General features: G+C 44.1%; 58 protein-coding genes and 1 tRNA gene (1 of these 59 running past the window's edge). 49 read left to right on the top strand and 10 right to left on the bottom strand.

Annotated elements, in window-relative coordinates; genetic code table 11:
* The 21 genes from OCV20_RS09230 to OCV20_RS09130 all read left to right on the top strand — a co-directional run.
* A protein-coding gene (locus OCV20_RS09230) for an adenosylcobinamide-GDP ribazoletransferase (protein WP_086774954.1) crosses the window boundary here: on the top strand, nt 1–163 show its end. Its footprint begins 644 nt before the window's first position; only the last 163 of its 807 coding nucleotides appear in the window; the start codon falls outside the window, past its left edge; it ends in the stop codon at nt 161–163.
* A 9-nt stretch (nt 164–172) separates the two neighbouring features.
* On the top strand, nt 173–793 hold the full coding sequence (gene cobU, locus OCV20_RS09225; RefSeq protein ID WP_050645282.1) for a bifunctional adenosylcobinamide kinase/adenosylcobinamide-phosphate guanylyltransferase: 621 nt from the start codon (nt 173–175) through the stop codon (nt 791–793).
* A gap of 9 nt (nt 794–802) precedes the next feature.
* A complete protein-coding gene (gene cobC, locus OCV20_RS09220) occupies nt 803–1420 on the top strand; it encodes an alpha-ribazole phosphatase family protein (protein WP_086774955.1) in 618 nt (205 codons plus the stop codon).
* A gap of 138 nt (nt 1421–1558) precedes the next feature.
* Nucleotides 1559–3355 (top strand): M3 family oligoendopeptidase, encoded by a 1797-nt coding sequence (locus tag OCV20_RS09215; protein WP_086774956.1) that lies wholly within the window; start codon nt 1559–1561, stop codon nt 3353–3355.
* Between the two features lie 268 nt (nt 3356–3623).
* Complete coding sequence (locus OCV20_RS09210; RefSeq protein ID WP_017092609.1) at nt 3624–4652, top strand: succinylglutamate desuccinylase; 1029 nt, start codon at nt 3624–3626, stop codon at nt 4650–4652.
* Between the two features lie 133 nt (nt 4653–4785).
* On the top strand, nt 4786–5781 hold the full coding sequence (gene btuC / locus OCV20_RS09205) for a vitamin B12 ABC transporter permease BtuC (RefSeq protein ID WP_017096955.1): 996 nt from the start codon (nt 4786–4788) through the stop codon (nt 5779–5781).
* Nucleotides 5768–6526: a vitamin B12 ABC transporter ATP-binding protein BtuD gene (gene btuD, locus OCV20_RS09200; RefSeq protein ID WP_086774957.1), complete on the top strand. Its 759-nt coding sequence runs from the start codon at nt 5768–5770 to the stop codon at nt 6524–6526. Before btuC ends, btuD begins: the two co-directional genes overlap by 14 nt.
* Before the next feature lie 913 nt (nt 6527–7439).
* Entirely contained in the window at nt 7440–9026 is a 1587-nt protein-coding gene (gene nikA, locus OCV20_RS09195; protein WP_086774958.1) for a nickel ABC transporter substrate-binding protein, read from the top strand.
* A gap of 111 nt (nt 9027–9137) precedes the next feature.
* The gene (gene opp1B, locus OCV20_RS09190) at nt 9138–10082 is read left to right on the top strand and encodes a nickel/cobalt ABC transporter permease (protein WP_081228599.1); all 945 of its coding nucleotides are present in this window, start codon (nt 9138–9140) and stop codon (nt 10080–10082) included.
* A complete protein-coding gene (opp1C, locus tag OCV20_RS09185) occupies nt 10079–10903 on the top strand; it encodes a nickel/cobalt ABC transporter permease (RefSeq protein ID WP_081228598.1) in 825 nt (274 codons plus the stop codon). Before opp1B ends, opp1C begins: the two co-directional genes overlap by 4 nt.
* Nucleotides 10903–11706, top strand: coding sequence for an ABC transporter ATP-binding protein (locus OCV20_RS09180; protein ID WP_261881400.1), 804 nt, complete (start codon nt 10903–10905; stop codon nt 11704–11706). The genes opp1C and OCV20_RS09180 overlap by 1 nt, the downstream gene beginning before the upstream one ends.
* A complete protein-coding gene (locus OCV20_RS09175) occupies nt 11706–12488 on the top strand; it encodes an ABC transporter ATP-binding protein (RefSeq protein ID WP_086774960.1) in 783 nt (260 codons plus the stop codon). The genes OCV20_RS09180 and OCV20_RS09175 overlap by 1 nt, the downstream gene beginning before the upstream one ends.
* 236 nt (nt 12489–12724) lie before the next feature.
* Entirely contained in the window at nt 12725–13084 is a 360-nt protein-coding gene (locus OCV20_RS09170; RefSeq protein WP_086774961.1) for a DUF6559 family protein, read from the top strand.
* 384 nt (nt 13085–13468) lie between these two features.
* Nucleotides 13469–14389, top strand: a complete 921-nt coding sequence (locus tag OCV20_RS09165; RefSeq protein WP_086773621.1) for an IS5 family transposase — start codon at nt 13469–13471, stop codon at nt 14387–14389.
* A 150-nt stretch (nt 14390–14539) separates the two neighbouring features.
* Nucleotides 14540–16000: a lytic polysaccharide monooxygenase gene (locus OCV20_RS09160; RefSeq protein ID WP_462366747.1), complete on the top strand. Its 1461-nt coding sequence runs from the start codon at nt 14540–14542 to the stop codon at nt 15998–16000.
* Nucleotides 16001–16195: 195 nt separating this feature from the next.
* Nucleotides 16196–16753: an MAPEG family protein gene (locus OCV20_RS09155; protein WP_086775356.1), complete on the top strand. Its 558-nt coding sequence runs from the start codon at nt 16196–16198 to the stop codon at nt 16751–16753.
* Nucleotides 16754–16875: 122 nt separating this feature from the next.
* Nucleotides 16876–18306, top strand: coding sequence for an aminotransferase-like domain-containing protein (locus tag OCV20_RS09150; RefSeq protein ID WP_162290821.1), 1431 nt, complete (start codon nt 16876–16878; stop codon nt 18304–18306).
* A 142-nt stretch (nt 18307–18448) separates the two neighbouring features.
* Nucleotides 18449–20035: a cytochrome ubiquinol oxidase subunit I gene (locus tag OCV20_RS09145; RefSeq protein ID WP_086775357.1), complete on the top strand. Its 1587-nt coding sequence runs from the start codon at nt 18449–18451 to the stop codon at nt 20033–20035.
* Between the two features lie 12 nt (nt 20036–20047).
* Nucleotides 20048–21184, top strand: a complete 1137-nt coding sequence (gene cydB / locus OCV20_RS09140; RefSeq protein ID WP_086775358.1) for a cytochrome d ubiquinol oxidase subunit II — start codon at nt 20048–20050, stop codon at nt 21182–21184.
* A gap of 10 nt (nt 21185–21194) precedes the next feature.
* Nucleotides 21195–21296: a cytochrome bd-I oxidase subunit CydX gene (gene cydX / locus OCV20_RS09135; RefSeq protein ID WP_086775359.1), complete on the top strand. Its 102-nt coding sequence runs from the start codon at nt 21195–21197 to the stop codon at nt 21294–21296.
* Nucleotides 21297–21620: 324 nt separating this feature from the next.
* The gene (locus tag OCV20_RS09130; protein ID WP_050052538.1) at nt 21621–22109 is read left to right on the top strand and encodes a GNAT family N-acetyltransferase; all 489 of its coding nucleotides are present in this window, start codon (nt 21621–21623) and stop codon (nt 22107–22109) included.
* A gap of 145 nt (nt 22110–22254) precedes the next feature.
* On the opposite strand, the gene OCV20_RS09125 is transcribed toward OCV20_RS09130, so the two are convergent.
* On the bottom strand, nt 22255–22830 hold the full coding sequence (locus tag OCV20_RS09125) for a nucleoside triphosphate pyrophosphohydrolase family protein (protein WP_086775360.1): 576 nt from the start codon (nt 22828–22830) through the stop codon (nt 22255–22257).
* Between the two features lie 213 nt (nt 22831–23043).
* On the opposite strand from OCV20_RS09125, the gene OCV20_RS09120 reads away from it, so the two are divergent.
* The gene (locus OCV20_RS09120) at nt 23044–24114 is read left to right on the top strand and encodes a sensor domain-containing diguanylate cyclase (protein ID WP_086775361.1); all 1071 of its coding nucleotides are present in this window, start codon (nt 23044–23046) and stop codon (nt 24112–24114) included.
* A gap of 29 nt (nt 24115–24143) precedes the next feature.
* Here OCV20_RS09120 and OCV20_RS09115 read toward each other — a convergent pair whose 3' ends face one another.
* Together OCV20_RS09115 and OCV20_RS09110 are read right to left on the bottom strand one after the other, a co-directional pair.
* On the bottom strand, nt 24144–24710 hold the full coding sequence (locus tag OCV20_RS09115) for a DUF1415 domain-containing protein (protein ID WP_017096948.1): 567 nt from the start codon (nt 24708–24710) through the stop codon (nt 24144–24146).
* A gap of 85 nt (nt 24711–24795) precedes the next feature.
* Nucleotides 24796–25995 carry an MFS transporter gene (locus OCV20_RS09110; RefSeq protein WP_086775362.1) on the bottom strand — a complete coding sequence of 400 codons (1200 nt, stop codon included), beginning with the start codon at nt 25993–25995 and terminating at the stop codon, nt 24796–24798.
* Between the two features lie 110 nt (nt 25996–26105).
* On the opposite strand from OCV20_RS09110, the gene OCV20_RS09105 reads away from it, so the two are divergent.
* Nucleotides 26106–26978 carry a LysR family transcriptional regulator gene (locus tag OCV20_RS09105; RefSeq protein WP_086775363.1) on the top strand — a complete coding sequence of 291 codons (873 nt, stop codon included), beginning with the start codon at nt 26106–26108 and terminating at the stop codon, nt 26976–26978.
* Between the two features lie 89 nt (nt 26979–27067).
* On the opposite strand, the gene OCV20_RS09100 is transcribed toward OCV20_RS09105, so the two are convergent.
* Nucleotides 27068–27304 (bottom strand): glutaredoxin family protein, encoded by a 237-nt coding sequence (locus OCV20_RS09100; protein ID WP_016786183.1) that lies wholly within the window; start codon nt 27302–27304, stop codon nt 27068–27070.
* A 137-nt stretch (nt 27305–27441) separates the two neighbouring features.
* Between OCV20_RS09100 and OCV20_RS09095 the strand changes: the two genes are divergently transcribed.
* Together OCV20_RS09095 and rlmF are read left to right on the top strand one after the other, a co-directional pair.
* Nucleotides 27442–27939 (top strand): YgjP-like metallopeptidase domain-containing protein, encoded by a 498-nt coding sequence (locus OCV20_RS09095; RefSeq protein ID WP_086775364.1) that lies wholly within the window; start codon nt 27442–27444, stop codon nt 27937–27939.
* 4 nt (nt 27940–27943) lie between these two features.
* Nucleotides 27944–29266 (top strand): 23S rRNA (adenine(1618)-N(6))-methyltransferase RlmF, encoded by a 1323-nt coding sequence (gene rlmF / locus OCV20_RS09090; RefSeq protein WP_086775365.1) that lies wholly within the window; start codon nt 27944–27946, stop codon nt 29264–29266.
* Nucleotides 29267–29356: 90 nt separating this feature from the next.
* On the opposite strand, the gene pilW is transcribed toward rlmF, so the two are convergent.
* Both pilW and metA read right to left on the bottom strand, forming a co-directional pair.
* Entirely contained in the window at nt 29357–30124 is a 768-nt protein-coding gene (gene pilW / locus OCV20_RS09085) for a type IV pilus biogenesis/stability protein PilW (RefSeq protein ID WP_086775366.1), read from the bottom strand.
* Between the two features lie 168 nt (nt 30125–30292).
* A complete protein-coding gene (gene metA, locus OCV20_RS09080; RefSeq protein WP_017059174.1) occupies nt 30293–31234 on the bottom strand; it encodes a homoserine O-acetyltransferase MetA in 942 nt (313 codons plus the stop codon).
* A gap of 275 nt (nt 31235–31509) precedes the next feature.
* Between metA and OCV20_RS09075 the strand changes: the two genes are divergently transcribed.
* From OCV20_RS09075 to OCV20_RS09060, 4 genes are all read left to right on the top strand, one after another.
* Complete coding sequence (locus OCV20_RS09075; RefSeq protein ID WP_086775367.1) at nt 31510–31878, top strand: ATP-binding protein; 369 nt, start codon at nt 31510–31512, stop codon at nt 31876–31878.
* A 78-nt stretch (nt 31879–31956) separates the two neighbouring features.
* Nucleotides 31957–32379, top strand: coding sequence for a DUF3859 domain-containing protein (locus OCV20_RS09070; RefSeq protein ID WP_086775368.1), 423 nt, complete (start codon nt 31957–31959; stop codon nt 32377–32379).
* Nucleotides 32380–32480: 101 nt separating this feature from the next.
* A complete protein-coding gene (locus OCV20_RS09065) occupies nt 32481–32990 on the top strand; it encodes a helix-turn-helix domain-containing protein (protein WP_086774936.1) in 510 nt (169 codons plus the stop codon).
* Complete coding sequence (locus OCV20_RS09060; RefSeq protein ID WP_108721729.1) at nt 32987–33829, top strand: IS3 family transposase; 843 nt, start codon at nt 32987–32989, stop codon at nt 33827–33829. The genes OCV20_RS09065 and OCV20_RS09060 overlap by 4 nt, the downstream gene beginning before the upstream one ends.
* A gap of 88 nt (nt 33830–33917) precedes the next feature.
* On the opposite strand, the gene OCV20_RS09055 is transcribed toward OCV20_RS09060, so the two are convergent.
* Complete coding sequence (locus OCV20_RS09055) at nt 33918–35024, bottom strand: M20/M25/M40 family metallo-hydrolase (RefSeq protein ID WP_017059177.1); 1107 nt, start codon at nt 35022–35024, stop codon at nt 33918–33920.
* 261 nt (nt 35025–35285) lie between these two features.
* Between OCV20_RS09055 and OCV20_RS09050 the strand changes: the two genes are divergently transcribed.
* Complete coding sequence (locus OCV20_RS09050; RefSeq protein WP_086775978.1) at nt 35286–37244, top strand: tetratricopeptide repeat-containing diguanylate cyclase; 1959 nt, start codon at nt 35286–35288, stop codon at nt 37242–37244.
* Nucleotides 37245–37379: 135 nt separating this feature from the next.
* On the opposite strand, the gene OCV20_RS09045 is transcribed toward OCV20_RS09050, so the two are convergent.
* Nucleotides 37380–37565: a hypothetical protein gene (locus tag OCV20_RS09045; protein WP_086775979.1), complete on the bottom strand. Its 186-nt coding sequence runs from the start codon at nt 37563–37565 to the stop codon at nt 37380–37382.
* A 273-nt stretch (nt 37566–37838) separates the two neighbouring features.
* On the opposite strand from OCV20_RS09045, the gene OCV20_RS09040 reads away from it, so the two are divergent.
* The 3 genes from OCV20_RS09040 (at nt 37839) to OCV20_RS09030 (ending at nt 40466) form a co-directional block, all read left to right on the top strand.
* Entirely contained in the window at nt 37839–38507 is a 669-nt protein-coding gene (locus OCV20_RS09040; protein ID WP_017630504.1) for a DUF2726 domain-containing protein, read from the top strand.
* Nucleotides 38508–38772: 265 nt separating this feature from the next.
* Nucleotides 38773–38849 (top strand) — tRNA-Val (locus OCV20_RS09035).
* A 696-nt stretch (nt 38850–39545) separates the two neighbouring features.
* On the top strand, nt 39546–40466 hold the full coding sequence (locus OCV20_RS09030; protein ID WP_086773621.1) for an IS5 family transposase: 921 nt from the start codon (nt 39546–39548) through the stop codon (nt 40464–40466).
* An 83-nt stretch (nt 40467–40549) separates the two neighbouring features.
* Here the strand turns inward: OCV20_RS09030 and OCV20_RS09025 are convergent, their stop codons facing one another.
* On the bottom strand, nt 40550–41443 hold the full coding sequence (locus OCV20_RS09025; RefSeq protein ID WP_048617232.1) for a LysR family transcriptional regulator: 894 nt from the start codon (nt 41441–41443) through the stop codon (nt 40550–40552).
* A gap of 416 nt (nt 41444–41859) precedes the next feature.
* On the opposite strand from OCV20_RS09025, the gene OCV20_RS09020 reads away from it, so the two are divergent.
* From OCV20_RS09020 to OCV20_RS08950, 15 genes are all read left to right on the top strand, one after another.
* Nucleotides 41860–42066: a Flp family type IVb pilin gene (locus OCV20_RS09020; protein WP_019826707.1), complete on the top strand. Its 207-nt coding sequence runs from the start codon at nt 41860–41862 to the stop codon at nt 42064–42066.
* A gap of 148 nt (nt 42067–42214) precedes the next feature.
* Entirely contained in the window at nt 42215–42640 is a 426-nt protein-coding gene (locus tag OCV20_RS09015; RefSeq protein WP_086775468.1) for a prepilin peptidase, read from the top strand.
* A 21-nt stretch (nt 42641–42661) separates the two neighbouring features.
* Nucleotides 42662–43486 carry a Flp pilus assembly protein CpaB gene (gene cpaB / locus OCV20_RS09010; protein ID WP_086775466.1) on the top strand — a complete coding sequence of 275 codons (825 nt, stop codon included), beginning with the start codon at nt 42662–42664 and terminating at the stop codon, nt 43484–43486.
* Nucleotides 43486–44856 carry a type II and III secretion system protein family protein gene (locus tag OCV20_RS09005; RefSeq protein WP_086775465.1) on the top strand — a complete coding sequence of 457 codons (1371 nt, stop codon included), beginning with the start codon at nt 43486–43488 and terminating at the stop codon, nt 44854–44856. Before cpaB ends, OCV20_RS09005 begins: the two co-directional genes overlap by 1 nt.
* Nucleotides 44853–45332, top strand: a complete 480-nt coding sequence (locus OCV20_RS09000) for a hypothetical protein (RefSeq protein ID WP_048611311.1) — start codon at nt 44853–44855, stop codon at nt 45330–45332. The genes OCV20_RS09005 and OCV20_RS09000 overlap by 4 nt, the downstream gene beginning before the upstream one ends.
* On the top strand, nt 45332–46573 hold the full coding sequence (locus OCV20_RS08995; protein WP_086775464.1) for a CpaE/TadZ family protein: 1242 nt from the start codon (nt 45332–45334) through the stop codon (nt 46571–46573). Before OCV20_RS09000 ends, OCV20_RS08995 begins: the two co-directional genes overlap by 1 nt.
* Nucleotides 46570–47841, top strand: a complete 1272-nt coding sequence (locus OCV20_RS08990; RefSeq protein WP_086775463.1) for a TadA family conjugal transfer-associated ATPase — start codon at nt 46570–46572, stop codon at nt 47839–47841. The genes OCV20_RS08995 and OCV20_RS08990 overlap by 4 nt, the downstream gene beginning before the upstream one ends.
* Nucleotide 47842: 1 nt before the next feature.
* Nucleotides 47843–48745: a type II secretion system F family protein gene (locus OCV20_RS08985; RefSeq protein WP_052878301.1), complete on the top strand. Its 903-nt coding sequence runs from the start codon at nt 47843–47845 to the stop codon at nt 48743–48745.
* Nucleotides 48742–49584 (top strand): type II secretion system F family protein, encoded by an 843-nt coding sequence (locus OCV20_RS08980; protein ID WP_048611302.1) that lies wholly within the window; start codon nt 48742–48744, stop codon nt 49582–49584. The genes OCV20_RS08985 and OCV20_RS08980 overlap by 4 nt, the downstream gene beginning before the upstream one ends.
* 10 nt (nt 49585–49594) lie before the next feature.
* On the top strand, nt 49595–50332 hold the full coding sequence (locus tag OCV20_RS08975) for a tetratricopeptide repeat protein (protein WP_086775462.1): 738 nt from the start codon (nt 49595–49597) through the stop codon (nt 50330–50332).
* On the top strand, nt 50319–50801 hold the full coding sequence (locus OCV20_RS08970; protein WP_050634440.1) for a TadE/TadG family type IV pilus assembly protein: 483 nt from the start codon (nt 50319–50321) through the stop codon (nt 50799–50801). The genes OCV20_RS08975 and OCV20_RS08970 overlap by 14 nt, the downstream gene beginning before the upstream one ends.
* On the top strand, nt 50788–51348 hold the full coding sequence (tadF, locus tag OCV20_RS08965) for a tight adherence pilus pseudopilin TadF (RefSeq protein ID WP_086775461.1): 561 nt from the start codon (nt 50788–50790) through the stop codon (nt 51346–51348). Before OCV20_RS08970 ends, tadF begins: the two co-directional genes overlap by 14 nt.
* Nucleotides 51349–51352: 4 nt before the next feature.
* Complete coding sequence (locus OCV20_RS08960; protein WP_086775460.1) at nt 51353–52915, top strand: TadE/TadG family type IV pilus assembly protein; 1563 nt, start codon at nt 51353–51355, stop codon at nt 52913–52915.
* Nucleotides 52916–52923: 8 nt separating this feature from the next.
* Nucleotides 52924–53562, top strand: coding sequence for an OmpA family protein (locus OCV20_RS08955; protein ID WP_086775459.1), 639 nt, complete (start codon nt 52924–52926; stop codon nt 53560–53562).
* A 159-nt stretch (nt 53563–53721) separates the two neighbouring features.
* Nucleotides 53722–54663: a GGDEF domain-containing protein gene (locus OCV20_RS08950; RefSeq protein WP_086775458.1), complete on the top strand. Its 942-nt coding sequence runs from the start codon at nt 53722–53724 to the stop codon at nt 54661–54663.
* A gap of 73 nt (nt 54664–54736) precedes the next feature.
* Here OCV20_RS08950 and OCV20_RS08945 read toward each other — a convergent pair whose 3' ends face one another.
* Nucleotides 54737–55996, bottom strand: coding sequence for an adenylosuccinate synthase (locus tag OCV20_RS08945; RefSeq protein WP_059019623.1), 1260 nt, complete (start codon nt 55994–55996; stop codon nt 54737–54739).
* 667 nt (nt 55997–56663) lie between these two features.
* Between OCV20_RS08945 and OCV20_RS08940 the strand changes: the two genes are divergently transcribed.
* Nucleotides 56664–57536: a LysR family transcriptional regulator gene (locus OCV20_RS08940; RefSeq protein WP_086775457.1), complete on the top strand. Its 873-nt coding sequence runs from the start codon at nt 56664–56666 to the stop codon at nt 57534–57536.
* Nucleotides 57537–57671: the final 135 nt, after the last annotated feature.

The raw sequence follows: 57671 nt of genomic DNA, 5'->3' as shown, positions 1-57671 counted from the left end.
GGTTTTATCTGTCGTTGCCTATCTGTTCAGAACAGGTTTCAAAAAGTGGTTAACGGCTCGAATTGGTGGCTTTACTGGCGACTGCTTGGGGGCTGCTCAACAGTTAATGGAGTTGCTGACTTACCTTGTATTCATTACTGCATTTTACAATGGCTTTCTATAACGGTTCCCTATGACGAACACCAATCAAACTTTTCAAGCTAATCAAATTAATCAAGCAAGCCAGCGAAACAGCCATTTGGTATTGGGGGGGGCTCGTTCTGGTAAGTCGAGTTTTGCAGAGCAACAAGCATTATGTGCGCTTGAAGCATGTTCAAATGGACGCCTCAATTATATTGCGACAGCGACATATCTTGATGATGAAATGCGAGAACGAATCGCGCACCATCAACAACGTCGTGGCGAGCAATGGATTGAGCATGAAGTACCCGTCGAATTAGCCGAAAAATTGCAGTCTTTTGAGAAAGAAGATGTGGTATTGATTGATTGCCTAACCTTGTGGCTGAACAACATCATCTTTGAACTGGGTGATGACGCAACCAATGAACAGGTTGAAGCCGTGGTTGAAGTATTGGTCAAAAGCGTCGAGCAAAGTCCGGCGCAAATTATCATGGTCTCTAATGAAGTCGGTTTAGGTGTAGTGCCTTTGGGGAAAGTGTCGCGCTTGTTTGTGGACAATGCAGGACGAATGAACCAAGCGCTAGCTCGTGTCGTTGAGCGCGTCACGCTGGTTGCTGCCGGATTGCCGCTGCACTTAAAACCATCTAATCACTTGCTTGATACTCAAGGCTAGGTCGCACACATGGTCAATGGAACAACCAAAAACATCTACCTGCTAAGACATGGCAAAGTCGAAGGAAAAGCTGCGCTCAATGGTTTATCTGATGTGCTGGTCAACCCTGAGCATCAAGAACAGATATGTGAGGCGCTTGCGACACAAGACATTACCTTCGATAGCGTGGTCACCTCGCCATTAAAACGATGCGCTGATCTAGCAAACTTGTATGCAGAGCGTACGTCAGTGCCTTTGTCTGTTGTGCCAGGCTTTCAGGAAATGAACTTCGGTGAAGTAGATGGTGTCCCATTTGATGAACTTGAAGACAAGTGGGAAATGCTAGAAACCTTTTGGCAAGATCCTGCTAATCATCAATTAACTGGTGCAGAAAGTTTACAGGGTTTCCACGACAGAGTAACTCAAGCTTGGTCGCAACTTTTGAATGATTCAAGTGACAATATATTGTTGGTTACTCATGGTGGTGTGATTCGCATACTGCTAGCGCACTGCCTTGATATTGATTGGAAAAACCCGAGTTTGTACTCGAAGTTATCGATAGAAAACGCATCGATAACGCATATTCAAATCACTCAGTTTGCGCAGAGCTTTATCAGCGTCAAATCGATAGGGCTACCTGTTCTCTGAGCGTTCAAAAAACACAGTTTAAGAATTAACAATCTATTAGATCTTAGATCTGTAAATAGAAACAGAAATCGATATAAAGCGGCGTTCACAGCCGCTATACCTGATTGGTATTACTACCTACGTGAAAGGAATTTAGTCATGACAACACCAAGTTGGGATCTAAGCATTGCTTATAGCGATCTTAATGATGCAAAAATCGAACAGGACATTGAACTCATTCAGCAGTGCATTGAGCTGTTGAACCTACACGTTGAAAAGCGTCACATCATTCTAGCGATGCAAAACGCGATTCAGACTTCAGAAGCGGCAGGCACGCTACTAAGCACGATCAACACCTTCGCGAATTGCCATGCTTCGGTCGACGCGACACACACAGAAGCCAAAGCACTGCTTGGTCGTGTCGCAAAGCTGAACTCTGAAATGTCTCAAGCGTTTAGCCCTTACGAAGACACGTTAATTCACGCAGAACCAGAATTTATTGATGCGGTATTAGAACATGATAGTGCGGACGTAGCAGGGCAGCGCTTTGCGATTGAAAGCTCACGTAAGTTATCAAGCAGCCGACTCAGTGTTGCTGAAGAGCAGTTATTGGCAGCGATGAAGGTTGATGGCCGTGATGGGTGGGGCCGTTTATACGATAACTTAACCGGATCTTTAAAACTGTCGCTAAAGCTGGACGGTGAAGAGGAAGCTCTAGGTTTTTCACAAGCCGCGAGTCTGTTGTACGGCAGCGAATTCGACAAACAAGAACCGGCATGGCGCGCGGTTCAAGGCGCAATGAAAACGCATCAAGAGTCTTTTGCTTCGATTCTAAATGCCTTGGCGGGTTGGCGACTGACTGAAAACAAAAAGCGCTCGAAGATTAGCGATGTGCATTTCCTAGATCCAAGTCTACACGGCAGCCGCATTGTGCCAGCAACGCTAGACACCATGATGTCAGTAGCGAAAGCGAATCGAACTGTTGGTCAGAAAGCGGGTTTGTTGATGGCTAGAGTTCACGGGCTCGATGAAATGAAGCCTTGGAATCATTTAGCAGCAATGCCACCACTTGGTGATGCTGAATCTAAGGTTTACTCATTTGATGAAGCGATCGAAGTGATCAAAACTGCGTTCGCTGAAGTAAATCCAGAGATGGCTGATTTTGTCGCATTAATGGTTGAGAATGGCTGGATTGATGCCGCACCAGCTGCCAACAAACGTTTAGGCGCGTACTGCACCAAGTTTGCTGCGACACGCACACCGCTTGTGTTCATGACATGGAGCGGTAGCCGCTCAGATTTAATGACATTGGCACACGAGCTAGGCCATGCGTTCCACAACTGGGTGATGAAAGACATGCCGTTGTGTCAAACACGCTACCCGATGACGTTAGCAGAAACGGCTTCGATCTTTGCTGAAAACATCGTTCGTGACCACTTGTTAAAACAAGCCCAAACACGCAATGAGAAACTTGAAATGCTGTGGGAAGAGCTTTCTTCTTCTTTGGCATTAATGGTGAACATTCCCGTTCGCTTCGAATTTGAAAAAGCCTTCTACGAGCAGCGTGGAAAAGGCGAGCTAACGGCTCAGCAGCTGTGTGACTTGATGGAAACCACTTGGAAAGAGTGGTACGGCGATGCAATGACAGAAGCCGACCCATACTTCTGGGCGAGCAAACTGCACTTCAGCATCTCTCAAGTGAGCTTCTACAACTATCCATACCTGTTCGGTTACCTATTCAGTAAAGGTGTTTACGCTCAACGCGATGCAAAAGGCGAGCAATTTTACGGCGATTACGTGTCGTTGCTTCGTGATACGGGCAGCATGATGGCGGAAGAAGTCGTTCAAAAGCACTTAGGAATGGACCTGACTCAAGCGGATTTTTGGCAACAAAGCATCGACATGGTCAAAGTTCAAATCGATGAATTTGAAAGATTGCTCGATCAGGAAGATTAATTGATCTCAATCTGTTCATGGCAGGTAAGAGCTGTGTTAGCTTACGTGGCTCTTATCTTGCTGAGATGACCAGAGACAACCAAAAGCTGCTCTAAATAGAGAAAGTTATTTGGAACAGATGTCGGTTAGTAAAATCAGCAGGTAATACAAAAATATATGGGTAGTATTTGTGAGTGATAACGGAGTTTCTATTGATAAGTGCGATCCTAGCAACACAATTTCTATGTACAATTTATTAACATACGGCCGTGCAATTAAGGAGTAGCGCATGACGAAGACCCTCTTTCGCCAATCATTTCTTTTTGACAGCCTAGATCTTGAGCAAGAAGTGGTTGCAGGACAGACCGTACTGAGTAACGGTGTTCAAATTAAGCTTCATCAACGCGGTGTATTGGAAGTGATTCCCGCAGAGTACAATTCTGAAACCAAGAACATCATCTTTTCAACAGGTGTTCATGGCGACGAAACTTCACCAATGGAGCTGATTGATAAGCTCATTGAGGATATTGAAACAGGCTTCCAAGTCGTGACAGCAAGATGTTTATTCATCATTGCTCACCCGGAAGCAACCAACGCGCATACTCGTTTTCTTGATGTGAATATGAACCGTCTGTTTGATGAAAAACAGCACGAAAGTAATCGAGAAGTGGATATAGCAAAGAACCTTAAGTACTTGGTTACTGAGTTTTACAAGGAAACGGTACCTGCCACTCGTTGGCACTTAGATCTGCACTGTGCGATCCGTTTGTCTAAGCATTACTCGTTCGCTGTGAGCCCTAAGGTTCGCCACGAAGTACGCAACAAGGAGCTTTTCGATTTCATCAACAGTGCTCACGTTGAAGCTGTGTTGCTGTCGAATGCACCAACCAGCACCTTCAGTTGGTACAGCGCTGAAAACTTTGAAGCGCAAGCACTGACAATGGAGCTAGGGCAGGTTGCAAGAATTGGTGAGAACCAACTTGATAAGCTAACGGCTTTCGATTTGGCTATGCGCAATCTGATTGCTGAAATAGAACCAGAGCATTTGCCGAAGAAAACCATTACATATCGCGTAAGCCGAACCATTGTTCGTTTGCACGATGACTTTGATTTCATGTTCTCTGATGACGTAGAGAACTTTACGGCGTTCAAGCACGGTGAAGTGTTTGGTCATGATGGTGATAAGCCATTGATGGCGAAGAATGAAAACGAAGCGGTGGTATTCCCAAATCGTAACGTGGCTATCGGTCAACGAGCGGCCTTAATGGTGTGCGAAGTTGAAACACGATTCGACCATGGTCAGCTTGTGTACGATTAATACCGAGCCGGGTTAAAGCGAGCAAAACAACCGCTCAACTGGTTGAAATATCAAGGTTCACATTACGGTGTGAGCCTTGAGTTTATTTAGGGATACAGGTAAGGTTACGCGAACAATTTCAAAGTAGCTTGATATGGATTTCCAACAACTTCTTCACCAAAAACAGCGTAAATGGACCCGAGCCATTTATCTGATGGCAGCACTGCTTGTCGCGCTGAGTGCGATTTACCTAATGGTTGGCGATCTTTTCATTTCCCCTCTGGGCACATTGTCCACGTTAGAACAAAAACTACTGATTGATTTACGCTTACCTCGATTATTAGCAGCGATTGCTATCGGGGCTGGGTTAGCCGTATCTGGCGCAAGCTTACAAGTCTTACTCGGTAACGTATTAGCTGAACCCGGCGTGCTTGGTATTTCCGGTGGCGCAAGTTTGGCCATGGTGATCGTGCTGTTCTTCTTGCCGTTTGCTCCAACTCCAGAACTGTTCATGATTGCCGCCGTTTTAGGGTCACTCTGTTTCACCGTGATTCTGGTGAGCATGGTCAAAACGATGCGACTCACCACGGCTAAATTACTGCTGGTGGGTGTCGCGTTAGGTATTCTTTCTGGCGCGATGGTGACATGGGCGTTCTATTTTAGTGATGACTTAAGCCTACGCTTGTTGATGTATTGGCTGATGGGCAGCTTAGGTGGCGTAACTTGGTATCAACACTCGCTTACGTTAGTGATGATCCCCGTGATTATTTGGCTGTGTCTACAAGGTAGCAAGCTAGACAAACTAATGATTGGCGAAACGCATGCCGCGCAACTGGGTGTGAACGTTCCGAGATTACGTTGGCGTCTAATTTTCGCTGTGTCTATTTTAGTCGGCTGCGCGGTAGCTTTAGGTGGCGTGATCAGCTTTGTTGGCTTGGTTGTGCCACACTTATTGCGTTTAGCGATTGGTACTGATAACAAATACCTTCTTCCTTTGTCTGCTGTTGCTGGCGCTGCGTTGTTGGTGTTTGCTGATATTTGCGCGCGTACATTACTCGATTCTGCAGAATTACCTTTGGGTGTGATGACCACCAGTATCGGTGCGCCTATCTTCATTTGGATGTTAATTAAAAATCATGATTCAAATTAAGAGCCTGAGCGTCGGCGCTCGTTTATTACCGCTATCATTTGAGCTCAAGCAAGGGCAGGTGACTCACGTTATCGGCCCTAATGGCAGCGGTAAAAGTACCTTACTCGAAGCGATATCTGGCATTGGTGATGGTTACAAAGGCGATATAAAGATCGACGGGCAGGATTTGTCGGAGCTGTCTTTACAAGATTTATCATTGCATCGTGCTTACTTGTGCCAAAGCGCAAGGCCAGCCTTCAACTTAGAAGTGTTCCAATATCTTGCGTTGTCACTGCCAAGCTCCTCACACGGCCTTGATACTGAAATCAACGCAGCTTTGGAAGAAATCAGCCAGATGCTAGACATTGTAGACAAACTTCATCGTTCCATTCAGACACTGTCTGGTGGTGAATGGCAACGCGTTCGCTTGGCGGGCATGTGTCTGCAAATCTGGCCGACACTTAATCCTTACGCAAAGCTGCTGATCCTCGACGAACCCGCAGCTCCACTGGATATTGCTCAAGAAGCCTTGTTATACAAGCTCATCGAACGAGTGGCAGAGAAGGGCATCGCCGTGATCATGGCTAACCATGATTTGAACAGAACACTAAGACACGCAGACCAAGTGTTGTTGCTCGACAAAGGTGTACTCCAAGCATCTGGCACAGCTGCTCAAGTGCTTACCCCTAAGCAACTTGAGTCTGTGTTTAACACACAAGTGAAAAGCATTTCTGTAGATGGTCAAACCTATCTAGTCTTCGAGTAACGTCGCCTTTCATAACGTAGCTTCTGATAACGTTACTTTTTATAACATGATGGACACTTTCTAGGAGAAGAGCCTTTGAATCGGGACTGCCTGTTTGAAGGTTTTAGGCACCCTGTTGTATTCGCTCGAATACTCTTCTGTCACATATCACTAATTTATAAATGATTAGAAGCATTTACGCTGATTTTGGTTTGTCATTGCTCTCATTTCATATAGTGATGAGAATGATTGCGATTAGTGATATTAATTTGATCTAGATACATAAATTGCATATTTATCGGTGTTAACCTCCCTAGAAATCTCTCGATAGGGCTTAAACTCTGAATTTTCTCTCTCGCACTGCTAATCGCACATTATTGATTTTGGCGTTATTCATGCTTCCAATAAGCTTGAACATCTCGTCGATCGTGCACCAATTAGAAATGGGAGAAGAGGTACACGCTCAGCATCATTGCGCTGTTTATGACGCGGTACAAAGTGCGATTCACAGTGGTTATTTTCCTATCACTACCAAAACCCAAGCGCCTATATATAACAAGCTTACGTGCTTATCGGGTTCACTCTCTGTATATGAACTGCCTCGTACACGTTCGCCTCCATACGTTTAGCCTCAAAAATATCGTTATCTATTAGTCCATCAGCGTCGCATCTATTCGTCATCAAGACGTCTATGTGTTCTGCGGCTATATGTGGCTTTCGTTGGCAACATGATTAGGGGATATACGCCGTCTTGTTGTCACCGCACTGAATAGAAGAAACGAATTCATCACCAAACTTTCTAACGATATTTTTCTTATTGTTGAAACGAGCAATAAGAAAAATGAATGTGTCACTAACTCTTGATGATATTTATCGTTATAGTACTATCAAATTAGTTAATTATAATAATTATCATTACCATTAAGGTTTATTTATGCCGTTTAAAAAACTTATCGCTACTGTAGCCGTTGCTGCTTCTGCTGTTATACCTGTTCAAAATGCGTTTGCTGAAGAGAGTACTCTTACTTTTGCAAACTATCGTGATATCCGAGATCTAACCCCACACCTTTATGGCGGAGAGATCTTTGCACAAAACCTTATCTTTGAAGGGCTAGTACATCTTGGTGAAAACGGTGTTCTTGAACCTTGGTTGGCGAAAAGCTGGAGCACTTCAGAGGATGGTAAAACCTATACATTTAAATTACGTGATGATGTCACGTTTTCTGATGGTAAGCCGTTTGACGCGAATGTTGTGAAAGCGAACTTCGATGCGCTGTTGGATAACGCTAATCGCCATACATGGCTTGAATCTATCCGCCTGATGGTGGAAATTGAGAAGACAGGCAAAGAGAGTGTCAGAGTGGTAGATAGCCACACAATTGAGGTTGAGTTTGCTGAATCATACTATCCATTCCTTGTTGAGCTTGGCGTAACTCGTCCGTTTCGTTTCCTTTCTCCAGAATGTTTTAAAGACGGAACCACCAAGAATGGCGCTAGCTGTTATGTAGGCACAGGTAGCTATGTGTTGACAGAAAACGTGGTTGACCAACGTGCAACGTTCGAGCGAAACGAAAACTACTGGGGTGAGCAACCACAAGCCGATAAGATCGTGGCAAAGGTAATTCCAGACAATCAATCGCGCTTACTTTCACTACGCAGTGGCGAAATCGATATGGTTTACGGCCTACAACTTGTGAGCGCGCAGTCATACAAACAGTTTGAGAAAGATCCGCGTTTTGGCACAGAGCTTTCTGAACCAGTATCGACACGTATGTTGATCTTGAACTCGACTAGCGAAAACCTAAGTGATACTCGAGTTCGTCAAGCACTAAGCCACCTTACCAACAAATCAATCATCGCAGAACGCATCATGTTGGGCTTAGAAAAGCCGGCTGACACTTTGCTTGCGAAGAATGTTCCTTACGCCAATATCGAACTGACACCATACCAATATGACGTTGCTCAAGCTGAAAAACTGTTGGATGAAGCCGGTTGGAAGAAAGACGGTAAGACTCGTAAGTTGGACGGCAAACCATTTGAAATCACGCTTTCTTATGACAGTGACAAAGTTGTAGAGCGTACCATTGCACAGTACTTACAAAGTGAATGGTCGAAGGTTGGACTGAAAATGAACATCGTTGGTGAAGAAGAGCAAGCACACCGCGATCGCCTGAAACAAGGTGAGTTTGACCTGTCGTTCAATATTTCTTGGGGTACACCTTACGATCCTCAATCGTTCCTTGGTGGTATGCGTAAACCGGTATATGGCGATTACGCTGCGCAACAAGGCATGCCACAGAAAGCTGAGATCGATAACCACATCTTAGAAGCGCTGGAAGCAATTGATGAGACTAAACGTCAAGAGCATTACACGTATGTACTGAAAACACTGCACGAGCAAGCAATCTACATTCCGATCAGCTACGAGCAAAACCGTGCGGTATTCAACAAGCGTGTAGAAGGTGTTGGTTTTAACCCGTCTCAATTTGAAATCCCACTTCAACGTATGTCAGTAAAGTAAGTAATAGATACTCCTTGTCTGTTTCCTTTTACAACTGACTCGCTTATGACTGACGCTCTTTTTGGGGTGTCAGTCTTTTTGCTTACTGTTTTACATTAAGAAAGTAACCGAATGGCTAAATACATCCTAAAGCGATTGCTGAGTGCGAGTGTGACACTGTTCTTTGTCTCTTTTATCGCGTTCGCCTTAGTTAATATTATTCCAGCAGATCCTGCTGAAGTGGCACTGCGTGTCAATGACACCACGCCAAGTCCAGAAGCCATCGAAGAAATCCGCCTAGAGCTTGGGTTAGACCGTCCATTTTTAGTCCGTTATACCGATTGGTTAGTATCGTCTGTACAAGGCGACTTTGGTATCTCGTACACCAATACCAATCGACTGGTTTCTGAGGAGCTTGCACGAAGCTTCCCTTACACGCTGAAACTTGCAGGGTTATCGCTCATCTTGTTGGTGTGTGTCAGTATCCCGATGGGGGTGCTCAGCGCCGTGTATAAAGATCATTGGTTTGATCGCATCGTCCGAGTATTCATTTTTGCCAGTACCGCAATGCCTAACTTCTGGTTGGCCTTTATTTTGATTTGGGTGTTTTCAATCAATCTATATTGGTTACCAAGCAGCGGTGCGACCACTTTCAGCCATTTCATCCTGCCGTCAGTAACTCTGTGTATGGCTTATGTCGCGACGTACATCCGTCTTATTCGTAACTCTATGCTGGATTCAATGAATCACAACTATGTGAATTACGCGCGCGCTCGCGGAATTTCAGAGCACAGTGTCGTTTGGAAGCATCTTCTTAAAAACTCACTGCAAACTTCAATGACAGCACTAGGTATCGGGATCGTTCGTTTGATTGCTGGCACTGTGGTTATTGAAAGTATTTTCGCGATACCTGGCTTGGGCCGACTTGCATTGGCGGCTATTTTCAACCGAGATTATCCAATCATTCAAGCTTACATCTTAGTCATGGGTAGCTTGTTTGTGCTCTCTAATTTGTTGATTGATATCTTACATACGGTGGTCGATCCCCGTCTTAAATCGGGAGCGAAAAACTCATGATAAGACGTCTAGTTTCAAACAAGACTGTCGTCGTTTGTCTGTTTATCTTAACGGCTATCTGCTTAATGGGGGCTTTTGCACCTTATTTAGCACCGCACGATCCAAACTTAGCCGATGTGATTAACTCTATGATGCCGATGTCTATGGAGTATCCATTGGGTACCGATCACTTAGGGCGATGTGTCTATTCTCGCTTGTTGTTTGGTATTCGTACTACCTTGTATTACTCATTGTTAACTATGGTGATCACAGCGGTAGTTGGTGGCTTTATTGGTGTCGTTTCTGGTTACATGCGTGGCAAAGTGGACTCTCTCATTATGCGTGCGTGTGAGGTGATGCTGTCATTCCCGTACGAAATCATTGTGCTGAGTATTGTTGGTATCATGGGGCCGGGTATTTTTAACATTATCATCGCTAACTTCATTGCAAAAATTGCGTGGTATGTGCGTATTGTTCGAAGCTCCGTGATTTCGTTTAATCACCAAAACTATATCTTGTACTCACGCACGGTGAAGACGCCGCGAAGCTACATCTTCCGTAAGCACTTGGCGCCGAACATCGCGGCAGAGGTCATCATTCTTGCGACACTAGATTTAGGCTGGATCATTCTAAGCATCTCGACCCTGTCTTTCCTTGGCTTAGGTGTTCAACCACCAACGGCTGAGTGGGGAGCTATGTTGAGCGATGCCAAAGAAGTGTTGTTCTCTAACCCTGAACAGATGGTTATCCCAGGGATAGCAATCATGGTGGTAGTCGCATGTTGTAACTTACTTGGTGACTCTTTACGTGATGTGTTAGACCCAAGAACGGAGCAAAGATGATGTTGGACGTTAAAAATCTGAGCGTATCGTTGAAAAGGCCAACACCTAAAGAGTTGGTCTCTGATGTGAGTTTTACGCTCAAAGAAGACCAGTGCTTGGGTATTTTGGGGGAGTCGGGGAGCGGAAAGAGCTTAACCTGTAATGCGATAAATGGGTTATTGAATGACTCATTCTCCATTTCGGGGGATGCACTGTTTGACGGAGAGAATCTATTTGAAATGCCTCAAAAGCAGCGTCGTCAGTTGAGGGGTGAAAAGATTTCCATGATCATGCAAAGCCCGATGACGGCTTTTAATCCACTGTTCACCATTGGTAATCAAGCTGTCGAAACCATAAAGCAACACCAATCAATGAGCACAAAAGAGGCGTTGGATCTGTTTTGCGATGTTCTGAGTCGGGTTAACCTCAAATCGGTTCGTGAGTTGATTAAGAAGTATCCGCATGAGCTTAGTGGGGGAATGCTACAACGTATCATGGTGGCACTTGCATTGGTCTTGAAGCCGAAGTTGATCATTGCAGATGAGCCAACAACGGCGATCGATTACATTTCGCAGCGTGAGGTGGTCAAAGAGCTGCAATTTGTTCGGGAACAATTTGGAACCAGTTTGATTTTTGTTAGCCATGACCTGAGCTTGGTGTCACATGTCGCCGACAATGTCATGGTGATGAACCAAGGAAAGGTCGTTGAGTATGGAACGACCAAAAAGGTATTTACACAACCAGAGAGTAAACACACACGCTACTTAGTGGATACGCGCATGGCATTGGTTAATCGTTTTAAATCAGTCATGGAGAGAGCCTAATGTTGATTGAAGTTAAAAATGTCACGAAGGCATTCAAGAACGACGACGGTTGGTTGTTCCCTAGTTACCAGAACGTGCTTAATGGTGTGTCTATCACCGTTAATGAGGGCGAGTGTGTCAGTGTTGTTGGAGAGTCGGGCAGTGGCAAAAGCACGCTAGGGAAAGTGATCCTTGGCTTGGAAGATGCTGACAGTGGTGAGGTCGTTTTGGGCGATGCCATCGCTAACCAACCAATGCATCAAGTCGTGAGTGTGGTCTTTCAGGATTACAACACTTCGGTGAACCCAAGGTTGACCATTCGAGAGATCATCAATGAGCCTTTGATCAACGAAAAAGTCGGCAAGTTAGAACGAGAAAGCCATTTAAAACTGTTGCTTGAAGAAGTGGGCTTAAATGCAGACATGCTTGACCGATATCCACATCAGTTGAGTGGCGGGCAATTGCAAAGGGTCTGTATTGCCAGGGCGGTTGCACCAAACCCTAAGTTTATCTTGCTTGATGAGGCGGTGAGTTCATTAGATGTCTCTGTGCAGGTGCAAGTGCTCGATTTGTTGCAAAAGCTTAAACAGGAACGCCAGATCTCATATTTGTTCATCACTCACGATATCGCAGTTGCGAGTTTTCTGTGTGACCGTTTGATGTTTTTTAAAGATGGCCGAATTGTTGAACAAGCCGATGATATGCGAAACCTGAAACACGTAAGTGATCCTTACACTAAGAGCTTGTTAGAAGCGGCGAGTTATCTAGAAATACCGTTTGAAACTGAGTTTGACCAACAATGAAACTGACTCATCAAGATTGCTTTAAAATAGCATTCCCATTTGTTGTTTCTACTGTTATACCGCGGTTATTAGGTGTTGTGAATACTGCTGTTATAGACAAACTTGGTGGTGTTTTTAATCGTCCAGTTTTTTGCTGACTTTTTTATTGAGTACGTAATCAAAGAATGACACCCTACTGAGCTGTTTAGTTTTACAAATGTGTCACGCGGCCTTTGTAACTTGGAAGAGGAACGAGAATGTTTAGATATATTCAGCGACGAAGAATCAAAAAGGTTATCAAACTATTGTCTGCAAGGGTGGTAAAAAGCTACGGAAGCCGTGATTTTTTCTCGATTGGACAGGTTGAAACAAGCTCTCGTGAGTTGAGTAATCGCCAACAACAGATTGCTCTAGCCCTGTTTGCGGATCCACAAGATCTTGCTGTTGAATTGGCTCCAACTATTCAGTTGCTGCGTAATGATGTGTCTAATGACTTCTTCAGTGGAGAAGACTACACAGCGCGAGATGTACTTAATCTATTGGGTGGCGGCGGTTGGAAGGGCGGTCGCATGGATGATGACATGTCACATCGAATGGGCATGCATAGCCGCTATTAATCCTTTATTCATTATTTAACTCAGTACATTTTCTACTGTACATCTAGTGTATTTCCAAAAAAGCGGCTTAATCATCAAGCCGCTTTTTTATTCACTTTGGATAATGTTGCGCCAATCAAGACGGAATACTGAGATCCAATAATTCGAAGCAACATCATCTATCGACAACGCATTTCTTTGAGTTGTGTGACTCTGATTCCTATCAATATAAAACCCGCGTCATTGATAAAATTGACGTATATATTTTTCGTTGTTCTTCAAACAAAAACTATAAACCCTCGAAGTGCAATTTTGATTGGTAAGTGGGCTTTGTTGCGTAATTCAATGGAACTAAATCAAGAACCTACGATCTGATCAGCTACCTCCACTCTATCTCGTAGTCCTATGCCTAAGCCTCGTTATAAAACAACCAACTGGAAGCAATACAACCGATCACTCATTAACCGTGGTTCTCTGACTTTTTGGATTGATGAAGAAGCAATAAGCGGATGGGCGCAAAGCAAACAGAATAAGCGCGGTAGGCCGCGTCGGTTCAGTGATTTAGCTATCACGACAGCACTCATGGTCAAACGAGTTTTTTCTATGCCATTGAGAGCGCTGCAAGGATTTATCGACTCGATATTTAGGTTAGCCCATGTACCGTTAAGTTGTCCGCATTACACCTGCATCAGTCGTAGAGCCAAGCAAGTTGAGGTTTCATTTAAGACTAAAACGAGAGGAGCGATACAGCACCTAGCCATTGATGCTACTGGCCTTAAGGTTTATGGCGAAGGTGAATGGAAAGTCAAAAAACATGGGACGGATGGCAAGCGTAGAGTCTGGCGAAAGCTGCATATTGCAGTCGATACCAACACTCATGAGATCATTGCCGCCGAGCTAAGTTTATCGACGGTTACAGATGGAGAAGTACTCCCGAACTTACTGAAACAAACACGCCGAAGTATCCTTGAGGTGTCTGGTGATGGCGCTTACGACACGAGAGCGTGTCACGCTGCTATTAAGATTAAGGGAGCTATTGCGCTTATTCCCCCAAGAGAAGGGGCTGCCTTCTGGGAGCGTGGTCACCCTCGAAATTTCGCCGTGGGTTGCCAGAAATTATACGACTCAAATAAGTATTGGAAAGAGCGGTATGGATACCACAAACGTTCACTCTCAGAAACAGCGATGTATCGAGTTAAACAGTTGCTAGGAGGGAAACTGAGCTTAAGAAATTACAATGCCCAGGTGGGTGAAACTTACGCGATGATAAAAGCGTTGAACAAGCTTACTGGGTTAGGTATGCCTGAAACTTGTCGTATTGACTAAGAAACAAGCGAAACGGGTTGGCTCTATCTCTAAATTTAATTACGCAACAAAGCCTGGTAAGTGACCAATTGATGTGGTGTGTAGGGTAAAATAATAGAGAGTGGGAAAGTGACAACAATAAATAATAATATTCTAAAAGTAGCAGTAGGTATGGCTATGCTATCGAGTGTGCCTTCGGTGGCAAATGCTCATGGCTGGTCTGAGTTTCCAAGTGCGCGTCAGAACACGTGTTACGAGCAAGGCGGGATTTGGTCGGGTACACCACCTAATGCTGCGTGTGCTCAAGCAAAAGACATTTCGGGTTCATACCCATTTGTTCAACGTAACGAATACGCTAAAAATGTTCAGGATTTCAATAACATCAATGCTGTAAAAGCGGCGATTCCTGACGGCACGTTATGTTATGCCAATGATTCGCAAAAACGCGGTATGGGTGCGCCTCATACTGGTTGGACTCGTACCGAGCTAAATACTGGTACGTTTGAATATGTATTCAATGCAACAGCGCCACACAACCCTTCATTTTGGGAGTTCTACCTAACCAAACCAAACGCAGATCTAAGCAAAGGCCTAGCGTGGGGAGACTTAGATCTTATCCAAGAAGAGGGTAACGTTCCGGTTAATGGCGGCAAGTACCGCATTAATGTCACTATTCCTTCAGACCGTTCTGGCGATGCGATTCTATTCGTTCGCTGGCAACGTGATGATGCTGCGGGCGAAGGCTTCTACAACTGTTCAGACATCTCTATTGCGGGTGGCACAACCCCTCCACCAGAGCCGGGTCCAGAGCCCGATCTAGTACGTGGTGATCTGTTTGTTTCAGAAGGTTTTGGTACTCCACAAGTTGGTGACACAGTTAAGTACGACATCATCAACAAGTATGGTGAAGTCGCGCGTAGCTTCGACATTGTTATCGACGCTTCAAACGTTAACGATTGGGCTCGTTTGTTGGCTTCAGAAATTAATGGTTGGCACGAAGAGTTTAAAGATAGCGCGATCTTCATTGGTGACTGGCACGCTGAAATGCAGCACTACATGTACTTCCAAAACGACCCTTCACGTAACTTCTTCAACTCAAAAGATAGCCGTGCTTCTGGTCAGTTAACGCTGATTGATGGTGGCGACGGTGGTGTTGAACCACTGAAAGGTGACATCTACGAGCTAGTGAAGAGTGACAATGTAGTGAATGCTGGCGATAAGGTTGTGATTGCAACAAGCGAAGCGGCGACATTGACTCAAACTCAAGGCTCTTCAGTAAGCATTCAAAATAACGGCACGGCTTCTATCGTAGTTGATACCACTGGCATCACTGCAAACGAAACTTTATCGTTTATGGCTAGCTCGATTGAAAGCGACAGTGTTGAAACCTTCACTTTTGAAGTAATTGCCGATGACGGTGGCGTAACACCAGACCCAGATCCAACGCCGGATCCTGATCCGACTCCAGACCCAGACCCAGGCACGTGGGACTCATCAGCAACTTACCTTGGTGGCGAAGTCGTGACTTACTCGAACCAGTCATGGAAAGCACAATGGTGGGTTCAAGGTGGTACAAACCCTAAAGCGACTTACGAAAATGACAAATGGGGCGTTTGGCGTCCAGCGAACTAATTTATTTATCGTTAGTTAATTAGCCTTAAAGTAATAACCAAGACACCACACTTTTTGACGAGTGTGGTGTCTTTTTCATTGGAAAGGCTTAATCAGCGAAATAGGTTTGATTTTTATTGGTTTTATCCTTTCATATAGTAAAAGAGCGTCACAAACATCGACGGGTTGATAGGTAATAATGAGTAAATTTGTTCAATGGATGGCGAGGGTTTTATGGAACTAACCAGTAAGCAAGTTGGAGTCTTTAAGGGAATGGCGTTGGCTATGCTAACCGCCATTGTTGCAATCTGGGTAGCCATCGTTTTAGACCCGTTCAATTACGCCCAAGCCAGCTTGCTACAAGATAGGGTGACTGTTTTAGGGCTGTGTCTGATACTACCGACCTTGATGTTAATCGTCTCTATTGGACGCTTAGCCAAGTTTCGCTTCTTCAGCCCAGAAGATATCGATGGCAGTGGGTTAACGTCTGGAACAAAGCAAGCCATCATGTTGCAAAGCTTACTTCAAAATACCTTAGAGCAACTGGTCATCGCATTTGGTGTCTATACCGCGTGGTGTTTATTAATGCCTTTTGCTTGGTTATCGGCGGGGCTCGTGTGTTCAGTGTTATTTTTTATTGGGCGTATCTTCTTTTTCAAAGGCTACAGTCATGGAGCACCGGCAAGGGCTTTTGGTTTTGCGTTAACCTTTTATTCAACGGTAGTGCTGTGCTTAGTATTGGTGGTCACTCAATTGGTATTCGCCTTAAGTTAGTTAGACGTTTTGCTAAGGTGCTGTCCACTTTAAACCAAAGCAAATGAATTTCGATTAGGGCAGAGTATCCCATTGCCTGTAACATGATGTGCTTACTATCTTCGAACACGAAAGACTTTTTGATGAAAAAATCACAGATACTCGCCAATACAATCAAGAATCAGATAGAGCAAAACATCTGGTTGAGTGGTGAGAAGATCCCATCAATTAGAGATGCGTGTAAGCGTTATAAACTCAGTATCGAGACGGTACTGCAAGCCTATCAGCAGCTTGAAGACCAAGGCTATGTTCGCTCGAAGTCTAAATCTGGATATTTCGTTTTACCGCGCAGAAATGTATTCGTTTCGGATCATTCAAAGCAAAAAGCCATCAAGCCGTATCCCGTTAAAATCAGTGACCTGCTATACGATGTACTTCAACGAGCCAAAGACCCTAGCATCATTCCACTTAGCTCGGCATTCCCTGATCCCGCCTTGTTTCCCCATCAAGCACTGTCACGCAGTTTAGCCAATGCCAGTCGCCAAATGCCCGACAACAGTATGCTCACCAATTTACCTCCAGGAAGTGAAACACTTCGTAGACAAATTGCCCAACGCTATCAAGTTCAAGGCTTGAACGTACTGCCAGACGACATTGTGATCACCTCTGGGGCGATGGAGGCACTTAGCTTATGCCTACAATCCTGTACCGAACCGGGTGACTTAGTCGCGATAGAGTACCCTGCGTTTTACGGCGTGTTACAGACTATTGAAAGACTAAACCTCACTGCCGTAGAGATTCCAACAGACCCGACAACAGGGATTGATTTAGATGTGTTGGAGTCGGTGTTCGCTTCAATGGATATCAAAGCGTGCTGGTTCATGACAGAATCGCAAAACCCAGTAGGCTATTCGATGAGTGATGGAAACAAGCAGCGATTGGCCGAGTTGGTGAACCAACATAAGATCCCGATGATCGAAGACGATGTGTATCGAGAACTTCATGTCGGCAACCAAAGCTCATTGCCAGCTAAAGCCTATGACACCGGCGAGCAAATCATGTTGTGTGGTTCGTTTTCCAAATCATTGTCACCGGGCTTTAGAATCGGTTGGCTAGTCGCAAGGAAACAAGCGTTAAAGATTCAGCGGTTACAGCACTTATCAACACTTTCCAGCAGTATTCCTATTCAGCTCGGTTTGTCTCACTACCTGACGTTTTATAGTTATGACAACCATCTTAAAAAGCTTCGTAAACTTTTGAATGAAAGGAAAAAAGCTCATATCGCACTCTTAGAATCCAGTTTACCTTCAAGTGCGATGGTGCATAAAAGCCAAGGTGGTTACTTCATTTGGATAGAGCTGCCTCACTCTGTTTGTGTTGAGAAGCTGTATGAGCTAGCCCTTGAACAAAACATCTCTGTCGCACCGGGAATCATATTCAGCAGTGACAAAAAGTTCTCGCATCACATTCGTATCAACTGTTCGTACGCTTGTGACGACAAAATAGCAGAAGCCATTCAAACGCTAGGCGGCTTGATTCAGATGATGGAATCACAAGCCATCAGATGCGGTTAAGCTCTCACCAGTTGCTTGCCTAATAACTTAATCTGTTCTGTTTTTTAACAATCGATCTGTTCTAGTTTGGTTCGCGAGAACTGTGCTGAAATACGCTCCAATTCTTAATATGAAAGCCATCATTATGATGTTTGGAGCTTAAATGTTTGATGTAGTTGAATTGTCGCGTTTACAGTTTGCGCTAACCGCTATGTTCCACTTTCTTTTCGTCCCTCTGACTATCGGTATGTCGTGCTTACTGGCGATCATGGAGTCGATCTATGTACTCACCGGTAAACAAATCTATCAAGACATGACCCGCTTCTGGGGCAAACTGTTCGGCATTAACTTTGCCTTGGGTGTCACGACCGGTTTAACCATGGAATTCCAGTTTGGCACTAACTGGTCTTACTATTCTCACTATGTCGGCGATATTTTCGGTGCTCCTTTAGCCATCGAAGCGCTTGTCGCGTTCTTCCTAGAATCCACTTTTGTCGGATTGTTCTTCTTTGGTTGGGAAAGGCTATCGAAACGCCAACACCTTGTGGTGACTTGGCTGGTGGCTCTGGGTTCGAGCTTCTCTGCACTTTGGATTTTGGTTGCCAATGGTTGGATGCAAAACCCGATTGGAGCAGAGTTCAATTACCAAACCATGCGTATGGAAATGACCAGCTTTGCCGAAGTGGTGCTTAACCCTGTCGCACAAGTTAAATTCCTGCATACCGTGGCCTCGGCGTATACCTGTGGCTCAATGTTTATCCTTGGTGTGAGCTCTTACTACTTGTTGAAAGGTCGAGACGTTGCTTTTGCAAAACGTTCGTTTGCTGTCGCAGCTTCGTTCGGCATTGCTTCTATTATCTCGGTGATCGTATTAGGTGATGAGTCGGGCTATGAACTGGGCGATGTTCAAAAAGTAAAGCTGGCCGCTATTGAAGCTGAATGGCACACAGAACCTGCACCTGCGGCATTTACCTTGTTCGGATTACCAAACCAACAAGAAGGCAAAACCGACTTCGCGGTCAAAATCCCTTATGTGATGGGAATTATTGCAACGCGATCTCTGGATGAGCAAGTAACGGGCCTTCATGACCTACGCGACCAACACCTTGTCCGCATTCGCAACGGAATCATCGCTTATGAATTGCTGGAGCGTTTACGAGCAGGCGATACCTCTTATGAGACGGAACAAGCCTTTGATCAAACCAAGCACGATCTCGGCTATGGCTTATTGCTCAAGCGTTACACCGATACCGTAACCGATGCGACTGAACAGCAAATCCAACAAGCGGCTGATGATTCCATTCCAACTGTCTGGCCACTTTTCTGGTCATTCCGAATCATGGTGGGCTGCGGCTTCGTTATGTTGTTTGTCTTTGGTGCGGCCTTCCTGCAAACCTACCGTAAAAACATTACGCAAAAGCCTTGGTTACTGAAAGCGGCGCTATGGTCAATTCCATTACCTTGGATTGCGATTGAAGCTGGCTGGTTTGTTGCGGAATACGGCCGTCAGCCTTGGGCAGTAGGTGAAATTCTACCTGTGACGGTGGCGGCTTCTTCTCAAACCGTTGAAAACCTGCTTACGTCTCTTGCTCTCATTATCAGCCTATATACCGTATTCATCATTGTTGAAAGTTACTTGATGATTACCGTGGCTAAAAAAGGCCCAAGCAGTTTAAAAACGGGTCGCTATCACTATGAACAAAATACAACTTCACTTGAAGCCAAATTGGCACAACAAGTTCAACAATAAGGTGACTGACTCATGTTCGAATATGACACATTACGTTTAATTTGGTGGGTTCTGATTGGTGTACTGCTGATTGGTTTTATGATCACCGATGGTTTTGATATGGGAGTCGGGGCGTTGTTGCCGTTCATTGGTAAAACGAACGCTGAGAGACGAGTAATGATTAACTCCATCGCGCCTCATTGGGACGGCAACCAAGTTTGGTTAATTACCGCAGGTGGTGCGTTGTTTGCGGCTTGGCCTCTGGTTTATGCGACATCGTTTTCAAGCCTTTATGTGGCGATGTATTTGGTGCTTATTTCATTGTGGTTGCGTCCTTTGGCGCTTGAGTATCGAGCAAAGATCGACAGCGATCAGTGGCGACAAGTATGTGACTTAGCAATCTCTTTCTCAGGCTTCTTCCCACCTATCTTGTTTGGGGTGGCGTTTGGCAATTTGATGCAAGGCTTACCTTTTACGCTCAATAGCTTATTGATGGTTGAGTACCTTGGCTCGTTTATCGATTTGATCAACCCATTCGCGCTGTTGTGTGGTCTGGTTGGGTTATTGATGGCGCTGTTACAAGGCAGTGCGTGGTTGATGATGAAAACCACAGACGCAGTGTACAAAAAGGCAAGAACGGTGACGCAGGCGAGTGCGGTACTTGTCGCTTTCCTTATGGTTGTTGGCTGTATGGCGATAAACCACACTGATGGGTATCTGATAGTCAGTGCGATGGATCATAGCTCGGCTTCGAATCCTTTGAACAAAGAAGTCGTCACACAAGCAGGCGCTTGGTTAACCAACTTCGATACGTACTCTTGGATGTGGTTCGCACCGCTCGGCAGCGTGACGATTCCATTGTTGGCTTTGATTGGCGCAAGGTTAAAATGGGATGTGATTGCTTTTATCAGTTCAAGCCTGACTAACGCTTGCATCATCTTAACGGCTGGTTTCTCGATGTTCCCGTTTATTATCCCGTCTAGCGTTAACCCGAGTCATAGCCTAACGTTGTGGGATTCAACCTCCAGTGAACTGACCTTGAACATCATGATAGGTGTGGCGTTTGTGATGGTGCCAATCATCCTGTGTTATACCGCTTTTAGTTATCGAACCATGTTTGGACGACTCGATAGCGAGTATGTCGAACGTAATGGCCATTCACTGTATTAAGGAGTTTCTCATGTGGTATTTTGTTTGGATATTGGGCTTATTCCTAGCCTCAGCATTCGCGGTTTTGAATGTCATCAGCCTAGAGAAAAGTGACTTAGAAATGGAGTCTTAATCGCTGAGCAAAGCTCTGCAAGAAGATGAGAGTTATATAATAAAACCAGAGTTATATTAAGAAGACCAGAAGCGTAAGTTTCTGGTCTTCTTTATAAGCCTTCCTAAATTACGTAAGGTTTGGTTCTTTCTTCGTGGTACAAGATGGTAAGACTTGAATCGAGTGAGCTGCATTCTTTTAAGTACACCTATATCTCTACTCTATATCAGATTTAATCAAAACAATTTTTCCTAACCTATTGTTAAATATTTACTATTTGTTAGTGTGTTTAGGTGCACATTGAGGATGTGTTTCATATTTAGCGAAGAAATATTAGGAGTTGCGATGAGTATTATAGTGAGACGGTCTGAGCCGTCAGATGCAAAGGGAATCAAAGAAATTTACGAATGCACTAATGCTTATACCGGTACGCTGCAACTCCCAAATCCATCGCTGGAAAGCTGGCAAAAACGAATCTCTAATATGCCTGACAACGTGTACTCGTATGTCGCGATGATCGACGATGAGATTGTTGGTAATTTGGGAATGGAAGTGTGTGTAAACCCGCGAAGGCGTCATGTTGCTTCATTCGGTATGGGTGTTAAAGATGATGTGTTAGGCAAAGGTGTCGGTAGCCAACTGCTCGCAACAGCAATCGACTTGTGTGATAACTGGATTAACATCAAGCGAATGGAGTTAACGGTGTATACCGATAACGAAAGAGCGATTAGCCTGTATAAGAAGTTCGGTTTCGTGATTGAAGGAGAGTCCGCGGGGTTCGCTTTCAGAAATGGCGAATATGTGGCGGCTTATCATATGGCGCGACTGGTATAGCACTTAGTTAGCTACAATTAGCACACAGCTACGATTAACGCACAGTTAGAATTGACTGACAGATAATAAAACGCCACGTTATTTAAACGTGGCGTTTGCTATTCAAATTAGCTGAAGCTTCAAACTGCTTCAGTCTTAACCTTACTTAAGCCGTTAGTGGCTCTAGGTTCGCAGGGCGGTAGTGTACAGATTTTAGTACTTTACCTTGGCGAACTGTCTTGCCTTCAGATACGAAATCTTCCGCACACTTAGCGATGATGTATTCGCCTTTTTGAACCGCCATCAGCTTGATGTTCTGCTCAGCATAGAAAGCTTCTGTTTCAGCGTATTCAGTTTCGTTGCGACATACTTTGCTCATGTTGCTTGAGTGTACTTCGTCCCAGCAAGGCAAGAAGTCAATTGAGCGGTTTTTAGAAACATTCAACAGTAGGTCGATCAGGTAGCTGATTGCTAGGTTATCTTCAACCTTAGCTTGACCAAGGTGAACCAAGCGTCCCATCAAAACATAAACGCTGTCTACAATAGCGTCCGCTTGTTCGATTTTAGAGTCAGCTTCTGCAAGTTCTGTTAGTTCTTCGATCGCTAGAGAGGTATGTAGCGTATCGCCTCTTTCGTCCATTGTTTCAGGAGCAGCAACAGGCAGACCAAAAGTACTGCGGAACTCTTCAATGTCGCGGTAAAGGTGATCGTAGATTTCTTGGCTTAGTTGAGAAAGGTTCATTTTCCTATCCATTCTGTTTCGTTAATGGATTATTTTACCAAAGCTAGGAATAGGGTGCTAACGCAAAGTCGAAGAAGTCGACTTTTATTCATTGGACCAATGAGGTATTTTGCATACAAACTAATTGATTATTATGTTTTTTTACACTTTACTCTTTTTAATATACCAAATATTAATGTTGCCATTAACTTCAGCAGCAGCGGAATCCCATTTATGAACCAAGCCAGTGAAAGCGAAATTGTTATACGCCGCTTGTATCAAATCACCAATGATTATCGAAAGGGCTTCGATATTCAAATCGCTCAGCTGCTTATTATGGGGCTTGAACGCTTCAACCTTGATATTGGTATATTATCGAAAGTCGATGGCAATGCTTACGTTGTGGAACATTGTGTTACGCCTGAAGGGGTAGAACTCAATAGCGGTGACACCTTCGATTATCGTTCAACCTATTGCGAAATTACCTGTAAATCGATTGGTCCTATCTGCATTGAGCATTGTGGTAAACATGATAAGTATGCGAAGCATCCCGCTTACCAGTCTTTTGGTTTGGAGTCTTATATTGGGGTTCCCATTTTCGTTAATGATGAGCTTTATGGCACCCTAAACTTTTCAAGCCCGGCTCCTTATCATCGCGAGTTCAAAGAGTTCGATGTCGACGTGATGAGGCTAATGGCGTCATGGATCGAAGTGGAACTGGTTAGAAGACAGCAAGAACGAAAACTCAAAGAGCTGAATGAGAAGTTAGAGTACCAAGCTCTGTATGATCCTCTGACCCATTTGCCAAATAGACGTTGCTTGTTCAAAACGTTGAATGCAGAAGTGGAGCAGTTAAAAGGATCTTTAGGAAAGGGAACCTTGGCCGTTGTCGATATCGACTTCTTTAAACAGGTCAACGACACCTACGGCCACCAAATGGGTGATGTTGTCTTAAAGAAAGTGGCGAACGTGCTGAGCAATAACACTCAAGAGGGTGAATTTGTCGCGCGTTTTGGTGGTGAAGAGTTCATTCTTTGGTATCCAAATAAAACACCAAGTTGTGTAGAAGATAAGTTCATGACTCTTTTGCAAGAGATGAAGAAAATCACACTGGATAGAAAGCCAGTCACTATATCAATCGGTGCGTGTCATTTTGAGTTGAGTACAGGGGATAGCAAAGGGGAAAGGATGTCGGCGTTAGATAAGCTGATCAAAGTTGCCGATGAATGTCTGTACATTGCGAAACAAAATGGACGAGATCAGTTTATTTCTCGTCCATATCATCAAGAGCGCTCAGGAATATGAGCCATCATGTAAGCGATTTAGCTGAACGATTAACTAAACAAGTAAGGGAACAGTTTACGGCGTTCTTCTGGCGTTAAAGACTCAACTCTCGCGATGTTGGTATCAGGAATCGCTTCAGGATTTGGGTAGTGCTTTAACACCTTTTCCATACTCGCTTCACGAATCAAATGGTAAACCGGGTATGGAGAGCGGTTTGTTAGGTTTTCATCGTCTTCAGGATCCGCACCACCAAAACAATAGTCTGGGTGGAAGGTTGCTACTTGGTAAACGCCTTCCCAATCTTCTTGCTTGATCAACGCTTCAATCCAATCAATGAACATGTTGTAGTCGAAGAAATCTTGCAGCATGTTAGGTACAACCACCAAAGTCGTCTCTAATTCTGCGACTGGTGTGTTATCTAACTCTACGAAATGCGTCATGATGTCTTCCAACAACGCTTCTTCAGTATTTGCTTCACTCACAAAGATCTTAATCTGTTTATTACGTTGTGGCTTGGCTGCGAATGGACACAGGTTTAGGCCAATAACGACATCGTCTAACCACTGTTTTACTTGGTCATGGATGGTTTGAAGATCTGTGCTTTGAGTGTTCGACATAACAGGTTCCGAAATGAAATTTTGCGTAGGATATCAGAACGGACGTTAATCAAAAGCAATAATTGAGTTACAAACTCAGTCGTAGTTATGCTTGTGCGAGTTTGGATGCCGATACTTGTAGCTGTTTCAACTGGTAGACCCAAGCAAATATCGCGACATAGAAGATTGAACCGCCCGCGATCACGCCGCTCCAACCGAACAGTTGCCAGCAATACAAGAGTAAGAAGCCACCTAAACTGCCACCTATGTAGTAGTGGACTAAGTAAAGTGCCGTTGCTGTCGCTTTCGCGCTCGGCGCTTTTTGACTCACCCAAGAGTAGGCAAGAGTATGGGCGAAGAATGCACCGCCACTAATCAACAACAAGCCAGCTAACATGAACGGGACTTTATCAACCGCAGAAACCAACATCCCGATTAAGCTAATGCACACGCCCATCAATATACCGTTTAACGGATCGAAACGAAGTGTCCATTTGTTGGAGAGCTTAGAACTAACCGTTCCGGCCAAGTAACATAGGAATATCAGCGATGCTAAACCCACAGGCACCGAGTGAGGTGCGGATACTAGCCTAAAGCCCATTACTGAATACAGGTTAACGAACAGAGCAAAGTTAGCGCCACCAATTAACATCGCGAGCCAAAGTATTCGGTTTCTTAAGTGCATCATTACAGATCGGTTATGGTGAAAGAACAGGCCTTTCTGTGGCTTAAAGTTTTGTTGGTCAGGTAAGCTATATGCAATATAGAGAGCGCCGATTAAGGAGCCGACTACGAAAAACAAAACCGTTGCGTGCCAGTCAAAATAATCCGTAATCAAGCCACCCAATACACGCCCGAAAATACCACCTAATGAGTTAGCCGCAATATAACCGCCTATCGCGATTGCGAATGCTTTCGGTGATAACTCTTCCACCATGTAGGCAACTGCCACACCTGCAAAAGCAGCGACCGCAATGCCCATGAATGCTCGGGCAATGACAAGCTGCAGTAGGGTGGTTGTGAACACCATGCTCAATCCAATCAAAGGAATAGCGAACAGACTGAATAGAATGATGGGTTTTCGACCGAAGGTTTCAGAAGCGATTGCCCAAGGTACCAAGCTGATGGAAAGTCCAAGTGTTGTCGCGGCAAACAGCCAGTTGATTTGAGTTTCCGAAACTTGGAAGTGCTCCGCCATGTGCGACAAGATTGGCTGAAAGAGGTAAAGGTTACAGAAAATGATAAACGAGCCAATCGCTAATGATTGGGTGATGCGTTTATATTGAGGACTGCCTTTATCAAACATTTACGTTGTGCCTGCACGAGTTAGTAAGCTATTTGTGAACAAGTTATCAGCACACGTGTGATTAAAGAAATATATTAAAAATATCACCTCTATATATTTAATATATCGTTATGCTTGAATCAAAACCACTTCGACATTTTCTGGCTGTTGCGCAGTTTGGTAATTTCACTCAGGCCGCCAAAGCGCTGCATATCGCTCAGCCCGCATTGAGTATCTCCATTAAAAAACTCGAACAGACGCTTGATTTGATTCTATTCCGTCGCGGAGATAAATCCGTCACCTTAACGGAAGAGGGAAAGGTACTGTTTGAGCATGCCAAGCGAATCGCCCAGCAGTTCGATGATGCTCAACTCGCGATGAACGAGTTAAAGGGGCTAGAAAAAGGCGAGGTTCGATTAGGCGCTCCAAGCATGATGGGCAGTTATTTTTTTCCCCAAGTCGTGATGGCATTTAAAAGCCAATACCCAAACCTAAAGTTGACTCTGATTGATGCTGGCACCGCTTCTATTCGTGAAATGTTGTTAAACGGCGAACTCGATATTGGCGTAATCAACCATGAAAACGTGCCTGATGATCTTGAAACTGACCACCTGTTAAGCTCAGAAATGTTAGCTGTCGTTGGCAAAGATCACCCACTGGCAACGCAATCATCCATCACCTTTGAAGAATTTTTTGCTCAAGAGCTGATCATGTTCAAATCAGGCTACTTCCACCGTGATTTTATCGATGCGACTTGCAAGAAGTACAACCTCGATATGACCATCGCGTTCGAAACCAATTTATTGCCGATGATTCTTTCTATCGTGAAGCAAGAGTTTGCCATCACCGCGTTGCTTAGCTTGGTGACAGAATACGAGGAAGACGTGGTCGGCGTACCATTTATAGACCCTGTGAAGCTGAACCTATCTTTGGCGTGGAGAAAGGAAGGGTATCTGTCAAAAGCAGACCGAACCTTTATCGACTTCGTTAAGCGGTATGTGTGATTTAGAATGCAATAGACAAAACAAAGCCCGAACATCCTAGGTTGGACATCCGGGCTTTGTTTGTAGAAATATAAGTCTCTTAAATCACGTTAAGTGTTCTTTGAGTTATACATCTTATCGAAGTTCTTCTGATTCCAACCGACCATCACTTGATCGCCGATCTTAAGCACGGGGATAGAACGAGCACCCATCGCTTGCAATTCTTTACGACCACGCTGCATCTTTGCATTCGTTAGGCGGTAAACAATTTTCTTAGAGTCTAAATACCTTTGGGCATCTTTACAGTGCGGGCATTTGTCTGCGACGTACAATACAACACGTTTCATTTTTTCATTCTCTTGGTGAATCTCGCTAAAGTGTAACGAATCCTAGGTGATTAGAAAAGTGTGATCAGTTACACTATGCGGCTCAATTTTCAAGACCACAACGTATTGTCGTGGTGTAACTTGTACGGTCTTTCAGCATGCATCCTTCTTTACGCTATATTCAAGGCTATCCTAAGCACATTCTTGATCCTGTGACTCAACTAGTAGAGTCGGGTAAATTGGTGCCTTGGTTTGAAGCTCGCTACCCAAAGAATCATGAAATAAAAAGCGAGAAAGCCCTGTTTGACTATGCGATTGAGATAAAAAATCGCTACATGAAAAAAACACCACCGATCAGCAAAGTGATTTACGACGGCAAGATACACCTAATCAACAATGCGTTAGGTCTTCATTCTTACGTTGCGAAGAATCACGGTGGAAAGATCAAATCGAAGAATGAAATTCGTATCGCCAGTGTTTTTAAAAATGCACCAGAACCTTTATTGCGAATGCTGGTGGTACACGAACTGGCGCATATCAAAGAGAAAGAGCACGACAAAGCCTTTTACCAACTATGCTGTCACATGGAACCGCAATATCATCAACTTGAGTTGGATGCCCGTTTATTCATGATGTATTTAGATTTAAAGAAGTAGCCCAATGAGCCAATCACAAAATAGAACGACGCTAAGCCTGTCGAAAAACAGTACTTCATCAGCAAAAACAAAAGATAACCAAGCTGATGTTAAGCCAAGTACAGCTAAGCCAAGCAGCGACAAGCGTATTTCTACAAAGAACACATCTGATAAAAGCCGCAAGAATAGTGCACCTAAAGGCGCTGGCAATAACAAAGCAAAGCGACCTTTTACAAAAGACAGCAAAGGCAAACCGGGTGCGAATAAAGGATCGTCGAATAAGGGTTCTTTCAATAAAACGGCTTTTAACAAAAGCGCAGCCCAGAAAAGACGTTCGGCTGAAAAACCTCAAGGTGGATTGCACCCAAGAAACCAGCACACTGGTCGTTATGACTTCGAGTTGTTGGTTGTAGCCTTGCCCGAGCTAAAAGAGCATCTGATCAAGAACCCAGTGGGTGAAGACACCATTAATTTCTCTGATCCATTGGCCGTTAAGCTACTCAACAAAGCTTTGTTGGCGCATCACTATGGCGTTAAACATTGGGATATTCCTGCAGGTTACTTGTGTCCGCCAATTCCTGGCCGTGCAGACTACATTCACAGAGTGGCCGACATCCTTAATAGCGATGGCCAAGGTGAACCCTATAACCACGCGTCTGTGAAAGCACTAGATATTGGTGTTGGTGCAAACTGTATCTACCCAATCATTGGTGCGACAGAGTATAAGTGGCGTTGTACAGGGACAGATGTTGATTCAGTCTCCATCAAAACAGCGAACTTCATTGCGGAAAGTAACCCTAATCTAAAAGGTAAGATCCGAGCTCGTCTGCAAGCGGACTCTGAATCTATCTTTAAGGGCGTGATTAAGGACAATGAACGTTACGATGTCACTATTTGTAACCCGCCATTTCACAGCTCTCTTGAAGAGGCGGAAAAGGGCTCACAACGTAAACTGGATAATCTAGCGGCGAACCGAGCTAAGAAAGCCGGTCAGTCGTTCAAGCCAGAAACGAACAAGAAGTCAGTTAAGTTAGATAAATCAACTAAGCAAGATAAACCAACCCTAAACTTTGGTGGTCAAAAAGCCGAGCTTTGGTGCCCGGGTGGTGAAGCCGCTTTCATTATGAAGATGGCGAGAGAGAGTCAACTTTTTGCTACTCAAGTTTTGTGGTTTACGACATTGATCTCTAAGAAAGATAACGTCGATATGGTTCGTTCAGAACTGGGCAAGCTGCGAGCGAAACAAGTGAAAGTCGTCGAGATGTCACAAGGCCAGAAGGTAAGTCGCTTTATCGCGTGGACCTTTATGGACGATGAGCAAAGACAAGAGTGGATTGCTCTTAAATAGTGGCTGCACTTAGTTAAGGCGTTAAACTGAAATACGGACGGGCTTGTTGTTTACGCAACAAGCCCGTTTTTTGTGTTTTTTGCCTATACGCTAAGCAGAAAGCAACTCATCTAACTTACTCTGATATTTCTTCTCAAGAGCTCTGTTACCTGCTTTGTTTTCGAGATCGACCAAGATTTTTAGAGATGGGATTTGATAACCATAACGCTGGTGGAATTTGAATAAACGAAGTCGAGCTTCATTGTAATCGGCGTCACTCACTTCAATTTTTGATAATTGTAGTATCGATTTTACGCGGTTTGGATCGTGGTCAATCGCTCTGCTGAAGTAGTACTTCGCTTGGTCTGTATTGCCAGCCTTAAATGCACAAAACGCCGCGTTTTCATAACTTGCAGACACCAAGTAGTAGTAAGGTTGGTCGATGGCGCGATTGAAGTACTTATCGGCTTGTTCGTATTCGCCTTGTTTACACAAAAATGTACCGTAGTTATTCAATACATTACCGTTTCTAGAATCGAGACTGAGTGCTTTGCGGTAAGTGGTTCTTGCTTCGTCTACTTCGCCCACTTGTTCGTAGTAATGCGCCATTGAAAGTCGAGCACGGTAGTAGCTAGGTGCGTGTTTAATCGCGAGCTCAAGGTTTTCACGCGCTCTTACCATATTGCCTTGTCCCATATAGCCCAAACCTAATTCGATTCGAGATTCAGACATCGCGATAGGATCACTTTCAATCTTTGGCGGTCCTTCAGTGACAGAGACGCAACCGACCAAGGAAAGCGAGGCAAGTAGTACCACACTTGATAACGAAAGAGGGCGGGACAACGAAATCGGATTTGAAAATGATGGCTTGGCAGGCATGTAAAGCTCCTTATGAACACCAACCCATCATATGAAATCAAACCCATTGAAGTCGTAAATCTATTATGGAATGCGACCCACACACCATAAAAAAACCGCGTCCAGTTCGTCGTTTTATTAACAACATACTGAACACGGTTTATGTGTTTGTGAATCGGAAGAAAGAACTTAATCGTCTTTGGTAAAGTTGTCTTCGCTGAAATGATCCAGATCGTAAGGCGTTTGTTGGTAAACACAGTAGTTTAGCCAATTTGAGAACAACAAGTGCCCGTGGCTACGCCAGCTTGCAACCGGTTTGTTGTCTGGATTGTTGTTCGGGTAGTAGTTGATTGGTATCACAGGCTCCATGCCTTCACCCAAATCACGAATGTATTCATTGTGAAGCGTATGAGAGTCGTACTCAGGGTGACCCGTTACAAACACGTTTCGCTTATCTTTGGTCGCCGCTAGATATACGCCCGCAACATCAGAAGTCGCAAGAACATCAAGGTCTGTGTGCTCAGCTAAGTACTCTTGAGAGAAGTCCGCGTAGCGAGAGTGGGGAGCCAGGAATGTATCGTCGAAGCCACGTAAAATAGGGTGGTATGGGTTATGTATCTCGTGGTTGTAAACACCAGACAGCTTCTCTTTACGAGTGCGTTTTGGCAAATCATACAATAACTTCAAACCAGCCTGAGCCGCCCAACACACGTATAGCGTTGAAGTAACGTGCTTGTTTGCCCATTCCATGATGGTTTTCAGATGGTCCCAGTAGATAACATCTTCAAATTGAACCAAGCCAAGCGGCGCACCAGTGATGATCAATCCATCAAAGTTTCTTCCTTTGACCATTTCAAATTGACGATAAAAGTTATCAAGGTGTTCAGTGGGTGTGTTTTTACTTGGTCGGTCATCAATGCGCAGCAGCTCTACATCCACTTGCAATGGGCTGTTCGATAGTAGGCGTAAAAATTGAGTTTCAGTTTCAATCTTCTTCGGCATTAGGTTGAGGATCAAGACTCGAAGTGGACGAATTTCCTGTGTCGATGCTCTTGATAACGGCATAACGAAGATGTTTTCTTCACGAAGAACATCGGATGCTGGCAATTGGTCTGGAATGCGAATAGGCACAGCTTTCTCCCTAAGCTAGATATGTAGACGTCTATACATCTAAATCTATAGTAGTTTGATACGCTTGTCGATATGCAAAATGGATAGATGTAAATTATTTGTGTTTTCTATCAGAAGCAATCCACGCGCTTCGAGGGGAGTCTCATTGTATTCAGTGATTATCGGAGTCTCGTGTAAGTAGTTGGTTTTCGTATGCTGAGCAAAGTCAGTTATCAGAGAAACTCGTTACTATTTACGATAAACTCATGTTTTCGAATTAGCCTGTAAAGTGATAGATGAAGTTAATACTCATTCGAGGGTTGCCCGGTTCTGGCAAATCAACAAAAGCAAAAACCTACGATGCATTGCATGTCGAAGCCGATATGTATTATGTGAATGAGCAAGGTGAGTACCACTTTGATCCTAGGCAGCTGCAACAAGCTCATGAGTGGTGCCAAAACACGGCGGAAAACGGATTAAAGCAAGGGCTAGATGTGGTTGTTTCGAATACCTTTATTAAGCACTGGGAAATGAAGGCTTACCGCCAACTTGCACGTAAATATAAAGCAGAATTAATTATCGAAGTCTGCCGAGATCAATATGGCACTATTCACGACATTGAACCTTCAGTGATTAAGCGTATGGCGAAAGACTGGCAAGAATAGCCTCGTTTTTCCTTTGCTGGCGTGGCTGAATGGCAAATAGAATTAAATTAATAGAACAACTGCAAGGTAAAGATTGAAATGGCAAAGCGCTCTGTTGTGGTCGACATGACATCTTACGGGATCTACACAACGTGGGATTCCAAATCTAAAGATCTTCCAAAAATCCAAGAGTTCACCACCATCGTTGATGCTGAAATAGACGTGGAATTTGGCTATATCTTGAATATCAAAAAAGCCAAAGGTGAGAAGATCCGTTACTGCATTTATCACCCAAACATCACTACAGACAAAGGTGAAGTGCTCGAACCGTTCGATGGCGAAGAGTATGTCGGTAACAATGACTGGGATTTCTACTTAGGTGACACTATCTGGGCACCTGTCTCGAACAAGCTAGGCAAATGGCGCATGACGGTCGAGCTAAAAGGCAACATCATCGCCGATAAGACATTCGACCTAGTAGCAAAAGACGAAGGCCAATTCTGGAAGCGTAGGGGCTTTTAGATTCGATCTTCTATACTTGCCTGAACAACAAAAAAGCCGAGCATCGTGATGATGTTGAACTGACCCCCAATAGTTGGACACCAATTATTGGGGGTCTTTTTATGTCCAAATATAGCCGAGAGCTAAAATGTATCATTGCTAAGCAATACTTAGATGGCACGTCATCTCTCTACTTAGCAAAACAATATTCAATTTCTTCAAGGCAGATACGGTATTGGGCTCAAGTCTTTGCCATCCATGGTACTGATTCATTTTTACCAACTAATCATGCCGCGACTGCTCAAACAAAACGAAAAGCATTGAATTTAATGTGGACGAATGAATGGTCTCTCACGCACACTAGCGCTGTATTAAACCTCTCATCCCCTGGAATACTCTCTGTCTGGCTTAAACGATTTAATGAGCTCGGTATCAAGGGGCTCGAAATGCGCCAGAAAGGAAGACCCTCAATGAAACAGCAACCTCAACGTACCACTAAGCCTGATAATGAAATGACACTTGAGGAGCTAAAAGAGGAGTTGGTCTACTTACGAACCGAGAATGCCGTTCTAAAAAAGTTGGAAGAGTTGGAGCAGAAAAAAAACCGTCGAACAAAGAAAAAGCGGTCATAGCTCTAACTCTTAAAGGCAAGTACCCATTAAAGCACTTACTGCACACTCTACAGTTGGCAAAAAGTGTCTTTTATTATCAGGCTCAAACGAGCAAGCGCCAAAATAGCTACGAACGTGAGCTGCGGTTGATAAAGTCAATTTATCATGAACATAAGGGGCGATACGGCTACCGCCGTATTCACTTGGAACTAAAGAATCAGGGGTTCGTGCTTAATCACAAAACGGTTCAAAGGCTTATGGCTCAGCTCAACCTTAAATCGACGGTCAGGATTAAAAAGTATCGTTCATACCGAGGAGAGTCAGGAAAAGCTGCTCCCAACGTTCTTGAAAGAGATTTTAGTGCGACTCAACCCGATGAAAAGTGGGTAACTGATGTCACGGAGTTCAAAGTCAAAGAGCAGAAAGTATACTTATCTCCCGTTGTCGACTTGTTTACTCAGGAGGTGGTTGCTTATAGAGTGGCCAAAAATGCCTGCTTGCCGCTTGTCACAGATATGCTGACGGAAGCTATATCAACGCTTAAACCCAACTCAAAGCCAATTATACATAGCGATCAAGGTTGGCAATATCGCCATCGACAGTATCAGAAAAAGGTAGCGGAGAGTGGGTTAACGCAAAGCATGTCGAGAAAAGGTAACTGCTTGGATAATGCTGTTGCTGAAAACTTTTTTGCTTTACTCAAAACCGAGATGTATCACAACCAAAGCTTTGAAGATGCAGATGCTCTGATAGAGCAGATTAAAGAATACATCGAGTACTACAATACCAAACGTATAAAAGTGAAACTAAAAGGCCTGACTCCGATAGAATATCGAACTCAGGCCTTGAAAGCCGCTTAACAGAAATGTCCAACTTTACGGGGTCACTTCATGTCTCGGCTTTTTTCATTGTGGTAGATAGAAGTGACTACCTGACTAATGGATTCGATTATTGCGTTACGTAAGCCACAACAAACTCAGTGATAGCGACCATGTCTTTCACTGCAATGTACTCTTCAGTGGTGTGAACTTTCGCCATACCAGTAGAAAGGTTAACCGTTGTTAGACCTTTTGCGTTGAAGTTGTTTGCATCGCTACCGCCGCCAGTGCGTTTAGTGTTCGCTGTTACGCCAAGCTTCTCAAACGCTGATTTGATAGAAAGAATATGCGGGTGATCGTCTGCAATAACGAATGCATCGTAAGCACGAGTCGATTCGATTTCTACTTCAGCGCCGAACTGCTTAGCGCTTTCTTGGAATGTCGAGATCATGTGCTCAACTTGAGCTGTTAGCTTTTCGCCGTTTAGTGAACGTGCTTCAGCCACGACTTTAAGCTCTGGCATTACGATGTTAGTTGCTTGACCGCCTTCAACAATACCGACGTTTGCCGTCGTTTCTTCATCGATACGAAGTAGGTTCATTTTGGTGATTGCGTCTGCAGCAACTTGAATTGCGCTGATGCCTTCTTCTGGCGCTAAACCAGCGTGAGCAGGGCGACCTTTGATTTTAGCAACAATCTTCTGCTGGCCAGGCGCCGCGTTTACGATGGTGCCAATTGGGCCGCCTGTATCAAGTACGATTGCGTGCTCAGATTGAATGTAAGACATATCGAAGTTCAAAGAGCCAAACAGACCGCCTTCTTCGAATACAGTAAACGCAATCTCGATAGTTTTGTGCTCTTGGCCTTCAGCCTTGATGCAACGAACCGCTTCCATGATAGCTGCGATACCAGACTTGTCGTCGCCACCTAGAATTGTGTTGCCTTTTGAACGGATGATACCGTCTTCTATGATTGGCTCAATGCCGATGCCTGGCGTTACTGTGTCCATGTGGCAGCTGAATACTGTGCTACCTGGAAGAGTGCCATCTAGACGAGCGTAGATGTTGAAACCATTAGACACTTCTTCAGGGACCGCCAGTTTGTGAACTTCAAAACCTAGTTCACCGAGTTGCTCAGCCAAAGCTTCAGCAATCGCTTTTTCGTTACGAGATTCACTATCAATTTTCACTAGATCGCAGAAATGTTCTACAAGACGTTGTTCATTAATTTGGGTCATTGTTAATTCTCATTATGCTTCCGCTTGTTCAAAAAGAAGCCACGGAGGTAGGAACAGGAAAATCACTATAACGCTAATGAGGTAGATGATTGTCTGAGTTAAATCAAGAAAGTTGCCTGATTATTCTAATTAGTGAGAAAAACCCAACCCAGATCTACCGGTGCACAGGATTTTAATCTGTATATCTGTCGGGTATAATGTTTGACCGCTTTTAAACATACGTCGATGAAATTGGAATGTAATCAATAATGGCACTGATAAATGAATAGAAACAATGTGTTAGGTTCATTCCTTTTAGTGTTGCTGATGAGTGTTGTGCTGGGGCTGTATTTGCTCTATCCAACTTACGACGACGATTTAAAGCATATTCGCCCTGAAAACCCGAGTGTTTATAGTCCAGAGAAAGAGTTATTACTCTCTAAATATGGATCTGCATTGATCGATATTCTCGATGTATCTCGTGGTGATCCCAATTTAGCTTCCCAACAACTCGAGGCTCTCCAAGCCAAGTTCCCAGACCAAGATAAAGCCATCTATCGTGCTTACGAATTGATGATTTTGTCCAACCTCGCGCAACACAAGTTGGATACCAAAGCGGTTTCCGAATACGTCAGGCAGATTAAAGCACTCGCACAACACGAACATATGGGTTGGCTAAAGGCCCAATCTCTCGTTGAATTGGCGATTGAGTACATCAGTAAGGGTGAGCTAGCGGAATCTGAAATCCAAATCAGAGCAGCGATAGATATCGCAGAATCACTTCACTATGAAGAGTTGTTGATTAAGGCCTATAACACGGCTGGTGTCATCAACAACATCCGCAATGACTTTCCTGAAGCTCAATACTTTTTCCATAAAGGTTTAGACCTTGGCAAGAAGTACCCTCAACACATCTACAACAGTAAGTTAGTGTCAAACATGGCACTGCTTTATATCTATTTGGAAGACTGGCCTAAAGCGCTCAAGCTGATTAAAAGAGCCAAAAAGCTCTATTACAAGAGTGGACTACTCGAAGCGTCTACCATCGGCGTGCTGCATGTGAATGAGTCTTTTGCTTATCTGCGCAGTGGTGATTTAGTCAAAGGACGAGAAGCCTATCAAAGTGCGGCTAAGCTCAATGGCGATAACGTGAGTGAACGATACAAAATCATCCTATTAAAAGCAGAGAGTGATGTGTTGTTGGCGGAAAAGAACTTTGAGTCAGCACGGCATGTCGCAAACTTGTGTCTTAGATACCCGGGCGTCGACAAATATACACTTCAGCTGGGTCAGTGTTACTTAAACAGAGCCTTAGCTAACATTGGTTTGAACCGAGATAATTTTGTCTTTGCTGATCTAAAGCGATCGTCTGCAATGTTCGATGTTGTGGGGACTCGCAGCTGGAAGGTCCTCGGCTTAAGAACACTTGCTGAATACTATGATTCGAGAGGCGACAGCGAGAACGCACTTCGCTACTTCAAACTCTATTACAAGGGCAACAAAGCGCTTCTATTTGATAAGCGCCAGAGTGATATCTTTTTACTAGAGCAAGATTTCGCCACGGCATCATTAGCTCAAGAAAATGAACTGCTTAACGCAGAAAAAGAGTTAGGTGAGCTGACATTAGATAAACAGCAGCTACGAAATCGAATCGTTGTCGCGTTGGGTATCATGGTGATGATCAGTGCCACGTTACTTTTGATAAGGTTGCGCTCGATCCAGAAGACCAATAAAGAACTACTTAAGCAATCAACAAGGTGTGAACTGACAGGTTTATACAATAGGCGTTACTTAGAACAACGGTTAACTCAGCCGATGCCACATCATTTGTCGTCGTTTGGGTATACGCTCGCTATTCTAGATTTGGACCGCTTCAAACAAGTAAATGATACTTATGGGCATGATATTGGTGACCAAGTGCTGGTGGAAGTCGCTCAGCGTTTAGAGCAAATCTTATCAACAAACGATGTAGTGGCAAGATGGGGTGGGGAAGAGTTTGTTTTGTTGTTGGCTGGGAATCAAGATCCTAATAAAGAGCTTGAGCTTATAAGGCAAGCGATCGCTGACCGACCGATTGAAACGCATTCTGGCCAATTAGAATTAACCACATCGATTGGTGCGACGACTCATCTAACGGAGCAACAGTTGAATAGCCGTACCTATAAGAAACACTTGAAATCGGCAGACGACGCTCTGTATCAAGCTAAGCAGTCAGGGCGCAATAAAGTCGTTATCATTTGAGTGCCTAAACTTGGTTAATCCCCTGTAATCAAGAAACCTGAACTTCAATAACTAAGCGAATAAGAGTGCTTATCTGAATTAATACAGTTATCTACTCTTATTCGCTTAATTAATGCTTTGATTTGGCTTGCTGGATTACTTAGCGACACCTTGGAGCATTTCAACCAATTCGCCTTCTGTTGCTGGCTCGCTAGCGAGTTCAATCACTGCCGAAGCGCCGCCTTTTAACATATAGGCTTGGGTTCCGCAGTGGTCATAGTGGAACCATTTACCTTCTACACATACGTCGGTATAACATCTTGGGTCTTGTTTAAGTTCCATATCAATTTCCTTATTAACATTTGCCTAACGTTTTTCAGACTAGTTGATCACAAATCTAGGTAAATTGATCTAAATCAATCTAGAGTGTAATTGATGATTTGATTATCAAAATAGGAGAGGTGTGTCTAGCGAAGGAGCGACCTCTCGCTGAGTACTTCGCTCAAAGGTCGTGATTCTGGTTGGCAACTCTCGCTCTTTTGCTTGCCAGTTGGTGCTTTTCTACATACGCTAGCCACTCTCTTAATCCCTATACAGACTTGATTGTGTTGGAAAATGACTAATATCTTTATCGTTGTAATTGTTCTGGTTGTGTTCTTTTACTTTATTCAAAAGTATGTGGTGAAACACGATGACACCAAAGACCATGCTTATCAGAAGAAAGGCGCGTTGATGTCGGCGCAACAGGCGACATTCTATAATGCGCTAAAATCCGCTGTGGGCAACCATGGGGAAGTGTTTGCTAAAGTCAGCATGTCGAACGTGCTTGTTCCTGCTAAGACGAACAATAAGAAGAATTGGTTTATCGCCAACAACAAGATCTCACGTAGTTACTTCGACTTTGTGGTTTGCGATCCGCGAACGTTAGAGCCTCGCGTGATCATTGAACTTGATAACGGAAAAGAGCTCAATAAAGGCAAAGTCGACCGCGAAAAGCTACTGATTCACGTCTGTAAATCGGCAGGTTTACCCCTGATTGGAGCTTCAATTAAGCACAGCTATCAAGTGAGCCGCTTGAAGAGGTTGCTGGCAGCTCACATCGATTTAATCGAACCATCCAAAGAAGTTCGATTCTGTAAGAAGTGTGGTAGCCCGATGATTATTAAACTGGCAAGCCAAGGCGATTACAAAGGCCGACGCTTCTTCACTTGTAGCCGCCAGCCAAACTGCACCTATACCGAAAACTACAACGTTGTATTCGATGTAGATGAGGAAACGAACTAATATCTTGAGTCAAAATACTCAAGACAGCCGTAAATAGCACAAAGCGTGTCGATGTATGTCGCCATAGAAGTAGAGATGAAATGTGATCTACTTCAAGCCATTGATCTGCTTTGTGTTTAAAATTTATTCTGATTGTTGTTTTTAAAAGCAAACGAACTGATTTGTGCAAATTTATCCTTGCACGCTACCCATTCACTCGTTATTATCCATCTCGTTCTGAAGCGTTAGCCACTTAGTAAAGCGGTTAGACAAGTTTCAAAGCATTGCCCGCTTAGCTCAGTTGGTTAGAGTACTTGCATGACATGCAAGGTGTCACTGGTTCGAGTCCAGTAGCGGGCACCAGATTCGTTCTTTATGAACAAGCAAAAAAGCCCACCTAGTGTGGGCTTTTTTGTGTCTGTAATTCCTCGTATTATTAATGTTCTAGTCTTCCACCTGTTATGAAGCTCTTTAAGGCTTGCCTGTCCAATGTTGTAGTTCGAATGTCGATTAGCGTAGCTCGAAGGGGCGTCAGCACCCAGGAAGGGTAAGAGTGTCGTCTAAATCGACTTACCTTCTAATCCTCTATATCGTCGCTTGTGAGAGATTAAGCGAAAGCTAACTCGCTCTATGTCTCCTAGATACACGTATTACCTAAATAGCTCCACAGTGGATTTTTAGACGACTAATCGACAATCCCAACTGATCTCTTCGAAATACTGCCAAACACATAACCCTAGATCTTGAGACCAGTTGAATTATGAGTATGGCGATAAATAGATCTAAGTTCTTTCTGTTAATAAAATCTAAGCGATGAAAGGTTATATGTGCAGTTAAGTTTTGATTGGTGAGCTATAGAATAAACAAATTTATAACAACGTTAATTATATTTATTATCTATGATTTGTTTCGGAGATATATCAAGATGTATGGATTTATTAGTATCACACCCTAAGCTAGTGAATGTACCAGAGCGTGATGGCTTTGTTGCGTAATTCAATGGAACTAAATCAAGAACCTACGATCTGATCAGCTACCTCCACTCTATCTCGTAGTCCTATGCCTAAGCCTCGTTATAAAACAACCAACTGGAAGCAATACAACCGATCACTCATTAACCGTGGTTCTCTGACTTTTTGGATTGATGAAGAAGCAATAAGCGGATGGGCGCAAAGCAAACAGAATAAGCGCGGTAGGCCGCGTCGGTTCAGTGATTTAGCTATCACGACAGCACTCATGGTCAAACGAGTTTTTTCTATGCCATTGAGAGCGCTGCAAGGATTTATCGACTCGATATTTAGGTTAGCCCATGTACCGTTAAGTTGTCCGCATTACACCTGCATCAGTCGTAGAGCCAAGCAAGTTGAGGTTTCATTTAAGACTAAAACGAGAGGAGCGATACAGCACCTAGCCATTGATGCTACTGGCCTTAAGGTTTATGGCGAAGGTGAATGGAAAGTCAAAAAACATGGGACGGATGGCAAGCGTAGAGTCTGGCGAAAGCTGCATATTGCAGTCGATACCAACACTCATGAGATCATTGCCGCCGAGCTAAGTTTATCGACGGTTACAGATGGAGAAGTACTCCCGAACTTACTGAAACAAACACGCCGAAGTATCCTTGAGGTGTCTGGTGATGGCGCTTACGACACGAGAGCGTGTCACGCTGCTATTAAGATTAAGGGAGCTATTGCGCTTATTCCCCCAAGAGAAGGGGCTGCCTTCTGGGAGCGTGGTCACCCTCGAAATTTCGCCGTGGGTTGCCAGAAATTATACGACTCAAATAAGTATTGGAAAGAGCGGTATGGATACCACAAACGTTCACTCTCAGAAACAGCGATGTATCGAGTTAAACAGTTGCTAGGAGGGAAACTGAGCTTAAGAAATTACAATGCCCAGGTGGGTGAAACTTACGCGATGATAAAAGCGTTGAACAAGCTTACTGGGTTAGGTATGCCTGAAACTTGTCGTATTGACTAAGAAACAAGCGAAACGGGTTGGCTCTATCTCTAAATTTAATTACGCAACAAAGCCGAGCGTGATTGCCAGATTTTAAGAGAACGTTATTGAGCTAAATCAGCAACAAATGTTTGTTTGTAATTAGTTGTGGTTTGTAGCTCTTTTTTTATCCATTGGTTAAACAAGCTAAAGTCAGAATGTATGTGCCAGAAGAGGGAAGCAATAACTCGTTTACCAAAAAAGTCAGGGTGGTCTGTAATGACCTTAAGCTTATTCTCTTTTACGTTACCATCGATAAGAAACCCGGGTAAAAATGCGATGCCTTTTTGAGCCTTACATAAGTCGATGATGGTCCCTAGGTCATCCAGTCGCCATAGGTTATATGCAGCGATGTTTGATAAGTTAAGAAGCTCTTCACAACCATCCATTAATAGAACTCGCTGTGATGGTGCGTGAGACTCAAAGGTTACCAAGTCTTCATGGGCTACCCACCAACAGTTGACGTGAAATAACTCCTCTATATTGAAGTCGTAATTTGTCTTGTGATAGGGGTTCCCTAATGCTAAGTCTATCTTCCCTTCATTTATGTAGTTTCCTAAAACGAAACTCGGTTTTGTGACGACAAGTAAATCCACATTTGGGAATGCCTCTGAAAATGCCAATAGTGTCTTCTTTACGTTTTGATTGAACACCAACGGATCTATACCTACTCGGTAAACTATCTGGTCAGATATATTCATTTGTTGAGCAATGGTGACCAATTCTCGATATTTCGATACCACAGGTAAAGAGAGTTGGAATAGGCGTTCTCCTTTCTCCGTTAGCCAAACTTTAGAGTGTTCTCTATTAAATACATTGAAACCTAAATCTGACTCCAGATTCTGAACCGCTGTACTAACGGTTGACTGTGATTTTCCAAGCATGCGAGCAGCAGAGCTAAATGAACCTTCTTCAACTACTGCAATGAACGAAACAATATTTTCGAAATGTAGTTTCATGATTCGACTAACCTTTTGACACAAAGAAATTATATTTATTATTGTTTGTTGATTCGAAGAACAATAGCGTGATGATAATTGTATTTCAACAAGTTTTATAAGGAGTAATAAAGCTTGGTCAATTAATTCTTAGGTTGCTTCCAAACCTTATATAAACTTTAGATAAGTAAGAATATTGACCCGTGTCTTACTTTTTCAAGTTTATAAATTTAAATTAATATTCTTTGTGGGAGTGATATGTATATGTAAGGTGTTGTTATTTAGAGGTTTGTTTTTAATTCTTCTGTTTTTATTGTGCTTGTTCTGATCATTTTTTGCTCGCCCTATTGATTAAATCGATAGGGGGTATTTTCCACTGAGTGGGGGCGGTAATTATAATGGCGACGAATTTTCAACAGCCCTTATAGGAAGAAATAATGATTACTAAGCTTTACGTGAAAACAAACATGTTTTTATCACAATTCAAGAACGATGAGCGCGGCGTAACTGCGATTGAATATGGTCTTATTGCTGTTGCAATGGCTGTATTAGTAACTACAGCAGTAGGCGCTGATGGCTTCATTGGTAAGCTCGAAGGTGCTTTTGAACAAGTAGCTACGGCTATTGAAACTGCTAGCAGCTAACATCAAGCCTTATTAGCTAATGTAGAAGATATCGAAAGATATTCGTGCCAGACCCATGTTTACATTGGTCTGGCTTGGTTAATTTACATCGTAAAATAAGATTTATCCTAACCAAATTTAGGTGGTATTTCCAATTTTTAGTCATGAATTGTATTTAGTGGCTTTGGCAGTGCTGAGTATATATGTGTCGGTTACTGATTTTCTCTATCGCAAGATACAAAATTACGCCCTGTACGTATTGCTCTTCTTGCAGTGTTTCATATCCCCGTTAGATATTCAAATAATGAGCTTTTTACTGATGTTAGGTGGAGGGCTTATTCTTTATAAGCTGATATGGATTGGAGCTGGTGATATTAAATACGCCGTTATTTTGTCACTTACCATCCCTTTTGATGACTTATTATTGGCGTATATTCTGACGGCTTTTGCTGGTGGTATTTTAGCAGTTACTTATCTAATGAGTAAAAAAGTAATAAGAGAAAATGCCCGTTACCAAGAGGGTATTCCATATGGGATAGCCATTAGCATTGGATTTTACTTAGTTATTTTAACTCAATCTACGCCACATATATAAACCTCCAAGAATGAGAACATTATGAGATCTCGACTGGTATTACTTGTTGCCATTGCCGCCTTGATAGTTGGCGCACTGGGCGTTATCGACTTGTTCAAGAGTGAACCTAAACCGTCAACGACCGCTGAAGTAGCGGAAGAAAAAAGTGAAGAGTATGTTTCTGTTTGGATGACCACTGGACCTTATGAAAAAGGGCTTCCGCTCGATGCTCAAGGCGTCGTCAAACAACAACTCCCTCTTAGTAAAGCATTAACGCTTGGTGTCAGAGAAGACGCACAAATCAGCTTTTCACCCTCTATTTTGTTAAATCGAAACCTTAACGCCGGCGAGGTTGTACTGCCTGAATATCAGGTGACGCCTGGTCAGCCTGGATACATTGATCTTCTGGTCTCGGACGGTATGACGCTATACCCATTAAAAGTCAGCGACAAAAACCTAATTAACGACTACATCCGACCGGGTTCGTTTATTGATGTTCTGACGGTGAGTTCTCCTAATGCCAACTTGGCTGGCAATATCGATAAGCCAAAGCGGTTTAGGGGAGTGAAAGCCTCAATGTTTCTTAAAAACGTCAAAGTCCTCAACATCGGAAATGATGAGACTGGCGACAGTTCTGTCACTGCTCGAGCTCCGAGCAAAGAGGATGGGCTAACTACGGTAGTCATTGAAGTTAGCCCCGATGAGTTACCAAAGCTCGCACTAGCCCAGCGAACAATGCACATCGAAATTTATCGAAGCCAAACCTATACGCAACCTGAGTTTGCGGAGGTGCGCAACATTATCGATAACTATACCGGGATTGCTGAGTTACGCGGTAATGAGAATAACCCTAGAGAGGCTTTGTAATTATGATTCATCATCGAATCAAGCAAGCACTGCGTGTTTCCATGTTGGCACCGCTGATTGGCTTACTTTTTATAACAAACAGTTTTGCTGCCGATCGCTCCATTACGCTCAACGATGGTCAGCACATCAAATTCAAAAGCCCGATTGGCCAAGTGTTCATTAATAACCCTGATATCGTTGACTACAAGGTAATCAATGACAACACCCTAGTCGTGTTCGCCAATAGTATTGGGCAGTCACGTCTGATCGTCTACGGAATCGACGACGAGGTATTGCTTTCCGATCGCATTATTGTTGATTTGAATCTGACGGATATTAGACGCCAGCTCAAATTTCATTTCCCTGATGCCAATGTCAAGGTTCAATCAGTGGGTGAGCAAGTTGCCGTTAGTGGCCTTGTGGATTCGGAAGCGACTCGTGACGACATCTATCGTTTGGTTGCCACTCTGCTAGGACGAGAAAAGACCGAGAAGTGGGATAAAACTCAGAAGCTAGAGTTTAAATCCGACAACTCTGATTATGAAGAGCCAGAAAGCATGGTCTTTGCGCGCAACATGACGTGGGAAGGGATCATCGAACGTATTGAAGTCGCGACTACCCAGCAGGTGAACGTCAAAATATCTGTGGCTCAAGTCACCGAATCGTTTGGCCAAACCGTTGGTGTCGATTGGAGCTCAGTGGGCTCGAGTGTTGGCGAGTTTGTTTTCGACCAGTTCGATGCAGCTAACTTAAGTACATTAATCACTGCGTTAGGTAACGATCAGATTGCAGAAGTTTTGGCTGAGCCTAACTTAACCGTGTTATCTGGTGAATCTGCAAGTTTCCTTGTGGGTGGTGAAGTGCCCGTTATCGTTTCTACCAGCAGTAACGTGAACATTTCATTCAAAGAGTTCGGCATCAAACTCGACCTTACTGCCAAAGTGCTTAGTCAAGACAAGATCCGCATGCAGTTAGCGCCTGAAGTGAGCGAAGTTGAGGGCTATGTCGAAGCGGCAGGAATCAAAGTCCCACAATTGGCTTCACGACGTGCCATGACAACCGTTGAACTGGCCGATGGCGACAGCTTCGTTCTTGGTGGCTTGATGAGCAGTGCTGATTTGGAAAAAATGCAAAAAATCCCTTTTGTAGGCGATATTCCAGTACTTGGCGCTGCATTCCGAAAAGCAACCACAGAAAGAAAACGCACTGAATTGATCATCGTTGCGACCGTGAATCTTGTGGAACCGATGAAACCGAAAGACATTCAACTGCCTTACATCAAGAAGACCTCGACATTAGCGCGTTGGCTCAACGTTAAGTGGGATGGCAAGGCGGTGACGTCTTCTGATGCAACGATTCGCTTGTTGTCGCAAGGAGGGTTTATCCAATGAAGAAACTATTATTGATGGCGTTATTTACCTCTTCACTTTTGGGCTGCGCCTCGGAGCAATACTTTGTCGGGCATGGTTCTGAAGCCTTGGTGTACAAAGAGCATCACAACTTTGAGTTTGCGATGAAAAACCGTGCTGAAACGGCAAAGCAGCTCAAAGGATTGATTCAGGATATTGAATCCATGGACAAAGAAGCGACCTATGTCGTGGACTACAAATCAATTCGTAGCAAAGCGATGTTGCAAGAGATTTTCGAGCAATATCCATCGCATGTCATTGCGCCACAAAGAGTGGTGTACCGAAGTGCTCAGCTGTTGCCTAGCGACTTAAATATCCAGGTGACGCTAACACGTTTAAAGACTCAAGAATGCACGCCAGCACAGATTCACGTTCGCTTGAGGCAGCCAGACTGCTTTGCTGAATCGATGCGTTTGAAGCAAGTGGCCTACAAATCAAGATTGGTAGGAGAGCAATAATGTTTGACCTGACGAAAGCATTAACAACAAAGGCCAAGCCAACTCCGACCGCAACAACAGGCGTTGCCGGGTGTACTTTGTTCTATCAATCTCAAGAGTGTTTAGACCTTGTTCAAGAAGTCTTCCGCTTTGAAGGGTGGAGTGATCCTGCATGCGTCAAAGCCAAAGCGGGCTTGACCAAACTGACAGAACAACAGAGTAGCCATATCGTTATTCTGGAACTTAATGAATCGACTAATGTTGTTGAAGACGCTAAATCTTTTGCCAGCAAACTGCCCACCCATAAAGGTGTGGTCGTGATTGGTAAAGAGGATGCGATTTCTACGCTGCGTTCTCTTAAAGAGATGGGGTTTTACTACGTGTTCTGGCCGGTGAACAAACAAGAGTTTGCGGACTTCTTAAATCACGTTAGCAAAAACCTGAAGACGTTCTCTGGTGTGAGCCAGAAACGCAAAGCCAAGCGAGTTGCAATTGTTGGCGCCAAAGGTGGCGTTGGCGCGTCGTTTATTACCACTGAGTTAGGCTCACTGTTATCGACTCAAGGCTCAGACACGATTCTTGTCGATCATCAGTATGCCGATACCAACATTGATGTCTTGCTGGGTCTCAAAGACTTCGAGCCGCGAACCATTGATGAGTTTACAGCGCCATTGCATGAAATGGATGAAGAAGGGGCGTTGAGTTACTTAATCAACGCTCGCAAGAATTTACGTCTGTTAGCGATTGATGGCGACATGAGCCAAACCGATGTTCTTAATTACAACCAAACCTTGTGCGAGTTGTTAGCGCGCAACGCCAACTTCATTATTGAAGACTTTTCGGGTGGTGTGGATTTCAAAGTTGAACCTCAACTCTTGGTAGAAAACTTTGATGTGGTGGTGCTGGTTTTAGATGCGTCGGTGTCTTCAGTAAGAAGTGCGAAGCGATTGTTTGAGAAAGTCTCCAACTTACAGCTTTCGTTATCGTCGCGTACACGAGTCATTACCGTGGTGAACTACCATCGTCCGGAAAACGCTTACGTCTTACAAAAGCCCGACCTGACTAAGTATTTAGGCGCAGAGGTTGATCTCGAAGTCGACTACTGCAAAGCGTTGGCACACATCATTATCGATGGCAAACGAGGCCATAAGCATGACCGCCACATTAGCCGTTCTATGGAACAGTTGGTGAAGTTGATTAATGGTCAGCCTTTAGATCACAAGAGTATGAATTCTTGGTTGAAAAAGGTGCGTGCTAAATGAGTTCTAACAAAGACTTATACCTCGCATTTCGTGGCCAAATCTTTGAAGCCCTAGATGCAGAAGCGGTTCAGAAAATGAGCCGTCGAGACCTTGAATCCCAAATACAATCGGCTGTCGATCTGTTGGCGAATAGCTACCAAAGACCGATCACTTCAATGATGAAGTCAGGCTTGGTGAAAAGCTTAATCGATGAGCTGTTCGGTCTGGGGCCTTTGCAGCCGTTAGTCGAAGATCAGTCCATTTCCGACATCATGGTGAACGGGCCTAACAACATCTTTTTCGAACGACACGGCAAGGTCAAAAAATCCGAAGTCTCGTTTGTGAATGAAGAGCAGTTGTTAGCGATTGCTAAGCGTATTGCTTCACGTGTCGGAAGACGTGTGGATGAGCTTTCGCCGACGGTCGATGCCAGGCTTGAAGATGGCAGCCGTGTGAATATCGTGATTCCGCCAATTTCATTGGACGGCACATCGATCTCTATTCGTAAGTTTAGAGAGCAAAAGATTGGCTTTGAAGATTTGATTGGCTTTGGGTCGATGTCTCCAGAGATGGCACGAGTGTTGATGATCGCTTCTCGCTGTCGCATCAATGTGTTGATTTCTGGCGGTACAGGTTCAGGTAAAACCACGTTGCTCAATGCACTGTCTCAGTATATTGCTGAAGATGAACGCATCGTCACCATTGAAGATGCGGCCGAGCTGCGCCTGCAACAACCCAACTTGGTTCGACTGGAAACACGTACCTCAAGTGTTGAACAAACCGGAGCAGTAACGCAGCGCGAGTTGGTGATCAACGCGCTTCGTATGCGTCCAGACCGCATTATTCTGGGCGAGTGTCGTGGCTCTGAAGCGTTTGAAATGTTGCAAGCTATGAATACCGGTCACGATGGCTCGATGTCTACATTGCACGCCAATACGCCGCGCGATGCGATTGCTCGTGTTGAATCAATGGTGATGATGGCGAACTTGAATCAACCGCTTGATGCGATTCGAAGAACGATCGTGAGTGCCGTTCAGATGATTGTTCAGGTCAACAGGCTGCGCGACGGGTCTCGTAAGATCACGAGCATCTCAGAAATTGTGGGCCTTGAAGGTGAAAGCGTGGTGATGGAAGAGATCTATCGCTTTCGTTATGACGACGCTCATTACGGAGAAACGGTTAAAGGCGAATTCGTCACCGACGGCATTATGCAACGATCTGAGCTTGTGAAAAAAGCCCAGTTCTTCGGGCTCTATGAAGAGCTCATCGCTGCGTTTAAGGGGGCATAACATGCTTTGGGTGTCATTAATCCTGTTCGCGTTTGTGTTGCTTTTGATCCGTGATTCAAAGGTTAAAAAGGTCTACCAATTTTTCAATATCGAAGAAGCGGAAGCTGAAAACTTTAATGCGATTAACGTTAAGTCATTAGTGCGTAAGCAGGGTTGGCAAAAGTTCAAAGATTCCATCTCACCAACATTAATGGTGTTAGGCCCGAGATCGTCGTTGTACATCGCCTTATATATAACGGGCAGCCTTATCGCGTCTTGGTACATCGTTACTGATCTGCTATCAATCACCAATTCTTGGTTGGTACTGGGTTCATCTTTGATGTTTACCTTTTTCGGCTATCGTATTCTGGTCACAAGAAGGCGTCGAGATTTTGAGAACACGTTTCCTGATGCGCTGAATATCCTAATGAGTGCCGTCACCGCGGGTGACAGCTTAATGCAAGCCATCAGTTATGTCGGCGATGTCATGCACAACCCGATTGGCCGTGAGTTTAAGCTAATGGGAGAACGACTGAAGTTAGGAGAATCTCCAGAAGTCGTGCTTCAACGATCGTGTAAAAACTATCCGTATCCAGAGTTTCTGTTCTTTACCGTGACAATCAGGGCGAATATCGCTCGAGGTGGGCAACTCAAGGGGGTGTTAGCGCGGTTAATTAGAGTGCTGGTCGATTCTAGAACACTAGAGAAAAAGAAAATGGCGATGACTTCGGAAGCTCGAATCTCCGCCAAAATCGTTGCGGCCATTCCTCTGATTTTTATGATTATTCTTAACTATGTTAACCCTGAGAATGTGGATTTTGTTCTCTATGACCCAGAGGGAAGGATCGTATTGTTTTACGTACTGGGCAGTGAGCTTTTCGGCTTATTCATTGTTTGGCTATTAGTCAGAGGGGTACGCGCATGATGTTACTGGCTTCCCTTATTGTGTTGTTTTTTTCGCTACTCTTTTTGATTATCGATTCTATTCGTAAAGAGCAGCGACATAAGAAAGTTGCGCTCTATATTGGAGACAACTCGGCTCGCGCTCCTTCTCGCGTTAACCGTTTTTTCGTTCGTTTTGGTAAAGAACATCGCCATGAACTCGAGCAAAAAATGATCGAGGCGGGTTATTACAACACCGAGTGGGCGAAATTCTATTTCCCTGCCAAGTTACTGGTATTGGCGTTGGTTTCTGGGTTGGTGCTGTTGGGGGATATGACATCAACCAACAAACTGGTCGTGGTTATTTTCGCGCTGATTGGTGTGATTGTCGTGCCAGATACCTTGTTGCAAATGCGACGTAAGATGTTAATCAGCAGAACCTCAGCTCAACTGCCTTATCTGCTCGATATGATGTCGGTATGTGTGCAAACCGGTATGACGATTGAAGCTGCATTGGTCTATTTGGGAAAAGAGTTGGCTGAATTTGACTCAGACCTTTGTTACCAAATTAAACGCACATCGGATTCGGCGAAGATACACGGACTTGAAAAGGCGCTCAATGATCTGAGTGAACGTATCCCGACGCCGCCAGTACGAAGCTTCGTACTGACCATCATCCAAAACCTGCAATACGGAACATCCGTAGCGAGTGTGTTAAGTGACCTCGCTGAAGACATGCGAAAAGTGCAAATTCTTACCGTCGAGGAGAAGGTGGGTAAGCTCTCTGCGAAGATGAGTGTGCCTTTGATCCTCTTCATTATGTTTCCGATCGTTATCCTGATTCTCGCACCGAGCATCATGCAAATGACATTGAACATATAGGGAGTTACCAGTGATTGGAAAACGTATCTGTCTCATTGGAATAGCGCTTAGTGTGTTGGCGGGCTGTCAATCAGCACCGTCACAACAAGACTTGCAGCTTGCCGATGTCACTAGCATGGAAAAAGTGAATAACTATGACGGCCTCATTAGCTATTACAAGGCTGAGTTAGCACAAGGATCAGAAGATCCAGAGGTAAAAGAGAAACTGGCTTGGGCATATTTCCATAAAGGGGATATCGAATCGGCTGATTTCTATGTTCAACACTTGCAAAAAGAGGGAATTGCAAATCCCAACTTGTACCAGTTAGAAGGGCAAGTGTTTGATGCAAAAAATGACGTTGAAAGTGCGATTGCTGCGTATGTAACTTCTATCGAATCAGGAAATACAACAGGTCAGATTCACGTGTTACTCGGCGTGTCATACACCAAAGTTGGAAGATTCGATGAAGCTTACCAAGAACTGAATCGAGCCCGTTTACGCGGTTATGACGATGTCGTTGTTAAAAACAACATAGCGATGATTCAAATGGCCAATGGCGAGTATCAACAGGCGATCGAAACGTTAGCACCGGTTTTAAAAGAAGACCCGGCGAATAAGATCGTTAAAGCGAACCTAGCTATCGCACTAATGAAAACTCAGCAAATCGACTCAGCCAAAAAGTTACTCAAAGGAGACTTCTCAGCGGAAGAGATCCAGAGCATCGCCGCTGAATTAACTCAACTAGGAGTTAACGATGAAGCTTCTTAATAAACAAAAGGGCGTGACGGCGATTGAGTTTGTGTTGGGCGCACTTGTTCTGTTTTTTGCGACCTTTGCGATTTTCGAATCGAGTTACCAGATCTATGTCGTGAACATGACCGAGTATTCGCTTAGAGAAACAATCAGGAATACCAAAATTTATGAAGGCAAAGGGATCAACGAACAGTACGAGAACAAGTTCAGGTCGTTAATTGAAGACGATGACAATCTATGGAGTTTTCTAATTGATAGCTCAAGGTTCTCTATCGCAGGTCAGTACTTCAAAACCTATGACGATTTTATCGCGAACAGGGGGCATTCTGATCAAGGCTTGAACTTCAATTACGACTTAGCCGAAATGACGGTGACTTACCGTTACACTCCTGTGATTAAACTCACCGGTGCTGCTGACAGAGATATTTCACGCACCATGGTTTTGAACTTAGAACACGAGGGGTGGGAAGATGACGCTCCGTAAACAACGTGTGCTTTCTAAAATGCGCCAGCAAGGTTCGTACACCATTGAGCTAGTTTTCATTCTTGTGGCCTTATGGGGCGTTTATCTGTTTGGAGCGGACTTGAGCTATCAGTTGCTCGCCCGTGCCAAGCTTGACCGATCCAGCTTTGCGTTAGTCAATGTTATCAAAGAGCGTACTCGTTATTTTGAAGCCGATGTGTTGGCAGGAAAGAACTTAGCCGTGACTAACACTGAGCTACTAGAGATGACGAAAGTGGCAAGCCGAATGCTCAATACACCAGTAGACAGTGTGGCGATCAAGATTGAGTCGTTGACCAATAAAACGAATGTCGCTGAGTTCACATCCAGCAAATATAGAAGTTTAAATTGCCAAACGGATTCGATTCTCGCGCATGCAGATCTGGCTCCGGTAGAGAAGGGCGTTGTTTATCCACTGTACCGAATCAGCCTCTGTGAAGAGCAAAGTTCTTGGTTCAAACCCTTCTTCAACGGTGGCACCAGTACCACAGTTAAGATTGGCTCATCTTCAATAATGCCTGGGAGATAATGAAATGAAAATCCAGCATGACCGTCATATCAATCGCCAGCATTTCAGCCTCCAAAGACAACAGGGGGTGGCTGCGGTTTGGATGGGCTTATTGCTTGTTCCGATTATGGGCATGACTTTTTGGGCGGTTGAAGGCACACGTTATGTTCAAGAGACCAGCCGATTAAGGGATTCAGCAGAGGCAGCGGCGATAGCGGTGACCATTGAAGATCAACAAGATCAGGCTGGTAGGCTAGCAACCAAATATGTCGAAAACTATGTGCGGGACATTAAATCAACCAACCTTTCTGCAGACCGTTTTTACCAAGCAGAAGACGAGGGTGCAGGAGTTCTTGAATACATCCAATACACAGTGAATGCCAAGACGACACACGACTCTTGGTTTGCGAGCAGCTTTATTCCGTCTTTTGATCAGCAGCAAGACTTAGCGGGACGCTCGTTAGCGAGAAAGTACCCGGTTTACTTAGGTGATAACAACATCGACATTGTTTTTGTGTCGGACTTTTCCGGTTCAATGAACGAAAGGTGGGGTTCAAGTAGACACATAAAAATCGACGATCTGAAAACGGCCATCGATGAAATATCCAGCAAAATTCTTTGCACATCGATTGAACAAGAGAATGTCGATGGAGAATTGAAAGACGTATGTGATGAGCCGGGTGAAGATACCACTGGAGACAAACTGCTTAACCGAGTGGGCTTTGTGCCTTTTAACGTTCGAACGAGGGAAATCGTCTCGGGAAATCAAGCGCGGGCTACAAGCCAGTTGAGCTACAAAGACAACTATAAAACGAACGTATCACCTTATTCCTACAACGATGTTGATTGGGATTACTGGCGTACGTATTCGCAGAATCAGGTGCTCAATTGTGCTAATTGGCAATCATATTGTTCAAATCCAAAGGCGGACAATCAAAAATACGCTAAACGCATAAGGGATGTAATCAATGCAGATCGTTACGCCGTTGCCGATGTTTATAACTATGTAGATTTATCGACATCAGTGTCGACGATGTTTACTGACAAGTCAGGGTTAAAGCCTGATTTCTATGGTGTGAGTGGAGCAAAACTATTCAACGCGCATGGTTCTTCAAATTCATCGCAGTTTTCCAACATTCAGCTATCGAACAAGCTATCAGATTTAGACCCGATTAACTCGATGTGGGCAGACGGAGGTACAGCGGCGTTTCAGGGCATTTTGAGAGGCTCTCAAGTTCTCCATGATGGTGACCCGAACAGTTCCGATCAAGAAGAACAACAGGCTTACAACAAGAAAATCAAGATGCTACTGATTTTGAGCGACGGACAGGAAAGCCCTAATAACGGCATCCTCAAAGGGCTTGTCGACCGAGGCATGTGTGACAAAGCAAGAGAGGAGATACCCGGCTTATACATAGGTGTTATTGGTATCGATTTTCGAGCGTCTCAACAAAGTGGTTTTCAAGACTGTGTTGTGGATTCTGATGAAGACATCATCGATGTATCTAACCTCGATGAATTGATTGAAAAGATAGAAGAACTCATCCGTAAAGGCTCGAAAACAAGCGGAATCACTAAGTTGTACTAGAGGAAAATATGAAAAAGTTAATGATCGGTTCAATCGTCATATCGACATTGCAATTTAGCCTTATCGCCCATGCGGAAGAAGGCATCAATGTCTATTGCGACACTGCGTTCAGTGAATATCAATACAGTGTTAGGGTTGATGATGTCGTGGGTATCGCGCAACACAGACAGGGCTTTTTACAAATTGAGCAGCAGTCTGATAGCAGTGAGTTAAAACAAGCCTTGGCAGGTCAATCTAATCTAAGTACGAACCAATCCGGCTGTAAGACTTGGATCAGTAACCAAGAGCATCAAGGGTTGTTGGCCCGTCTTCATTTTGGTTTTGATCAACACAACTTAACGCCGATGGGCAGCAAAGCATTGAGTCAGCTCGCAGGTGAACTGAAGGCTAACGGAAGTTCAATTACGGTTGATGGCCACACGGATAGCACAGGCGCAGAAGGTTATAACCAAGCGCTGGGCATGCAAAGAGCGCTTACGACGTCGGATGGCTTAATCGCTGACGGTGTCGAGAAAAATCGCCTTGTTATTCGTTCATTTGGTGAAAGTGAACCTATCGCGTCTAACGCAACGCCAGAGGGTAGAGCCAAGAATCGACGCTCAGAAATTTGGGCCTCTGCGAACGAGGCCGCTGACTTAGAAAATTAGGATGTAGGGTTTGGTTGTTGCTTGGTTCTTACTTAGTGCTTGGTTGTTGCTTAGTACTAGGTAATAACCGTCCTAGATTGTCGCTCTTGGGATTTTTGTTACAACGTATACTAATGAATGTTCGATTAAGTTTAACTGTCTGATACTAAAGAAATATTAATGCTTTTTGATAAGTTCTCTTCTGAAGGGATGCAAAGAAATATCGATGTCGATACCTGGGTATCTATATTGGATAACATACGAGACATAATGGACGCATCGAATGCGGGCATCATCATGATCTCTGATTTGAGTTGCTCTGGTTCTGAGAGTGTGTGGAGCTCGTCAAACATATCGTGCAACCAACATAAGAGCAAAATTAGCCTCTTTTGTGAGTATGTGCATAACGAAAATCGCACGGTCTATTTGAGTGGTCACGCTGGTGGTGATTCCGTTTCTGCGAATGGTAAGGATGCCTATAAGTCTTTTTGCGGGGTTCCTGTTAGGGATATAGATGAAGAAGTGTTTGCGGTGCTCTTGGTGTTTGATTTAAGCCCAACAACGTATACCGAAAGCCAAGTTAACTTGATTGAGAACATATCGACTCTATTGCGTTCTGAAATCTTGCTAAAAGAAGAGAGCCGGATTTTATACAAAAACAGTCACTTTGATATCATGACGACGCTGCTTAATCGAAGGGGCTTTTTCCATGAATTCAACAAAGCAAACATCAGCGATGGAGAGGTTGTTTGTTTGTATTTTGATTTGGATAACCTGAAATACATCAATGATACGTATGGTCACTTTAAAGGTGATGATTACATATCTGGCTTTGCGTCATGCATAAAAAATAATTCAAAGTACAACACGATATCGGCGAGAGTTGGCGGTGATGAATTCATTGTCGTCATACACTCTGAAGAGCCGGGTTTTGCACGTGAGTTGGTCAAAAAAATTCACGCTGAATTCCAAGATTTCATTGAAGGCTTTCGCTGTGATGATGAGGTTTCACTCGGCTTTTCATATGGTTGTGGTATTGCTGACTCTCGAAGCTTCAATATCATTAATCTAATAAAGTCGTCCGATGAAAACATGTACCTCAATAAGAAAAACAAGATTTAGATGTTTGTGACAGGCGTAAAAAAGCCCACGAGCGTGGGCTTTGATGTATATGTCGATCTTGTCGTCTTCTAAACTAAGCGCGAATGATCATTTGCTCGCGCTCTGGGCCTACCGATACCATCACGATTGGAACACCCATCAACTCTTCGATGCGAGTCACGTAATCTTGCGCTGCTTGAGGAAGGCTCTCAAACGTGCGGCAACCCGTGATGTCTTCATCCCAGCCAGCCATATCTTCATAAACAGGTTTTAATTCAGCCGTTTGCGGCCAAATTGGGTTCTCAGTATGTTCACCTGAGTACGCAGTACAGATCTTAAGTTCAGACAAACCAGACAGGCAATCGATCTTAGTCAGTGCGATTTCAGTCGCAGCTTGCAGGTCTACACCGTTGCGAGTTGCTACTGCATCAAAGTAACCCATATCACGTGGGCGGCCTGTTGTTGCACCGTATTCGTTAGAGCTTTCTCGGAAGCTGTCTTGCTCTTCCATTGCTGTTACTAGCGTGCCCGTACCAACAGACGAGCTGAATGATTTAGCAACAGCAATAACACGCTCAGGGCGAAGGGCAGGTAAACCGCTACCAATGCCTGCATAAGCTGCAGTTACATTCGAAGACGTTGTCCAAGGGTATTCACCGTAAACAAGGTCGCGACCTGCGCCTAACTGAGCTTCAAACAGTAGGTTTGCGTCTTGTGATTGCAGTGCTTTAAGCGGCTCAGTTACGTTGCAGATGAACGGGCGCCACGCTTTAGTTACTTCAAGTAGCCACTCTGTCATTTCAGAAGCAGTCTGAGAGAAGTCACATTGAGGGTAGAGCGCTTTAAGCTGAGGCATCTTCCAATCAAGTAGGAATTGAATGCGTTGCTCTAAAATTTCAGGTTGATTCAACCAACCGACAAGAATGCCTTTCTTCATTACGCGATCGCCGTACGCTGGTGCAATACCTTGACGTGTTGAACCGTATGCGCCATCGCCCAAACGCTCTTCTTCAAGCGTATCTTCAAGAGCATGCAAAGGCAGGCACAGTGTTGCACGATCGGAGATCGCCATTTTCACTTTGATGCCAGCCGCTTGTACTTCTGCAATTTCTTCAGTTAGCGCAGCTGGGCTGATCACCATGCCAGGGCCAAGAACCGCCGTACAATCAGGATTAAAAATACCACTAGGTAGTTGGTGCAGTTTGAATGTACCGAAGTCATTTACCACAGTATGACCTGCATTGTTTCCGCCTTGAAAACGAATGCTAGCAGAAGCTTGGTCTGCTAAAAAATCGACGATGCGGCCTTTGCCTTCATCACCCCAGTTTGCGCCCACAACAACGATAGATGGCATAATTTTTCTCCTAACTGATTGAGAAATTATGTTAGGCCTACAATGTGGATAAGAGAAATTAATTATCTTTATTATCTTGATAAGGATTCCATATATCCTTAAAGTCTTAATCTACCAGCGAGATTCCCTATCACGTTCGTTCCTTACTGTAGGGAATGACGATAATTAGTAGATAAACTTCAAAATAACCGTCATTCCAGAACCGAGGAACGAGGTATCAGGAATCTCAAACCACAAGCGAGATTCCCTATCACGTTCGTCCCTCACTGTAGGGAATGACGATAATTGGTACAAAAACTTAAAAACAACCGTCATTCCAGAACCGAGGAACGAAGAATCTGGAATCTCAAACCACAAGCGAGATTTCCTATCGCGTTCGTTCCTCGCTGTAGGGAATGACGGGGTGGGGTGTAATTCGTCGTAGAGAGTGACGCGATTGCAGTACCTTACAACTGGAAGTGACGAACCTAAAGTCGACTCGATTTCTTGGCGTCATTCCAGAACCGAGGAACGAGGTATCTGGAATCTCAAACCATAAGCGAGATTCCCTATCATGTTCGTTCCTCACTGTAGGGAATGACGATGTGAGGGTATTCTGCACTGAAGGGAATGACGATGGGGCATTCTTTACTTTAGGGAATGATATAAGTGACACGAGAGAGAGGACATGATGCTCGATATTAATTTGTTGAAGACGTTTGTGACGCTTGCGGAGTACAAGCATTTCGGGAAAGCGGCCATTGCACTGCATATGACACAACCCAATGTGAGTTTGCACCTAAAACAACTAGAACAACAAACACGGATAAAATTGATAGAGAGAAGCCCATTTCAATTGACTCAAGCGGGTGAACGGCTATTGGAAACAAGCCAAAGAACGCTACTCGAACTGCAGATTTGTCAGGCCGATCTCAACGCCATTAACGACCTTAAAATAGGGACGTTAACCATCGCCGTAAGTGACATTATTTCCCGGTTCTTGTTGATTCGCCCGTTCCAGAAGTTCAAAGCGCAGTATCCCGGTATTGACCTTACGCTCTTGAATACCACCTCATCTCAGGCATCGAGTTTAGTTAAAAATGCTCAAGCGGATATTGGTTTTGTTATCGCCAAAGAACAACACAACGAGTCATTGTATTTCACTAAGCTGCAAGAGCTTTCTTGGTGTGCGCTTGGCGATGGGTTTGATATCCAAGACTCTGATGCAGAGCTCACTTTGATTTTATTAGGCCATGATACGAGAACACGCGACTTCATTGATGAAGGTTTACCGAGTCTTAATCTCCCCAATTACAGGGTGATGGAAGTAGGGAGTGTCGACGCTCAAATCGATTGGGCAGAAGCGGGATTTGGTGTGGCTATCGTGCCTGAGTTTGCGGTATCCACCAAGCAGCATCTACATTCGAAAGTGACACCATTGACCAACTTCTCGAGTACCAGCCTTGGTTATATTGTTAGGCAGAACCAAGTGTTGTCGAAAGCGACTAAGCAGTTGTTAGGGTGGGTGAATGATGAGATCACTTCATTGCAAAACAAATAAATACAATCATTAAGTTTGATTCAATTAGCCCACCTCGCGTGGGCTTTTTTGTCCCTGCAAAGCCTCGTTTTTACTGAATCAATAAGCGCTGGAATAATCTAGAACGCACCATCAACTATTCGTCCCGCAAATCAG

It is taken from the genome of Vibrio coralliirubri (assembly GCF_024347375.1).
Lineage (GTDB): Bacteria > Pseudomonadota > Gammaproteobacteria > Enterobacterales > Vibrionaceae > Vibrio > Vibrio coralliirubri.
The sequence above is the reverse complement of the archived record's forward strand: the minus strand, read 5'-3'. Positions and strand labels throughout refer to the sequence as shown.

What these genes read in the sequence shown, in the direction of transcription:
- OCV20_RS08955 (WP_086775459.1), top strand. Translation starts at nt 52,924, where the DNA reads ATGAAAAAGTTAATGATCGGTTCAATCGTCATATCGACATTGCAATTT.
- cydB (WP_086775358.1), top strand. Translation starts at nt 20,048, where the DNA reads ATGTTCGAATATGACACATTACGTTTAATTTGGTGGGTTCTGATTGGT.
- OCV20_RS09130 (WP_050052538.1), top strand. Translation starts at nt 21,621, where the DNA reads ATGAGTATTATAGTGAGACGGTCTGAGCCGTCAGATGCAAAGGGAATC.
- tadF (WP_086775461.1), top strand. Translation starts at nt 50,788, where the DNA reads ATGACGCTCCGTAAACAACGTGTGCTTTCTAAAATGCGCCAGCAAGGT.
- btuD (WP_086774957.1), top strand. Translation starts at nt 5,768, where the DNA reads ATGATTCAAATTAAGAGCCTGAGCGTCGGCGCTCGTTTATTACCGCTA.
- OCV20_RS09050 (WP_086775978.1), top strand. Translation starts at nt 35,286, where the DNA reads ATGAATAGAAACAATGTGTTAGGTTCATTCCTTTTAGTGTTGCTGATG.
- OCV20_RS09110 (WP_086775362.1), bottom strand. Translation starts at nt 25,995, where the DNA reads ATGTTTGATAAAGGCAGTCCTCAATATAAACGCATCACCCAATCATTA.
- cpaB (WP_086775466.1), top strand. Translation starts at nt 42,662, where the DNA reads ATGAGATCTCGACTGGTATTACTTGTTGCCATTGCCGCCTTGATAGTT.
- pilW (WP_086775366.1), bottom strand. Translation starts at nt 30,124, where the DNA reads ATGCCTGCCAAGCCATCATTTTCAAATCCGATTTCGTTGTCCCGCCCT.
- OCV20_RS09055 (WP_017059177.1), bottom strand. Translation starts at nt 35,024, where the DNA reads ATGACCCAAATTAATGAACAACGTCTTGTAGAACATTTCTGCGATCTA.
- OCV20_RS09105 (WP_086775363.1), top strand. Translation starts at nt 26,106, where the DNA reads ATGCTTGAATCAAAACCACTTCGACATTTTCTGGCTGTTGCGCAGTTT.
- OCV20_RS08970 (WP_050634440.1), top strand. Translation starts at nt 50,319, where the DNA reads ATGAAGCTTCTTAATAAACAAAAGGGCGTGACGGCGATTGAGTTTGTG.
- btuC (WP_017096955.1), top strand. Translation starts at nt 4,786, where the DNA reads ATGGATTTCCAACAACTTCTTCACCAAAAACAGCGTAAATGGACCCGA.
- OCV20_RS08985 (WP_052878301.1), top strand. Translation starts at nt 47,843, where the DNA reads ATGCTTTGGGTGTCATTAATCCTGTTCGCGTTTGTGTTGCTTTTGATC.
- cydX (WP_086775359.1), top strand. Translation starts at nt 21,195, where the DNA reads ATGTGGTATTTTGTTTGGATATTGGGCTTATTCCTAGCCTCAGCATTC.
- OCV20_RS09155 (WP_086775356.1), top strand. Translation starts at nt 16,196, where the DNA reads ATGGATGGCGAGGGTTTTATGGAACTAACCAGTAAGCAAGTTGGAGTC.
- cobC (WP_086774955.1), top strand. Translation starts at nt 803, where the DNA reads ATGGTCAATGGAACAACCAAAAACATCTACCTGCTAAGACATGGCAAA.
- opp1C (WP_081228598.1), top strand. Translation starts at nt 10,079, where the DNA reads ATGATAAGACGTCTAGTTTCAAACAAGACTGTCGTCGTTTGTCTGTTT.
- OCV20_RS09170 (WP_086774961.1), top strand. Translation starts at nt 12,725, where the DNA reads ATGTTTAGATATATTCAGCGACGAAGAATCAAAAAGGTTATCAAACTA.
- OCV20_RS09210 (WP_017092609.1), top strand. Translation starts at nt 3,624, where the DNA reads ATGACGAAGACCCTCTTTCGCCAATCATTTCTTTTTGACAGCCTAGAT.
- OCV20_RS09120 (WP_086775361.1), top strand. Translation starts at nt 23,044, where the DNA reads ATGAACCAAGCCAGTGAAAGCGAAATTGTTATACGCCGCTTGTATCAA.
- opp1B (WP_081228599.1), top strand. Translation starts at nt 9,138, where the DNA reads ATGGCTAAATACATCCTAAAGCGATTGCTGAGTGCGAGTGTGACACTG.
- OCV20_RS08940 (WP_086775457.1), top strand. Translation starts at nt 56,664, where the DNA reads ATGATGCTCGATATTAATTTGTTGAAGACGTTTGTGACGCTTGCGGAG.
- OCV20_RS09045 (WP_086775979.1), bottom strand. Translation starts at nt 37,565, where the DNA reads ATGGAACTTAAACAAGACCCAAGATGTTATACCGACGTATGTGTAGAA.
- OCV20_RS09040 (WP_017630504.1), top strand. Translation starts at nt 37,839, where the DNA reads ATGACTAATATCTTTATCGTTGTAATTGTTCTGGTTGTGTTCTTTTAC.
- cobU (WP_050645282.1), top strand. Translation starts at nt 173, where the DNA reads ATGACGAACACCAATCAAACTTTTCAAGCTAATCAAATTAATCAAGCA.
- OCV20_RS09150 (WP_162290821.1), top strand. Translation starts at nt 16,876, where the DNA reads ATGAAAAAATCACAGATACTCGCCAATACAATCAAGAATCAGATAGAG.
- OCV20_RS09115 (WP_017096948.1), bottom strand. Translation starts at nt 24,710, where the DNA reads ATGTCGAACACTCAAAGCACAGATCTTCAAACCATCCATGACCAAGTA.
- OCV20_RS09000 (WP_048611311.1), top strand. Translation starts at nt 44,853, where the DNA reads ATGAAGAAACTATTATTGATGGCGTTATTTACCTCTTCACTTTTGGGC.
- OCV20_RS09065 (WP_086774936.1), top strand. Translation starts at nt 32,481, where the DNA reads ATGTCCAAATATAGCCGAGAGCTAAAATGTATCATTGCTAAGCAATAC.
- OCV20_RS09165 (WP_086773621.1), top strand. Translation starts at nt 13,469, where the DNA reads ATGCCTAAGCCTCGTTATAAAACAACCAACTGGAAGCAATACAACCGA.
- OCV20_RS09030 (WP_086773621.1), top strand. Translation starts at nt 39,546, where the DNA reads ATGCCTAAGCCTCGTTATAAAACAACCAACTGGAAGCAATACAACCGA.
- rlmF (WP_086775365.1), top strand. Translation starts at nt 27,944, where the DNA reads ATGAGCCAATCACAAAATAGAACGACGCTAAGCCTGTCGAAAAACAGT.
- OCV20_RS09145 (WP_086775357.1), top strand. Translation starts at nt 18,449, where the DNA reads ATGTTTGATGTAGTTGAATTGTCGCGTTTACAGTTTGCGCTAACCGCT.
- nikA (WP_086774958.1), top strand. Translation starts at nt 7,440, where the DNA reads ATGCCGTTTAAAAAACTTATCGCTACTGTAGCCGTTGCTGCTTCTGCT.
- OCV20_RS08960 (WP_086775460.1), top strand. Translation starts at nt 51,353, where the DNA reads ATGAAAATCCAGCATGACCGTCATATCAATCGCCAGCATTTCAGCCTC.
- OCV20_RS08950 (WP_086775458.1), top strand. Translation starts at nt 53,722, where the DNA reads ATGCTTTTTGATAAGTTCTCTTCTGAAGGGATGCAAAGAAATATCGAT.
- OCV20_RS09125 (WP_086775360.1), bottom strand. Translation starts at nt 22,830, where the DNA reads ATGAACCTTTCTCAACTAAGCCAAGAAATCTACGATCACCTTTACCGC.
- OCV20_RS09075 (WP_086775367.1), top strand. Translation starts at nt 31,510, where the DNA reads ATGAAGTTAATACTCATTCGAGGGTTGCCCGGTTCTGGCAAATCAACA.
- OCV20_RS08945 (WP_059019623.1), bottom strand. Translation starts at nt 55,996, where the DNA reads ATGCCATCTATCGTTGTTGTGGGCGCAAACTGGGGTGATGAAGGCAAA.
- OCV20_RS09095 (WP_086775364.1), top strand. Translation starts at nt 27,442, where the DNA reads ATGCATCCTTCTTTACGCTATATTCAAGGCTATCCTAAGCACATTCTT.
- OCV20_RS09175 (WP_086774960.1), top strand. Translation starts at nt 11,706, where the DNA reads ATGTTGATTGAAGTTAAAAATGTCACGAAGGCATTCAAGAACGACGAC.
- OCV20_RS08990 (WP_086775463.1), top strand. Translation starts at nt 46,570, where the DNA reads ATGAGTTCTAACAAAGACTTATACCTCGCATTTCGTGGCCAAATCTTT.
- OCV20_RS09070 (WP_086775368.1), top strand. Translation starts at nt 31,957, where the DNA reads ATGGCAAAGCGCTCTGTTGTGGTCGACATGACATCTTACGGGATCTAC.
- OCV20_RS09180 (WP_261881400.1), top strand. Translation starts at nt 10,903, where the DNA reads ATGTTGGACGTTAAAAATCTGAGCGTATCGTTGAAAAGGCCAACACCT.
- OCV20_RS08995 (WP_086775464.1), top strand. Translation starts at nt 45,332, where the DNA reads ATGTTTGACCTGACGAAAGCATTAACAACAAAGGCCAAGCCAACTCCG.
- OCV20_RS09025 (WP_048617232.1), bottom strand. Translation starts at nt 41,443, where the DNA reads ATGAAACTACATTTCGAAAATATTGTTTCGTTCATTGCAGTAGTTGAA.
- OCV20_RS09100 (WP_016786183.1), bottom strand. Translation starts at nt 27,304, where the DNA reads ATGAAACGTGTTGTATTGTACGTCGCAGACAAATGCCCGCACTGTAAA.
- OCV20_RS09160 (WP_462366747.1), top strand. Translation starts at nt 14,540, where the DNA reads ATGGCTATGCTATCGAGTGTGCCTTCGGTGGCAAATGCTCATGGCTGG.
- OCV20_RS08980 (WP_048611302.1), top strand. Translation starts at nt 48,742, where the DNA reads ATGATGTTACTGGCTTCCCTTATTGTGTTGTTTTTTTCGCTACTCTTT.
- OCV20_RS09020 (WP_019826707.1), top strand. Translation starts at nt 41,860, where the DNA reads ATGATTACTAAGCTTTACGTGAAAACAAACATGTTTTTATCACAATTC.
- OCV20_RS09215 (WP_086774956.1), top strand. Translation starts at nt 1,559, where the DNA reads ATGACAACACCAAGTTGGGATCTAAGCATTGCTTATAGCGATCTTAAT.